The organism is Nonomuraea salmonea (assembly GCF_042428605.1).
Classification (GTDB): Bacteria; Actinomycetota; Actinomycetes; order Streptosporangiales; family Streptosporangiaceae; genus Nonomuraea; species Nonomuraea salmonea.
In genome coordinates this window covers 1-57,671 of record NZ_JBHMCF010000052.1, presented here as the reverse complement: position 1 = coordinate 57,671, position 57,671 = coordinate 1, and the positions used below count along the sequence as shown (strand labels likewise).

At 68.8% G+C, this 57,671-nt stretch carries 48 protein-coding genes and 1 pseudogene (1 of these 49 running past the window's edge); 14 read left to right on the top strand and 35 right to left on the bottom strand.

Translation table 11 applies throughout. The features are described from left to right. Positions 1-46, top strand: the end of a protein-coding gene (locus tag ACFFR3_RS44665) for a helix-turn-helix domain-containing protein (protein ID WP_345408298.1). It extends 728 nt beyond the left edge of the window; 46 of the gene's 774 nt are visible here — the last part of the coding sequence; its start codon lies beyond the left edge, outside the window; it ends in the stop codon at positions 44-46. Positions 47-227: 181 nt separating this feature from the next. Here ACFFR3_RS44665 and ACFFR3_RS44660 read toward each other — a convergent pair whose 3' ends face one another. The 9 genes from ACFFR3_RS44660 to ACFFR3_RS44620 form a co-directional block, all read right to left on the bottom strand. Beyond that, the gene (locus ACFFR3_RS44660; RefSeq protein WP_345408296.1) at positions 228-953 is read right to left on the bottom strand and encodes an SDR family NAD(P)-dependent oxidoreductase; all 726 of its coding nucleotides are present in this window, start codon (positions 951-953) and stop codon (positions 228-230) included. A 291-nt stretch (positions 954-1,244) separates the two neighbouring features. Continuing rightward, positions 1,245-1,655, bottom strand: a complete 411-nt coding sequence (locus tag ACFFR3_RS44655; protein ID WP_345408294.1) for an SgcJ/EcaC family oxidoreductase — start codon at positions 1,653-1,655, stop codon at positions 1,245-1,247. Positions 1,656-1,801: 146 nt separating this feature from the next. Further along, complete coding sequence (locus ACFFR3_RS44650) at positions 1,802-3,235, bottom strand: MFS transporter (RefSeq protein WP_379485128.1); 1,434 nt, start codon at positions 3,233-3,235, stop codon at positions 1,802-1,804. A 184-nt stretch (positions 3,236-3,419) separates the two neighbouring features. Next, complete coding sequence (locus ACFFR3_RS44645) at positions 3,420-4,058, bottom strand: winged helix-turn-helix transcriptional regulator (protein ID WP_364382575.1); 639 nt, start codon at positions 4,056-4,058, stop codon at positions 3,420-3,422. A gap of 108 nt (positions 4,059-4,166) precedes the next feature. Continuing rightward, complete coding sequence (locus ACFFR3_RS44640; RefSeq protein WP_345408288.1) at positions 4,167-5,423, bottom strand: styrene monooxygenase/indole monooxygenase family protein; 1,257 nt, start codon at positions 5,421-5,423, stop codon at positions 4,167-4,169. A gap of 106 nt (positions 5,424-5,529) precedes the next feature. Further along, entirely contained in the window at positions 5,530-6,426 is an 897-nt protein-coding gene (locus tag ACFFR3_RS44635) for an SDR family NAD(P)-dependent oxidoreductase (RefSeq protein WP_379485127.1), read from the bottom strand. After that, positions 6,426-7,052 (bottom strand): carboxymuconolactone decarboxylase family protein, encoded by a 627-nt coding sequence (locus tag ACFFR3_RS44630; RefSeq protein ID WP_345408284.1) that lies wholly within the window; start codon positions 7,050-7,052, stop codon positions 6,426-6,428. The genes ACFFR3_RS44635 and ACFFR3_RS44630 overlap by 1 nt, the downstream gene beginning before the upstream one ends. Before the next feature lie 46 nt (positions 7,053-7,098). Beyond that, complete coding sequence (locus ACFFR3_RS44625) at positions 7,099-8,652, bottom strand: GMC family oxidoreductase (protein WP_345408282.1); 1,554 nt, start codon at positions 8,650-8,652, stop codon at positions 7,099-7,101. Between the two features lie 9 nt (positions 8,653-8,661). Further along, entirely contained in the window at positions 8,662-9,501 is an 840-nt protein-coding gene (locus tag ACFFR3_RS44620; protein WP_364382587.1) for an SAM-dependent methyltransferase, read from the bottom strand. Positions 9,502-9,747: 246 nt separating this feature from the next. Here ACFFR3_RS44620 and ACFFR3_RS44615 point away from each other — a divergent pair, with 246 nt between their 5' ends. Further along, complete coding sequence (locus tag ACFFR3_RS44615) at positions 9,748-11,292, top strand: GMC family oxidoreductase (RefSeq protein WP_345408277.1); 1,545 nt, start codon at positions 9,748-9,750, stop codon at positions 11,290-11,292. 64 nt (positions 11,293-11,356) lie between these two features. Here the strand turns inward: ACFFR3_RS44615 and ACFFR3_RS44610 are convergent, their stop codons facing one another. Genes ACFFR3_RS44610 through ACFFR3_RS44600 form a run of 3 tightly spaced genes read right to left on the bottom strand, consistent with a single transcriptional unit; the run spans position 11,357 to position 14,564 of the window. Continuing rightward, on the bottom strand, positions 11,357-12,715 hold the full coding sequence (locus ACFFR3_RS44610) for a cytochrome P450 (protein WP_379485126.1): 1,359 nt from the start codon (positions 12,713-12,715) through the stop codon (positions 11,357-11,359). Continuing rightward, positions 12,712-13,692 (bottom strand): DUF1702 family protein, encoded by a 981-nt coding sequence (locus tag ACFFR3_RS44605; RefSeq protein WP_345408273.1) that lies wholly within the window; start codon positions 13,690-13,692, stop codon positions 12,712-12,714. The genes ACFFR3_RS44610 and ACFFR3_RS44605 overlap by 4 nt, the downstream gene beginning before the upstream one ends. Beyond that, entirely contained in the window at positions 13,653-14,564 is a 912-nt protein-coding gene (locus ACFFR3_RS44600; RefSeq protein ID WP_379485150.1) for a helix-turn-helix transcriptional regulator, read from the bottom strand. Before ACFFR3_RS44600 ends, ACFFR3_RS44605 begins: the two co-directional genes overlap by 40 nt. Before the next feature lie 650 nt (positions 14,565-15,214). Here ACFFR3_RS44600 and ACFFR3_RS44595 point away from each other — a divergent pair. From ACFFR3_RS44595 to ACFFR3_RS44580, 4 genes are all read left to right on the top strand, one after another. Continuing rightward, positions 15,215-16,999, top strand: a complete 1,785-nt coding sequence (locus ACFFR3_RS44595; RefSeq protein WP_364382600.1) for an NAD(P)/FAD-dependent oxidoreductase — start codon at positions 15,215-15,217, stop codon at positions 16,997-16,999. 86 nt (positions 17,000-17,085) lie between these two features. Beyond that, positions 17,086-19,068 (top strand): ASPIC/UnbV domain-containing protein, encoded by a 1,983-nt coding sequence (locus ACFFR3_RS44590; RefSeq protein ID WP_379485125.1) that lies wholly within the window; start codon positions 17,086-17,088, stop codon positions 19,066-19,068. Beyond that, a complete protein-coding gene (locus ACFFR3_RS44585) occupies positions 19,065-20,120 on the top strand; it encodes an enediyne biosynthesis protein (RefSeq protein WP_379485124.1) in 1,056 nt (351 codons plus the stop codon). The genes ACFFR3_RS44590 and ACFFR3_RS44585 overlap by 4 nt, the downstream gene beginning before the upstream one ends. 33 nt (positions 20,121-20,153) lie before the next feature. Beyond that, positions 20,154-21,467 (top strand): cation:proton antiporter domain-containing protein, encoded by a 1,314-nt coding sequence (locus tag ACFFR3_RS44580; protein ID WP_345408261.1) that lies wholly within the window; start codon positions 20,154-20,156, stop codon positions 21,465-21,467. 17 nt (positions 21,468-21,484) lie between these two features. Here the strand turns inward: ACFFR3_RS44580 and ACFFR3_RS44575 are convergent, their stop codons facing one another. The 5 genes from ACFFR3_RS44575 to asnB all read right to left on the bottom strand — a co-directional run bounded on the left by ACFFR3_RS44575 (position 21,485) and on the right by asnB (position 31,642). After that, on the bottom strand, positions 21,485-22,195 hold the full coding sequence (locus ACFFR3_RS44575) for an alpha/beta fold hydrolase (RefSeq protein ID WP_364382612.1): 711 nt from the start codon (positions 22,193-22,195) through the stop codon (positions 21,485-21,487). A gap of 280 nt (positions 22,196-22,475) precedes the next feature. Further along, positions 22,476-22,916 (bottom strand): acyl-CoA thioesterase, encoded by a 441-nt coding sequence (locus ACFFR3_RS44570; protein WP_345408255.1) that lies wholly within the window; start codon positions 22,914-22,916, stop codon positions 22,476-22,478. 6 nt (positions 22,917-22,922) lie between these two features. Beyond that, positions 22,923-28,817, bottom strand: a complete 5,895-nt coding sequence (locus ACFFR3_RS44565; protein WP_379485123.1) for a type I polyketide synthase — start codon at positions 28,815-28,817, stop codon at positions 22,923-22,925. 171 nt (positions 28,818-28,988) lie between these two features. Next, complete coding sequence (locus tag ACFFR3_RS44560; protein ID WP_364382619.1) at positions 28,989-29,684, bottom strand: TetR/AcrR family transcriptional regulator; 696 nt, start codon at positions 29,682-29,684, stop codon at positions 28,989-28,991. A gap of 122 nt (positions 29,685-29,806) precedes the next feature. Continuing rightward, the gene (gene asnB, locus ACFFR3_RS44555; protein WP_379485122.1) at positions 29,807-31,642 is read right to left on the bottom strand and encodes an asparagine synthase (glutamine-hydrolyzing); all 1,836 of its coding nucleotides are present in this window, start codon (positions 31,640-31,642) and stop codon (positions 29,807-29,809) included. Between the two features lie 299 nt (positions 31,643-31,941). Here asnB and ACFFR3_RS44550 point away from each other — a divergent pair, with 299 nt between their 5' ends. From ACFFR3_RS44550 to ACFFR3_RS44540, 3 genes are all read left to right on the top strand, one after another. Beyond that, a complete protein-coding gene (locus tag ACFFR3_RS44550; RefSeq protein ID WP_364382625.1) occupies positions 31,942-33,660 on the top strand; it encodes an acyl-CoA carboxylase subunit beta in 1,719 nt (572 codons plus the stop codon). 133 nt (positions 33,661-33,793) lie between these two features. After that, entirely contained in the window at positions 33,794-34,354 is a 561-nt protein-coding gene (locus tag ACFFR3_RS44545) for a hypothetical protein (RefSeq protein ID WP_364382628.1), read from the top strand. Then, positions 34,351-34,836, top strand: coding sequence for a hypothetical protein (locus ACFFR3_RS44540; RefSeq protein WP_364382631.1), 486 nt, complete (start codon positions 34,351-34,353; stop codon positions 34,834-34,836). The genes ACFFR3_RS44545 and ACFFR3_RS44540 overlap by 4 nt, the downstream gene beginning before the upstream one ends. Positions 34,837-34,941: 105 nt before the next feature. On the opposite strand, the gene ACFFR3_RS44535 is transcribed toward ACFFR3_RS44540, so the two are convergent. The 4 genes and pseudogenes from ACFFR3_RS44535 to ACFFR3_RS44520 form a co-directional block, all read right to left on the bottom strand. Then, the gene (locus ACFFR3_RS44535; RefSeq protein WP_379485121.1) at positions 34,942-36,597 is read right to left on the bottom strand and encodes an FAD-binding oxidoreductase; all 1,656 of its coding nucleotides are present in this window, start codon (positions 36,595-36,597) and stop codon (positions 34,942-34,944) included. A gap of 399 nt (positions 36,598-36,996) precedes the next feature. Beyond that, positions 36,997-38,331 (bottom strand): ABC1 kinase family protein, encoded by a 1,335-nt coding sequence (locus ACFFR3_RS44530; protein ID WP_379485120.1) that lies wholly within the window; start codon positions 38,329-38,331, stop codon positions 36,997-36,999. Between the two features lie 52 nt (positions 38,332-38,383). Beyond that, positions 38,384-38,932 carry a flavin reductase family protein gene (locus tag ACFFR3_RS44525; protein WP_345408234.1) on the bottom strand — a complete coding sequence of 183 codons (549 nt, stop codon included), beginning with the start codon at positions 38,930-38,932 and terminating at the stop codon, positions 38,384-38,386. A gap of 774 nt (positions 38,933-39,706) precedes the next feature. Then, positions 39,707-39,967: pseudogene (locus ACFFR3_RS44520) on the bottom strand (integrase core domain-containing protein); the annotation flags it as partial. A 117-nt stretch (positions 39,968-40,084) separates the two neighbouring features. On the opposite strand from ACFFR3_RS44520, the gene ACFFR3_RS44515 reads away from it, so the two are divergent. Then, positions 40,085-42,025, top strand: coding sequence for an ISL3 family transposase (locus tag ACFFR3_RS44515; protein ID WP_417629302.1), 1,941 nt, complete (start codon positions 40,085-40,087; stop codon positions 42,023-42,025). A 551-nt stretch (positions 42,026-42,576) separates the two neighbouring features. On the opposite strand, the gene ACFFR3_RS44510 is transcribed toward ACFFR3_RS44515, so the two are convergent. The 9 genes from ACFFR3_RS44510 to ACFFR3_RS44470 form a co-directional block, all read right to left on the bottom strand. Then, positions 42,577-43,047, bottom strand: coding sequence for a phospholipase (locus ACFFR3_RS44510; RefSeq protein WP_379485118.1), 471 nt, complete (start codon positions 43,045-43,047; stop codon positions 42,577-42,579). Between the two features lie 200 nt (positions 43,048-43,247). Beyond that, a complete protein-coding gene (locus ACFFR3_RS44505) occupies positions 43,248-44,750 on the bottom strand; it encodes an alpha/beta fold hydrolase (protein ID WP_345408226.1) in 1,503 nt (500 codons plus the stop codon). Between the two features lie 53 nt (positions 44,751-44,803). Continuing rightward, positions 44,804-45,112 (bottom strand): hypothetical protein, encoded by a 309-nt coding sequence (locus ACFFR3_RS44500; protein ID WP_379485117.1) that lies wholly within the window; start codon positions 45,110-45,112, stop codon positions 44,804-44,806. 135 nt (positions 45,113-45,247) lie between these two features. Next, positions 45,248-46,381 (bottom strand): serine hydrolase domain-containing protein, encoded by a 1,134-nt coding sequence (locus tag ACFFR3_RS44495; protein ID WP_379485116.1) that lies wholly within the window; start codon positions 46,379-46,381, stop codon positions 45,248-45,250. Positions 46,382-46,771: 390 nt separating this feature from the next. Continuing rightward, a complete protein-coding gene (locus ACFFR3_RS44490) occupies positions 46,772-47,065 on the bottom strand; it encodes an FAD-dependent monooxygenase (RefSeq protein WP_379485115.1) in 294 nt (97 codons plus the stop codon). 290 nt (positions 47,066-47,355) lie between these two features. Next, entirely contained in the window at positions 47,356-48,108 is a 753-nt protein-coding gene (locus tag ACFFR3_RS44485; RefSeq protein WP_364384504.1) for an SDR family NAD(P)-dependent oxidoreductase, read from the bottom strand. Then, entirely contained in the window at positions 48,092-49,045 is a 954-nt protein-coding gene (locus tag ACFFR3_RS44480) for a helix-turn-helix transcriptional regulator (protein ID WP_379485114.1), read from the bottom strand. Before ACFFR3_RS44480 ends, ACFFR3_RS44485 begins: the two co-directional genes overlap by 17 nt. A 94-nt stretch (positions 49,046-49,139) precedes the next feature. Continuing rightward, positions 49,140-49,547 (bottom strand): DUF4345 domain-containing protein, encoded by a 408-nt coding sequence (locus ACFFR3_RS44475; protein WP_345408214.1) that lies wholly within the window; start codon positions 49,545-49,547, stop codon positions 49,140-49,142. Then, positions 49,544-50,365, bottom strand: coding sequence for an SDR family oxidoreductase (locus ACFFR3_RS44470; protein ID WP_345408212.1), 822 nt, complete (start codon positions 50,363-50,365; stop codon positions 49,544-49,546). The genes ACFFR3_RS44475 and ACFFR3_RS44470 overlap by 4 nt, the downstream gene beginning before the upstream one ends. 138 nt (positions 50,366-50,503) lie before the next feature. On the opposite strand from ACFFR3_RS44470, the gene ACFFR3_RS44465 reads away from it, so the two are divergent. Both ACFFR3_RS44465 and ACFFR3_RS44460 read left to right on the top strand, forming a co-directional pair. After that, the gene (locus ACFFR3_RS44465; RefSeq protein WP_379485113.1) at positions 50,504-51,496 is read left to right on the top strand and encodes an AraC family transcriptional regulator; all 993 of its coding nucleotides are present in this window, start codon (positions 50,504-50,506) and stop codon (positions 51,494-51,496) included. 511 nt (positions 51,497-52,007) lie between these two features. Next, the gene (locus ACFFR3_RS44460; RefSeq protein WP_379485149.1) at positions 52,008-52,424 is read left to right on the top strand and encodes a PPOX class F420-dependent oxidoreductase; all 417 of its coding nucleotides are present in this window, start codon (positions 52,008-52,010) and stop codon (positions 52,422-52,424) included. A 274-nt stretch (positions 52,425-52,698) separates the two neighbouring features. Here the strand turns inward: ACFFR3_RS44460 and ACFFR3_RS44455 are convergent, their stop codons facing one another. Continuing rightward, positions 52,699-53,097, bottom strand: coding sequence for a DUF202 domain-containing protein (locus tag ACFFR3_RS44455; RefSeq protein ID WP_379485112.1), 399 nt, complete (start codon positions 53,095-53,097; stop codon positions 52,699-52,701). Then, complete coding sequence (locus ACFFR3_RS44450) at positions 53,094-53,477, bottom strand: YidH family protein (protein WP_379485111.1); 384 nt, start codon at positions 53,475-53,477, stop codon at positions 53,094-53,096. The genes ACFFR3_RS44455 and ACFFR3_RS44450 overlap by 4 nt, the downstream gene beginning before the upstream one ends. 381 nt (positions 53,478-53,858) lie before the next feature. Between ACFFR3_RS44450 and ACFFR3_RS44445 the strand changes: the two genes are divergently transcribed. Further along, the gene (locus ACFFR3_RS44445; protein ID WP_379485110.1) at positions 53,859-54,776 is read left to right on the top strand and encodes a sulfite exporter TauE/SafE family protein; all 918 of its coding nucleotides are present in this window, start codon (positions 53,859-53,861) and stop codon (positions 54,774-54,776) included. 243 nt (positions 54,777-55,019) lie between these two features. Here the strand turns inward: ACFFR3_RS44445 and ACFFR3_RS44440 are convergent, their stop codons facing one another. Further along, positions 55,020-55,964, bottom strand: a complete 945-nt coding sequence (locus ACFFR3_RS44440; RefSeq protein WP_379485109.1) for an alpha/beta fold hydrolase — start codon at positions 55,962-55,964, stop codon at positions 55,020-55,022. Between the two features lie 107 nt (positions 55,965-56,071). Between ACFFR3_RS44440 and ACFFR3_RS44435 the strand changes: the two genes are divergently transcribed. Further along, a complete protein-coding gene (locus tag ACFFR3_RS44435) occupies positions 56,072-57,019 on the top strand; it encodes a helix-turn-helix transcriptional regulator (RefSeq protein WP_345409914.1) in 948 nt (315 codons plus the stop codon). 44 nt (positions 57,020-57,063) lie between these two features. Here the strand turns inward: ACFFR3_RS44435 and ACFFR3_RS44430 are convergent, their stop codons facing one another. Further along, the gene (locus ACFFR3_RS44430; RefSeq protein ID WP_345408198.1) at positions 57,064-57,468 is read right to left on the bottom strand and encodes an arsenate reductase ArsC; all 405 of its coding nucleotides are present in this window, start codon (positions 57,466-57,468) and stop codon (positions 57,064-57,066) included. Then, positions 57,461-57,671: arsenic resistance protein (locus ACFFR3_RS44425; RefSeq protein WP_379485108.1), on the bottom strand; the 211-nt coding region annotated here is incomplete at its 5' end. The genes ACFFR3_RS44425 and ACFFR3_RS44430, both read right to left, overlap by 8 nt.

Here is a 57,671-nt window from a genome sequence, read left to right as displayed (position 1 = left end):
CCCGTTCGATCTTCGGTGGGAGCCGGCCATGGCGACGGTCGGCTGAATCGCCAGGACCGCGCTGGTCGGCGCGTCACTCGTTCTCCAGGGCGGCGGCTCCTCGGTGGCCGGCCCCCGCCATCACGCCTGATCGATCGCCCGCTGAGGGCCGTACACCCGGACCGCACGTGGCGATCCGGGTGTCGTGCCGGAGACCTGTTCCGGCCAGGGGCCGCTGCTCGTCAGGTTCAGGACGAGGCAGGCGCTTCCTGGACGAGGGCCGCGAACTGCTGCTCGAGGAGCTTGTCCGGGCTGTTGGCGTACAGTTCCGCCAGAGGCGCGACCGTGGCGTCGGGAAAGATGTCCTCCTCGCCCTTGGCGACCGCGTCGAAGATGGCCTGCGCGGCGGATTGCGGGGTGGCCTTGGGAACCTGCAGTTCCCGCACCATGTCGGTGTCGATGGGGCCGGCCAGGACCGCGTGGAACGTGACTCCCCGAGGCCCGTAGAAGGCGCGCAGCGTCTTGGTCAGCGAGTACGAAGCCGCCTTCGAGATCGAGTACGACGGGAAGGGCGGCAGCGGCGCCAGCGCGACCACGGACATCATGGTGATGACGGCCCCGCCCGCATTGACGAGCGCCGGCAGGAAGGCCTGGGTGACGGCGTTGGTGCCGTGGAAGTTGACCGCCATGTGGCGGTCGAGCACGGACGGGTCGAACGGAACGTCGGGCAGCATGATCCCGGCGTTGTTGATCAGGATGTCCAGCGACTCGATCTGGCTGGCCGCCGCCTGGATCTGCGCGGGGTCGGTGATGTCGAGCGTCACCGGGGTGACGCGCTCGTCGGAGTGGTCGAGCGGCTTGCGGGTGCCGCAATAGACCTGCTTGGCGCCCCTGGCCAGAGCTTCGGTGACCAGCGCCTGGCCGATGCCGCGGTTGGCCCCTGTCACCAGCAAGGTCTTGCCTTCGATGCTCATGTTGCTGCTCCTTTTGATCGGTCAGGCGAGAATCACGTGCATTCGGCCATTGATGACGGCTCGGAAATCAGCAGAAACCGGTGAAACGGCTTTCTCGATATACCGCCGAGGCTAACAGCCGTCCGATAGTCGTGGCCACGGCTCGGATCGAACTCGGCAATATGGAAGAAGCGAAGATGTGGATGGCTGAACGCGGGGCCCCGGCGGCCCCGCATCATTGTTCGGATCGGGCCGCCGGCAGTGCGCCCCGTCCGTCGGATCAGGACGGGGCACGGTCGCGGCGGCAGGCGGTTACTGCGGGCCGGGTCCGATCATGGGGCTGTTGCAGTAGGCCGCGATCTTCCACCCGTCGTCCCGCTTGGCGAGCACCCAGGTCGCGTACGAGGTGCGCTGCGGTGGAGCCTCGCTTTCTCCAGGGAGCAGCACACCGGTCTCGGTGACGACCACCGCGGTCTCGTCGTTGACGAAGCGGACGCTCCGGACCTTCTCCGATGCCCCGGTGCCCTTCATCGGGCCGCTGAACAAGAAACCGATGGAGCCCTGGATCTCCCCACGCGATTCCATGTAAGAACCGGGCAGGGTGGCGGAGGCGTCATCGAGGTAATCCGCGACGAAGAGATCCGCGTCGTTCTTGTTCCACGCATCGTGGACGCCCTTGACGACGGCGAGGACGGCAGTCTCGTCGCTCTTGTTTATGGCCATGCTTGACCTCATTCTGCTCGTGCACCGAGAACACCGCGGACGGCCGCTTCACAGATGCGGAATTCATCGGCGCTGGGAATGGACTTCGAAAGAATGGGGAAGTTTTTCAGCCCTCCTTCTGTCGTTGAGGTGCGGCCGTTCGCCGGTCACGACGACACGGACGGTTCTTCCGACAGGCGGTGCATCTGGTGCTGGACGGCGCTGTGCGCCGGATACGCCAGCGACATCAGCGCGCCCACCGCGGAAAGGCCCGCGCACAACCACATGGCGTCGCCGAAGCTGGAGATGAAGGTGGCGGGGGAGGTGTAGTTGCCCGGATGGGCGAAGACGCTCGCGGTGAGCGCGACCCCGAAGACGCCCCCCAGCTCTCGCAGCGTCGCGCTGGTTCCCGAGGCGATGCCGATCTGGTTCGGGCCGACCGAGGTCATCACGCCGTTGGCGACCGTCGGGAAGACGATGCCGATGCCCACGCCGGCGACCAGCAGCGGACCGAGGATCTCACCGAAGCTCATCCCCGGCTCGACCGTGAACGCCACCCAGCCGAACCCGATCGCCTGCAAGGCCATGCCCATCGCCATGAACACCCGGTTGCCGTACTTGTCGGCCAAGGGGCCGACGACGGGCCCGATGAACATGGAGACACCCGTCCAGGCCAGCAGATGAAGGCCGGCCATGAGCGGGGAGTCGCCAAGTCCGTCCTGGAAGAACTGGGCCATCAGGAACAAGGCCCCGAACAGCGGCGCGTACATGAAGAAGTTGACCCAGCTCGCGGCGTTGAACGCCTTGTTGCGGAAGAGGTCGAGGCGCACCATCGGTGCGCGTCTGCGGCCCTCGACCACCAGGAACACGGCCAGGACGACCCCGCCGGCGATCAGCGACGCGATCACCTGCACGTGTCCCCAGCCGACGCTGCTGACTCGCACCAGCCCCCAGGCCAGCAGGAAGGAGCCGGCGCTGCCCAGCGCCAGCCCGTACAGGTCGAGTGACTGGCGTGGCCCGTAGCTTTCTGTCAGCCGCGTGAGCGTCAGGACGGCGGCCACCAGGCCGATGGGGACGTTGACCCAGAAGATCCAGTGCCAGTCGAGGCCGGTGACGATGGCGCCGCCGAACACCGGCCCGATCGCGACCGCGAGACCCGAGACCGCGCCCCAGGTGCCGATGGCCGTGCCCCGCTTCTCGACCGGGAACGCGTCGCTGATCAGCGTGAGCGAGACGGGCATGAGGATGGCGCAGGAGAGCCCCTGCACGGCGCGGGCCGCGATGAGCACGCCGATGTTCGGTGACAGCGCCGCCACGACCGACGTCGCGGCGAAGATGACGAGCCCGATCGCATACACCTTGCGGCGGCCGAACCGGTCGGCCAGCGCGGCCATCAGCAGCAGGACGCAGGCGAAGGTGAGGACGTAGGCGTTGATGGTCCACTCGAGGGCGCTGAGGCTCGCCTGGAAGCTGGTCCGCAGCTCGGTCAGGGCGGTGGTCACCACAAGCGTGTCCAGGGCGGTCATGAAGACGCCGACCGAGCTGAGAACGAGGGTCCAGCCTTTGTGCGGCGCGGCTGCTCCGGTGTCAGCGGATGCCATGGCGTGCCAACTCCTCCGATGAAGGTTCTGCACTGCGGCGAAACTAGGTTCGCGTTTTCAACTAGCTACTTCAATTTTTGCACCTGTGAGCCTACAGAGGGCCGCCGAACACGCGCAACAACGTCACGCCAATCGGTGTGGCGAACATGCCCCTTCGATGACCCGGCCCGGTGGGGCGACCGGACTACTTGATCACGGTCCTGATCAGCCGGTCGTCACCCTCGAGCCGCACGCGCCCCGCCGCGATGGCGTCGTCGAGCGTCTCGTCGCGATTGACGAGCGACTTCAGCGTGCGGGCGTCCATCTGCACGAGTGCGTCGGCCTCGTAGGCCGCAGCGCGCGCGATGGCCAGCCCCGCCTCGTCGAAGCGCAGGGTGAAACGGTCGTCGCCGACGCGCATGTCGCAGACACCGGTGACGGGCATGCCGCCGGGGAAGAAGAACTGAGCCTGCGAGCGCAACGACAGCAGCAGCGAGTCGACGGTCGAGGGGGCGTGCTTGTCCCACCACGGCGACATCACCGCCCAGTTGCCCAGAGCGAACAGGACCGGCTCCAAGGACCGGCCCCAATCGGTCAGCTCGTACACGGTCGTGCTCACCGGGACACCGGCGCGCTGCCTGCGCAGCACGCCGATTCCCTCCAGATCGCGAAGCCGTCTCGTCAGGATGTTAGAGCTGGCGCCGCACAAGCCGTCGCGCAGATCGCTGAAGCGCTTCGGCCCGAGCATGAGCTCGCGAACCACCAGGAGCGCCCAGCGCTCACCCACGAGATCCAGCGCATGGGACACCGGGCATCCCTCGCCGTAGCTGCGCCTCTTCTCCATGCCGCTACGATACTCCGTCATGTTCATGCCTCTTTGCGCACGATAAAAGGGCTGACAGCGCACCCCTGTCCTGGTGCCATCGGCAGGGCCCGCGGCCTCGGACGGCTTTCAGCGGACCGGCCTGGCAGCGGCGCCGGCGACCTCCGCGAGGTAGGCGGCCGCCTTGTCAGGGTCGAGGAACCACTCGGTGAAGTCGTTGGGGTCGTCGAACCCCGCGATATAGCGATCGCCGATCGCCGGGAACCGGCTCGCGGCACCCAGGATCTCCTGCACGTGCGGGGGCGGCGGCGCCAGCGCCATGTTCGACCACTCGGTGGTCACCCGTCCGTGCCGCACCCAGAACGTCTCGAAGACACCTTCCATGAACGTGCCGTCGAACGGCCGATCCCCGTGCTCGATGATGGCGTCGAGGTAGACGGCCGCGGACCTTGCGGCCATGTTCGCCCCTTGAGCCGTGATGGGGTCGTTGGCGACGACCACGTCGCCCATGCCCAGCGCCCGGCCGCCGGAGGGCAGCGTCGCGACCGGCCGCCGCACGGTGGGGGCGAAGCCGCCGCGCAGCGTGCCGCCCGCGTCGGTGAGCTCCAGCTTGCCGTACTGCTCGCACACCCAGGGCACATGCCGCTCCAGCAGCTCGACGAAACGGTCCAGATGCTCCTGCGGGGAGGAGACGTCGCCGAACACGTCCAGCGCGCCGCCGGGTATCGCCTCGAAGAACAGGATGTGGCACGGACCGGAGGTGGTGATCGCCGGCATCACGATCAGTTCGCCCCGTCCCGGCAGGAGATGGAAGTCCACCGAATGATCGCCGGGGCCGGCCGGATCGGGCTGGAAGCCGTTGACGTAGACGACCGAGAGCATGCGCTGCGGCCGGGTGTAAGGCGAACGGGCCGCGTCGCGCTCGAACAGCTCGGCCAGCGGGCCCTTGCCGGCCGCGACGACGACGAGATCGTGATCGGCCGCCCACCTGTCGAGGTCGGAGACGGTGGCGGCCCGGATGACCACGTTGCCACCGCGTTCTTCGAACAGCCGGAGCCAGCGCGACATCTTGACCCGCTGGTCGATGTCGGCGCCCGGCTTCTTCAGCGGGGCGCTCCACTCGAGCGCAGGAGCAGGACCGTCGCCGCCCAGCATGAAACGGGTGCCAGGGGTGTGCGGCGGCTGCCCGTCCCAGAAGAAGATCCCCAGGTCGCGCTCGTACCTGAGCGTGCTGTCGAACTGGAACTGCGTGGACATCACGTTGCCGTGCTCGATCTCCCCGGCTGTGCGCGCCGACACCACGGTCACGTCATATCCGTGCTGCTGCAGCCCGAGCGCCAGATGCAGCCCGGCCTGCCCGGCGCCGACGATCAGTATCCTGCGCATACCACGTCACCTTCTCTGATGGCGGCCGACGACTCGTCCGCGTCCTTCATGTCCCTGTGTCATGTCCCTGTGTCATGTCCCTGTGTCCTCCTGTCGTGAGCACCGGCTACGGCGTGGGGAAGAAGGTCCGTACAAACTTTTCCCAGGCTCGTTCACCGAAGATCACCCGCTGCGGGCGGAGCAGCCGTACCGGGATGCCGATGCGGTACCGGATACGCGGATTGCGTACGCTGATCGCTTTTTCGATGACGGCCGCGACGTGGTCGGCGCGCAGCGACATCCGGCCTCGGCCCTTGGGATGCTCGACCTCCCGGTACGCTCCGTGCCACACGACGAATCGCTCCCAGAAATCGCCGTAGGGATCCTCTTCGTCGGTGCTGGGGGCGAGCCCTAGGTCGCCCACGGTGGTGGGGACGAACGCGCCGAGGATCGGGGACGGCTCGACGACGACGACCTTGATGCCGAAGCGATGGACCTCCAGCCGGAGCGAATCACCGATCGCCTCGAGCGCGTGCTTGGTGGCCTCGTAGTAGCCCCGCCCCGGCGTGGCGAAGAGCCCGAAGATCGAGGACATGATGACGATGCGGCCGGCTCCCTGCGCCCGCATGCCCGGGAGCACCAGCTGGGTCATCCGGGACAGGCCGAAGACGTTGGTCTCGAACTGCTGGCGGACCGAGTCCATCGGGGTCTGCTCGATCGTGCCGTTGAGGCTGTAGGCGGCATTGTTGATGAGCACGCCGACCGCGCCGTGCTCGGCGGTGATCCAGTCGACCGCCTCGACCATCGACTTCTCGTCGGTGACGTCGACCCGCAGGGTGGTGATGCCCTCCTGCTCCAGGTCTTTCAGGCCCTCCAGACTGCGGCCGCCGGCGTAGACCGGCCATCCCGCCCGGTGCAACCGCAGTGCCAGTGCTCGTCCGGTTCCGGAGGAAAGGCCGCTCAGCGAGGAGATACCGGTGATCAGGACCGCGCGCGATGGTCGTTGCATGATGGGCTCCGGCATCAGTCGGCCGCGACGGCCGTGACCGTCGCGGAGGCGTCCGGCACACTCTGCTGCGAGATGCGGCTCCGTTTCACGGTGGTGCCGAGCCCGAGCCCGTCGACGAGGCGGGTGATGAAGTTGAACAGGGCCGCGCAGAAGAACGCCTCGAGCAGATCATCGGCCGTCCAGCCGGCGTCCAGGGCGTGCTGCCAGTCCGCGTCCGTGATCCGATAGGCGCTGACGCTGAGCTTGGTCAGCAGGTGCAGGAGCACCCGCTCGCGTTCGTCCACCGGCAGGTCGTCGGGCGACTGCGCCCTTTCGATCGCGTCGGCGAGCTCCTTGGAGCCGCCGAAGACCTGAAGGAAGAAGTTGTGCGTGCCGACGCAATACGGGCACTGGTTCACTCTCGAGGTCCAGGCGGAGATCAGTTCCCTGGTCTGCCGCGGTAGCCGGCCGTGATTGAACACGCCGTTGTAGCCGGCCAGCATGGTCTCCAGGAGTTCGGGCCTGGAGGACACCAGCCGGAACATGTCGGGCACGAAGTCCAGTCCGGTCACCTCCTTGGCTCGCTCGTAGAGCTCCGACAGCCGTCCCGTCGCGTCCGCCTCGTCGATCAGCGGAACGCGAACCCCTGCGTTCGAATCCATCTGCCTACCCCTCTTCTCCTCTGTCGGCCGAAGCGCGTTCCCCGGGTCAGCGATCGCGCAGCAACGCCGCCGCGCGTTCGCCGATCATGACGACGGACAGGTGCGTGTTCGCGCAGACCATGCTGGGCATGATGGAGGCGTCCACGACGTGCAGGCCGTCCACTCCGTGCACGGCGCAGTGCTGATCGACCACCGCGTCCGGATCGCCGGCCGGGCCCATGCGCGCGGTGCCGACCGGGTTGTAGGCGCTGTCGACGCCCTTTTCGATGTAGTCGCGCAGGGCCTGGTCGTCGTCCATGATGCGCTCGTCGACCGCGACCAGCTGCTCACCCTTGTCGAGGATCTTCGGTGAGCTCGCCAGCTCCCAGCAGCCTCGGACGCCGTCTGCCAGCAGGCCGTAGTCGCGCTCGTCGGACAGGTATCCCAGATCGACGGCGGGCGCGATGTACGGGTCGGCGGAGGCGAGAGTGACCCGGCCGCGCGAGAACTGCCGGCGCAGCACCACCATCACGCCGAACACCGCTGTGGCCCCGGCGACCCGCCGCAGTTCGGGGAAGTGGTGGGTGAGGTCGAAGCGGTTGACCGCCGCGTAGTACTGGTCGTTGAAGCGGTCGGCGGTCGTGCGGGTCACGATCTGGCCGGTCGACTTGCCCTCGTTCTCGTAGCCCGGCTTGGGCGTCATGAAGACGCCGATGCGCGGCTGGTCGGTCAGCCCGGCCCCTACGCCGGGCAGATCCTGCCGGACGTCGATGCCGAGGGCACGCAGCTCCTCCGCGGGCCCGATGCCTGACCGCAGCAGGATCGCCGGCGAGCTGATCGCTCCGGCCGCCAGGATCACGCGCCCCGCGCGGATCGTCTCATAAGCGCCGCCGTCGATGGCCACGACCACGCCCGCCGCACGATCCCCCTCGAACACGACCCGGTCGACGCTGGAGCGGGGCAGGATCGTGAGGTTGTCGCGCTCGGCGGCCGGCCACAGGTACGACATCGCCGTTGAGATGCGGATGAGCGGATCGCGGCGGTTCGACGGGATCGGCCCGACTCCGGTTGAGTCGGGGTGGTTGTGGTCCTCGGCCCACGGGTGGCCGGCGGCGAGGCAGGCCTCGCGGAACTCCTGCTGCAGTTCGGTCAGCTCCTCCGGCCGCCACCGCCGGATGGGCACCGGGCCGCCGCGACCATGGCATGCGCGGTCGCCGAAGTCCAGGTCGTCCTCCAGGGACCGGAAGAACGGCTGCACGTTCTGCCAGGACCACAGCGGGTTGCCGGCGGACGCCCACTCGTCGTAGTCGTGCGGCGTGCCCCGGATCGCGACGGTGTTGCCCACGGCCGAGGAACCGCCGGTGACCTTCGCGAGCGGGAACATGACGCGGCGGTCCCCGGTGAGCCGGGCAGTGAAGCCCCAGCTGTGATGCACCAGCGACATCGTGTTGGCGTCCAGCAGGTCGGGCGGGGTGGTCCCGGTCGCCCGATAGTGTGGTCCCGCCTCGATCAGCAGCACCCGGCGGCTCGGGTCCTCGCTCAGCCGTGCCGCCAGCACGGCGCCCGCGCTGCCCGCCCCTACGACGATGTCGTCAACGTCAGAAGCCTTCCACGGCGACATGAGTGCTCCTCAACGCTTCCTGGCGAGTCCGCACCACATGGGCAGTGGCTTGGGCCCGGAGGCGCCGGCCGGCGGTCGCCACAGCTCGGTCTCCACCACGCCGGGCGCCACGATCTCCATGCCGTCGAAGAACCGCTCGACCTCGGTACGGGTCCGCCGGGTCACTGCCTCACCGGTCTGCTTGTCCATTTCGGTGAGCATCGCGTTCATCGCCGTGTCCGCCTCGTCTTTGGCGAAGTGGGACAGCGCCAGGTAACTGCCGGAGGGCACCGCGGCGAGCAGGTCGTCCAGGATCCGCTGGGGGCCGTCGGCGTCGTCGACGAAGTGGAGCACCCCGAACAGGACGAGTCCGACCGGCTGGGAGTAGTCGAGCGTGGTGGCGGCTCGGGTGAGGATGTCCTTGGGGTCGTTGAAGTCGGCCTCCAGGAACACTGTGTCGGGGTCGGAGGCCAGCAGGTACTGCCCGTGCGCGACGACGGACGGGTTGCTGTCGACGTAGACGACACGGCAGCCCGGCGCTACCGCGCGCGCGGCCAGGTGGGTGTTGCCCATGGTCGGCAGCCCGCTGGCGAGGTCCAGGAACTGCCGTATGCCGCACTCTCCCGCCAGATGTCCGACGATCCGGCCCAGGGCGTCGCGCGCGGCGTGCAAGTCGACGCGCACTCCCTCGATGCCGCCGGTCTCGCCCGGCCAGTTGACGAACGCGTTGTCGCCGATGGCGCGGTCGGGTGCGTAGTGCTCGGTCCCGCCGAGCAGATAATCCATGATCCTCGCCGTGTTGGGGATCATCGGGTTCACGCCGGCCGGAGCGTGGCCCGGATCCTTCATCGTCGGCTGGCCCTCTCGCATGCTGAAGCCTCCTTACGCGCCCCGGTGCCGGAGCTCGCGGCGTTGACGAAGACAGCGTGCCGCTCCAGCGGGGGCGAGGGCTTCTCTCTGCGTGCCCAGCCCGCCCGGCGGTGCCGGGCAACGCGGGAGTAGTCCGCCCGGTCCGGCCGATGCGACGCTCAACAGGACAGACGCCCCCCGTCCAGAAGCGACGTGGCCACCGTTGCGCGTCGCGCCATCCGCAGCCCTGATCAGCGAGGATCATCTATGACGCCCCAGTACGATGACATCGTCGTCGGCGCCGGTTCGGCCGGCGCCGTGCTGGCCGCACGATTGAGCGAGGACGGGGCCCGCCGCGTTCTTCTCCTCGAGGCCGGCCCGGATTACCTGACACCACAGGAGACTCCGGTCGACATCCGCTCCGGCAACGCGATGTCCTTCAGCGACCACGACTGGCAGTTCAGAGCCGACATCCGGGACGGCCGCCGGATCCGCTTCCCACGCGGCAAGGTGACCGGCGGCTCGTCGGCCGTCGGCGCCACGGTCGCGCTGCGCGGCATCCCCGACGACTACGACCAGTGGGCGAGAGCCGGGAACCCGTCCTGGTCCTGGCAGGAGGTGCTGCCGTACTTCCGGCGTCTGGAAGACGACCTGGACTTCGGCGGCGAGTATCACGGGCAGGGCGGCCCGTACCCGATTCGCCGCTGGCGCCCGGACGAGCTGCTCCCCGCGCAGTCGGCATTCGTCGAGGCCTGCCTCGAGGCCGGCTTCCCCGAAGCCAAGGACCACAACCACCCCGAGTCCACCGGCGTCGGGCCCATTCCGTCGAATCGCCGGGACGCCGCGAATCGGGTCACGACCGCGATGGCCTACCTGGCGCCGGCCCGCGGCCGCCCCAACCTGGACATCAGAGCGAACACGATCGTCGACAGGGTCGTCTTCGAGGGCGGCCGCGCGGCCGGCGTGGTGGCCGGCCGGACCGGCGGCGGCTACGAGACGATCAGCGCACGCCGGGTGATCCTGGCGGCCGGGTCCGTGGCGTCACCGATGATCCTCATGAGGTCCGGCATCGGCCCGGCGGCGGAGCTGCTGCGGCATGGCATCGACTGCCTCGTCGACCTCGTGGGCGTCGGCGCCAACATGGTCGATCATCAGCGAACCGGCGCGTTCCTCACCCCGAACCCCGGAGCGTGCGACCCGTCGGTGCCGTTCCTGCAGCAGATCCTGCGTACGACCGCGGCCGGCTCGGACGAGACCAACGACCTGCAGTACTACATGGTCAACCATTTCGATCTGACCCACTTCCCCGAGCTGCAGATGCTGTCGGGCACCACCATGATCTTCGGTGTCATGGTGGTGTCGCAGCGGCCCCGCTCCCGCGGAAGCCTCAGGCTGACCTCCTCCGACCCGTTGGCGCCGCCGGAAATCGACCTGAACTTCCTCGGCGACGACGGCCGCGAACTCGACCTCCTCGTGGACGGGGTGCGCACCTGCTGGCGCCTGGCCGACCACCCCGGCATCCGCAAGCTGGGGCAGAGCTTCGTGATCCTCCGCGAGGCCATGATCGATGACGACGACATGATGCGGCAGTACGTCAGGACCAGCATCGACAGCGCCTACCACCCGGTCGGGACGGCGCGCATGGGCCCGGCCGCCGACCCGTCGACGGTCGTCGACGAGCGGTGCGGGGTGCACGGCGTACAGTCCCTCTACGTCTGCGACGCCTCGGTGATGCCCGGCACCGTCCGCGCCAACACCAACCTCACCTCCATCATGATCGGAGAGCGCACGGCGGACTGGCTGCGCACCTAGCGAACACGCCGAACCGGCCGGGCGGATCTTCCGCCCGGCCGGTTCGATGTTCAGCCGATCGGCCTCAGCGCACCCGCCGCACGGTCATAAGCAGGCCACCGCGGATCTGCAGGGTCAGCATCGCCTCGCCGGTCACCCGGAAGCCGGGGCTCTTGGTCAGCCGCAGGTCACGGGCGATGGTCGCGAGCGCGACGGTCGCCTCCATCATGCCGAGGTTGTTTCCGACGCAGAAACGCGGCCCGGCGCCGAACGGGATGTAGGAGTAGCGGTTCCGGCCCGCTGAGGCCAGAGGGGTGAAGCGATCAGGGTCGAAACGGGCCGGCGCGCTCCAGAACTCGGGGTGCCGGTGCAGCAGGTAAGGGCTGAGCAGCACGTCCGCTCCGGCCGGGACCGGGTAACCGCCGATCTCGTCGGCTGCGCGGGCGATCCGCGGCAGCAGCCAGACCGGGGGGTACAGGCGAATCGTCTCGTCCAGGACCTGCTTGGTGTAGGTGAGGGCGTGCAGGCTCTCGACGGTGAGCGGTCCGCCGGCGAACACCTCGACGGCCTCGTCGTGCAGCCGCTCCCATACCTGCGGATGCTCATCCAGCATGTGGAAGGCCCAGGTCAGCGTGCTGGCCGTGGTCTCGTGGCCGGCGAGCAACAAGGTGACCAGCTCATCTCGCATGCGGACGCGTCCGGCCCGCTGGTCGCTCTCGTGACGGACGGATTCGATCAGCCGCGAGACGATGTCGGCGCCGGACGGCATGGCCGCGCGATCCGTGGCCAGCTTGTCCACGATCCGCTGCAGGTCGCGCCTGGCCCGCCGGAACCTGCTCTGCAGGGGCAGCGGCAGCCACAGAGGCACCGTGCCGAGCGTGAGGGCGTCGAACATCGCCTGGTTCTGGACCGCCTCGAACGAGGCGCCGATCGAGTCGAACTCGCCGAGGTCGGCGTCGACCAGCGTGCGCCCGAGCACGCCCAGCGTGAAGGAGGTCATCTCCTCGCGCATGTCCACCCGGCCGCGGGCGCGCAGCCGCGCCGTCAGCTGCTCGGCCTCATCGGCGATGGCGCCGAGCTGACCGGCGATCCGCTTGCTGTGGAAGACCGGCTGGATCGTCCTGCGCTGCCTGCGCCACAGCTCTCCCTCGCTCGTGAGCAGCCCGTCCCCCAGAGCGCGCCGGGCGTGAACCATGCCCAGCCCCTTGGTGTAGTTGCCCGCGTTGTCGGCCAGGACGTGCTTGGCGTGATCGGGGTGGTTGAAGAAGTAGAGCGTTTTGGGGCCGAGCGGCAGCCGGACCGCGTCACCGTACCGGGAGGCCGCCCAGGCCATGACTTCGAGCCGGCTGCGCATCATCTTGCCCAGGACGGCCAGGGTGGCGGTACGGGGCGGCCCGGGGAGCCGGCGGCCGCCCCGGGCGGCCGGTCGCCTCGTCGTGGTCATGGCGCGGTTTCCAGATCGGCGAGACCGGAGACGATGCGCCGCCGCCACAGCTCGTAGCTGGGGACGTCCGAGACCTCGAAACGCTGAGCGCGGCTCGAATCGGCCAGATCGGAGGCCTGCTCCGGGGTGATGCCGCACAGCAGGCCGGCCGCCATCGTGGTGTGCGGCATGACCAGACCGGCCCGGAAACGGGCGGCGCCGGCGAACACGCTGCCCTGCGCGACGTGCGGCAGATAGTGGCGGGCCCGCCGCTGGAAGGCGCGCAGCTCTGCCTCGTCCGCCGCGCCCGCATAGGTGGCCGCCAGGCCGGCGCCACTGTACAGATCGGCTCGCCGGCTCTCGTCGAAGGCGTCGATCAGGTCGGCGGCAACGTCGGGGTCGGCTCCTCCGACGAACCAGATGGCCCGCCCGATGCCCTGGTCGATGACCCGGCCGGCGTACCAGGCCGGGCCTCCGGCGGGCCAGGGGAAGTCCGGCTCCTGGTACTGCCGGCGCACGTACCGGTAGGTGTGGAAGTAGGCCTGGTGGAATCCGTAGCCGTCCAGCACGAGCCAGCGCAGCAGGGGATCGGCCGCCGCGGCCGATGCCCTGGCCCAGCGGAACCGGGGCAGCCGGGCGAGGGCCCAGCCGATTCCCACATAGACCATGTACACGTGGTCTTTGCCCTTGCCCTGCAGGAAGCGGCGCACCAGCCCGCCTCCGAACGGCAGGCCGTCGCGGATCGCGAAGCCCATGCCGGCACCCTCGTAGGCGAAACCGCGATACTGCGGCGGTATCAGCTCCAGACGGGCCTCGGCCTGCGCCGGATGGCGTGCCTCGGCGGCATAGGCGTAACCGGTGAGGAACATCTCGCCCGTCGTCTCCAGCATCGTCCGTGCGGCGGCGTCCTTCGCGTGGAACCCGCGGACGGAAAGCTGCGCTTCCTTCTTGTTCGGCGTCAGGATGCGGCGTCTGAGCGCGCGCCACGCACTGGCCAATTTCCCGCTCCTTTCAGCGGATCACCTGAAGGCGGCAAGCCCGGGCGGGATCTCACGGCCCGGGAGTTCAGCGGACCCGCGCCCTGCTTACCGCTGTGACGCTGCAGCCGGCCCGGGGTGAACCCGAGGTGGTGCACGGCCGGCTCGGGCTCGGGAAGACCCCGCTGGTCGAGCTCCGGGAGCGCCAGCAAGATCGGCAGGTCGGTGAGATCGACGCCGCGCATCGGGATGTCGAGCTCGATGCTTTGACCGGCCCGCATGGTGAACGGCTTCGGATCACCCACGAAGCCGGGCCTGGCCCACGGCCGCGGATCGATGTCGTCGCCGCGCATCGCGACGGCGACGGACCGGACGTGCCACTGGCCGGCGGGCACCGAGCCGAGCCGGTACTCGCGCACGCGGCAGCTGTCGGCGGGGCTGTCGAGGATGTCGCAGGAGATCGGCATGCCCTCGACGAGAGGGCTGCTGAACACTCCCACGTAGACGCGGAGCGGCGTGCTGCTGTGCGGCAGGACCATCTTGCCGTGCACCTCGCCGGATGCCTGTCCCGCGTCCATCCTGGGCGGCAGGAACGACAGCGTGCCGCTGCGGAACAACGTCCGGAACTGGGCCGGCGTCACACCGACGCTCTGGCGGAACCGGGTGGTGAACGTCCCGAGGCTGTTGTACCCGACCATGTAGGCGATATCGGTGACGCTCATCGGTGTCTCCAGCAGCAGGCTCTTCGCGCTGTACAAGCGGATCGCGCTCAGGAAACGCCTCGGTGACGTGCCGGTGACGGAGCGGAAGACCCGGGAAAAGTAGAACTTGCTCAATTGGGCGCTGTCGGCGATGTCGTCCAGGGACAACGGTTCACCGTAGTGCTGCCACATCATAGTTATGGAACGCTCGACGGCCTCTCGACAGATCTCTTTCACAGAACCCCGTCCCCTGGAAACATCAGTGTGATCGCTTGTACGACACCTCAACAGTTATTGATCCGGTCGTTCGATCTCTCGAGAAAACACTCTCGGTGACTGCAAGGTAGCTGTGGGAGTGGACCCGTCCATTATGCGCACGCGGGTCGCCGATGCACTTCTTTGAACTTGCTTGCATGGATCCGCCGGCGGCCTGCCGACGCCTCTTATGGTGCCCTGCCTGCCGATCTCCGAAATTACGGGCGCAATTTGGAAGAAGCCGTGTGCGGCCGAGATGCCTAGGCTGTCCGGGGGTTCCGGCTCGCCACGGGGCCCCTGTTGCGGGAACTCCAGGTCGCTTGCTCGCCACTTCCAGGTATTCGCCGTGAGTTTTAGCGGCGGCTCCTGGATTGCGCCGTGTCTGCTTTTCGTGATGCGCCGGCGCCGTTGCTAGGTTCTCGCTACGGCAAGGCGGGAGAAGACGAGCCCGGACCTCGGTGCCATGCTGGCCAGGGTGAGCGCAGGTGCTCTCCGGAAAACCCAATCACAAGCCGTCCTAATTATGGGGAACGATGCTGACCAACCGATTTGATGTGGCAATCCTGGGGTCGGGAATCGGTGGCTCGATGCTCGCGTGCATCCTTGCCAAACAAGGCGTCTCGACTCTCCTGCTCGAGGGGGCGAGCCATCCGAGATTCACCATCGGCGAGTCGCTGATACCGGAGACCGGCCTGCGGCTGCGCATCGTCGCCGACAAGTACGGCGTTCCGGAGATCGGCTGGATCGGCACATTCCACAAGCTGCGCGATCACGTCAGCAGCAACTGCGGCGTCAAGCGCTCGTTCGGCTTCATGTATCACCGCGCCGGCGAGGAGAACCGCCCCGAGGAGATCAACCAGTTCGGCACGCTCGCCCCGCCCGTCGGCCCCGACTCGCACCTGTTCCGCCAGGACACCGACGCCTACCTCGCGGCGATGGCGGTCAAGTACGGGGCGACGTTCCACTCCCAGACGCGCATCTCGGAGATCAAGTTCGGTGACGAGGTCGAACTGCTCGCCGACTCCGGCCGTACGTACCGCGCCAAACTCCTGATCGACGCCTCAGGAATGCGGTCCATGGTCTCCGACCAGCTCGGCATGCGCGATGAGGTGCCGCGTTTCCGGACCGACACGCGCGCCATCTACACCCACATGACGGGGGTCAAGAGCGCCGATCTGCTGCTGGACGCCGGAGACCGGCGCCGCCTCATGACGCCGCTGGGCCAGTCCACCATGCACCACATCTTCGACGGCGGCTGGATGTGGGTCATCCCGTTCAGCAACCACCGCGACGCCACCAATCCGCTGACCAGCGTGGGCCTGATGCTGGACCGGCGCAAGCACCCGAACCCCCAGGGAGAGCCGGAGCAGGAGTTCCGCCGGATCATCTCCGCCTACCCGACGATCGCCCGCCACTTCGCCGAAGCGGACGCGGTACGCCCATGGATCAGGTCCGGCCGCATCCAGTACTCCTCGCCGCACCTGATCGCACCCCGCCTGATCCAGCTTCCGCACGCGGCCGCCTTCATCGACCCCCTGTACTCCAGCGGCATGTCGGTGCTCATCGTCGCGGTGGATCTGATCGCCGAAGCCCTGCTGAAGGCCGTCGCCGACGACGACTACGACCTCGAGCGGTTCCGCTTCGTGGAAGAGGTGGTCAACCGCGGATTCGACCACTACGACGCGATCGTGTCCGGCTCGTTCGACTCGTTCGCCAGCTACGACACGTGGAACGCCTGGAACCGCAATTGGGTGATGGGCAGCCTGCTCGGCACGTTCGGCCCGCTGTCGCTGTGGATGCGCTACCGCAAGACCAAGGACCCCGCCTACCTGCACAAAACGACCGAACCGAGCCGCATGGGCGTGCTGGGAAGCCATCTGCCGGGTGTGGTCGATGTCGTCCAGGCCTCCCGCGCCGACCTGGACGCGGCGATCGCCGGCGAGATCAGCCACGCCGAAGCGAGCCAGCGCATCTTCGCCCGGTTCCGGAGGGCCGAGTTCCTGCCGCCTTACATGGGCTTCGGCGATCCCCGCAAGACAGGGACGGCCACCTTCACGCTGCTGCCAGGTGCCCGCCACGTCATGTGGTACCGGCGTCACGGCGATCCGATCTACCGGGAGAACTGCGACTTCCCGCTGCTGGCCTACGCACGCGATGGCGCGGGCTTCGTGCTGGGGGAGGCCCGTCAGTCGGGACGGCGTACGCTGTCCGCCCTGCGTGACGTCTTCTTCGCCGGTAACCGCGACGGGCGCCACATGGCACCGGCGCTGTCGGCGCACCGCCACCTCCTGACGCCGGTCCAGGCGGCCGCCGCCTTCGACGACGAGCTGACCGGGATCGACGCCGCCGACACCCCCCGAAGCATGGCCTGACCGGTACGCATCGGTGCGACCGCCATCCATCGCGATGCGGAGGACGCCCACCTCGTCATGAACGTTCACTTGGAAGGGAGATCGCAGTGAGGCTACGTGAGCGTCTCCGCCGGCTGGTACCGGGAGCGCTGGCCATCGTGGTCGGTACGTCGCTGTGGTTGGCCGCCGGCGCCGCCGTCGCGGTTTCCGGCGCCGCAGACACGGCCACGAAGTATAAGTTCCAGGAATTGCCGATCGCGCTGCCGCCCGGCTACGACACGCTGCCCAAAAGCACGATGCGTCCGGTCAACCCGGCCTATTACAAGATCCGCTCCTGGGTCTCCGCAGTCGGGGCCAGCGTCGCCATCAACGACGTCACCGGCAACGGCCGCCCGAACGGCATGTGCATCGTCGACACCCGGACCAACAAGGTGATCGTCACCCACACGCCCACTGCGCCGGCGGAAGATCAGTTCACGCCGTTCACCCTGGAACCGGGACCGCTGCCCTACGACGACACGATGGCGCCGACCGGCTGCGCCCCCGGCGACTTCATCGGCGACGGCCGCATCGGCTTCCTCGTCATGTACTGGGGACGCACCCCGATCCTGTTCCTGCCCAAGTCGGATGCCACGAAGCCGGAACCGAGCGCGTACGTGCCGCGGGAACTCGTACCCTCGCAATCGCTCGACGGCAGATACCACGGCGCGCGCTGGAACACCGATGCCGTGCACGTCGGCGACCTCGACGGCAGCGGGCACCCGTCGATCATCATCGGGAACTACTGGCCCGACTCCGACGTGCTGGACCCCGACGGCATCAACAACGTGGCGATGCCCAACAGCATGTCCTCGGGCAACAACGCCGGTGGCGCCCATGTGCTGCGCTGGGTCGGCGCCACTTCGGGCACCGATCCGCAGGCGAACTACGTCGAGGAGAAGAACGCGATCCCGTTCGAGAACTCCACCGGCTGGACGCTCGCGATCTCCGGGGCCGACCTCACCGGTGACGGCCTGGCCGAGATCTACCTCGCCAACGACTTCGGGCACGGCTTCCTGCTGTACAACGACTCGACGCCGGGCCGCATCAGGTTCAAGGAGGCCAAGGGGATGCGCTCCCCGACGACCCCGAAGTCGTTCGTGATCGGGAACGGCTCCTTCAAGGGAATGGGCGTCGACTTCACCGACCTGAACCGCACCGGCAAATTCGACTTCCTGGTCAGCAACATCAACGTTCCGTGGGGCCTGCAGGAGAGCAACTTCGTCTTCGTCAACCAGGCCAAGGACGAGGCCGACATGAAACGGCAACTCAGCGACGGTGTCGCCCCGTTCACCCAGGAGGCCCAGCAGTACGGGCTGGCCTGGACCGGCTGGTGCTGGGACGTCAAGGCCGACGACTTCCTCAACAGCGGTGACAGGGAAGTCGTCCAGACCACCGGCTTCGTCCAGGGCACCGCCAACCGGTGGAACTGGCTGCAGGAGGCCGCCACCATGAACGACGAACTCCTGCGCAGCCCGGCGATGTGGCCCAACTTCGAGCCCGGCGACGACATCTCGGGTCACGAGGCCATCGCCTTCTACGCCAGGAACGCCGAAGGCCAGTACGTGGACATCAGCGCCGAGCTGGGCCTGGCCGTGCCGATCCCGACGCGCGCGGTCGCCACCGGTGACACGACCGGCACCGGCACCCTCGACTTCGCCGTGGGCCGGCAATGGGGACCGCCGGCGTTCTACGCCAACCAGTCGCCGAACCGCGGCAACGCCCTCACACTCAAGCTCTACCGTCCCTCCACCGGGACGGGGGAGACCGGCGACGGGCTGAAGGGGATCGGCGCTCCCGCCTACGGCGCGACGGTGAAGATCACCACGCCGCAGGGCACCCAGATCTCGCAGCTCGACGGCGGTGGCGGCCATGTCGGATTCCGCAGCTTCGACGTCCGCTTCGGGCTCGGCTCCCACACCGGCCCGGTCTCCGCTCTGGTGCGGTGGCGTGACATCAACGGCGCCATGCGCCAGCAGACGCTCTCGCTCACGCCCGGCGTTCACAGCCTCATGCTCACCGACTCCGCCGAGGAGGTCTCCAGCCGATGACCGCCGTCCTGAACCACCCCACCGGCGACAGCGCCCCGGCGAGCGAACCGGCCGCCCCCGCCAAGCCGAAGCCCGATCCCCGGTACCTCGCGCTGCGCAACTTCGCCTTGTCGATCAGTGTCCTGAACGTCTTCGGTTACACCCTCCTCGGTTTCGAACAGCCCTGGCTATGGCCGTTCATCGCCGTGCTCACGGGATACACGACCGAGATCGGTCTCGAAATGGTCAGCGCGTGGGCGCAGCGGCGCCGGCCGCGCTTCCTGGGATCGGGACCGCGCGGCGTCTACGAGTTCCTGCTCCCGGCGCACATCACGGCGCTGGCCGTCAACATGCTGCTCTACGCCAACAACCAGATCCTGCCCATCATCTTGGGCGTGTTCGTCGGTGTGGCCGGCAAGCATGTGTTCCAGGCGCCCATCGCCGGGCGGATGCGGCACTTCATGAACCCGTCGAACTTCGGCATCACCGTCGTCCTGGTCGCCTTCAGCTCCTGGGTCAGCATCGCCCCGCCGTACGAGTTCACCGAAGAGGTGAACACCTTTTTCAGGCTGATGATCCCGTTGATCATCATCACCGCCGGGACCGTGCTCAACGCCATGCTCACCCGCAAGGTGCCCCTCATCCTCGGCTGGATGGGCGGCTTCGCCATCCAGGCCTTCGTCCGGCACTGGGCCTGGGACGTCGCGCTCTTCTCCGCACTCGGCACGATGACCGGAGTCGCGTTCGTCCTGTTCACCAACTACATGATCACCGACCCGGGCACGACGCCGTTCAAGGCGCGCGCCCAGTTCATGTTCGGCGGCTCAGTCGCGGTCGTCTACGGAATCCTCATGCAGTTCAACATCACCTACACCCTGTTCTTCGCGCTCGTGATCGTCTGCGGGGTGCGTGGCCTGGGCTGGTGGGTTCACCACTTCCGCAACCGCGGCCGGTCCCGGCTCGCGATCGACGCCACCCCGGTCGCAGGAAGGGACCCGGTCCTGACCTCGGGGACGGCGAACCCGGGGTTGCGCGGCCCGGAGCGAGCACCGCAGGTGTCCGCGGAACCGTGATCGGCGACCGACGGACGAGCACCCGAGGAGATCATGTCGCAGAGTTCCAGCTCGGTGCTGGCCGTCGCCGACGTGGCGGTGGTGCTGGCGGTGGGAGCGGCCCTCGCACCGCTGATCCGCCGCCTGCGCCAGCCCCGGGTCATAGCCGAGATCGTCGCGGGCATCGCGCTCGGCCCGAGCCTGCTCGGCCTGGTGCCGGGCGAGCTGACGACACACCTGTTCCCGGCCGGGGTCCGCCCCCTGCTGTCGGCCATCGCCCAGGTCGGTGTCCTGCTCTTCATGTTCCTGGTGGGCTGGGAGATGGACCTCGGCCACGCCCGCACCCGCGGCCGCGCCGTGCTGGGCGTCTCGCTCGCGTCCATCGCCTTTCCCTTCGGGGCCGGCGCCGTGCTGGCCACCTGGCTCTACGGCAACCACGCCATGATCGACGGGCACCGGGTCGACCAGGTGGCGTTCGTCATGTTCGTCGGCACCGCGATGGCCATCACGGCCTTCCCGGTGCTGGCGCGCATCATCGTGGAGCACCGGCTACAGCTGACGCCCGTCGGCGTCATCTCGCTGTCCGCCGCCGCGGCCGGGGACGTGCTGAGCTGGTGCATGCTCGCGCTCGTCTCGGTCGTGGCGACCTCCGCCCATCCTGGGCGCCTGCTCGAAGTCCTCGGCTACTCCGCTCTGTACGCCCTCGTGCTCTGGGCCGCCGTACGGCCGCTCCTCAGGGTTCTGATCCGCCGCATGAGCCGCAACGGCGGCGTCTCACCTCAACTGCTCACGATCATCGCCGCCGGCGTCTTCCTGGCCGCCTACACGACCGACCGGATCGGGATCCACGCCATCTTCGGTGCGTTCTCCTTCGGCCTGATCATGCCTCGCGACTCCGTCGAGATCCTCGTCTCACACGTGCGGATCCCCTTGGAGCACGTCACCGGACTGCTGATGCCGATCTTCTTCATCACCACCGGGCTGTCCGTCGACCTCAGCGAGCTCGGCGGCAGCGGCATCGTGGAGCTCCTGGCCATCATCGCCGTGGCCTGCCTGGGCAAACTCGCCGGCGTCATCCCGGCGGCACGGGCGGCCGGGATGACGTGGACGGACTCGACGACCGTCGGCCTGCTCATGAACACGCGCGGCCTCACCGAGGTGATCATCTTGAACGCGGGACTCAGCCTCGGCATCCTGGACACCCGCATGTTCACGATGATGATCGTCATGGCTCTGGTCACCACGGCGATGGCGGGGCCTTTCCTGTCCTACCGGCCCCACGCCAGAGCCGGCGGACGGGCCACCGCCGGCCGCACCGCGCCGGAGAGCCGTCTCAGCGAGGCCGCTTCGCCCGGTCCGGCGGAGTGAGCGCCGTGAGATCACGCTCAGGCGATCTCGAACGCTATCTCGTCGAGCAGGGCCGCCAGCTGCCCGGGAACCGACACCATGGGCCAGTATCCGGCGTCCAGGGTGCGGAAGGTCCAGCCGGGCTCGGATCGCAGCGCCTGGATGGCGGGGCACAGGAGTCCATGGGTGTGGTCGAGGTCACAGACGACGTAGGTCGCCGGGCCGATCGGGTGCTTCACGGTGACCGGCTCGATGAGCGTGCGGCCCGGGTGGGGGACGAGCCGTTCGGCGAGCCGGCGGGCGTCCCGGTCGGAGAGGTCGGGCACGTCGGACAGGAGCTCGTGATCGGGGGCGGGCCAGAGCCCCCCGGCGGCCTCGATGAGCGCCCGTTCTGCGGCCAGCTGGTTGTCGGGCAGTCCGTCCAGCGTGGACAGGCCGTCGCGGGGCACGAATCCTTCGATGTAGATGCTGTGGGTGACCTGTTCCGGCACGTGGTCGGCGACCAGCCCGGCCACCATGCCGCCGTAGTCGTGGGCGACCAGGATGACGTCGTCGAGGCCGGAGAGCATCGCCAGCCCGTCCTTGACGTGGTCGTCGAGACCTACTCTGGACGGCTCCTCCGCGTCCGGTTCGAGCCCGGTCAGCGTGACGCTGTGCGCTCGGTGCCCCCGCTCGCGTAAAGCGTCGGCCACCGGATCCCATACCCAAGCGCCCGACCAGGCACCGGGGATCAGTACGAAGTCCGTCATCGTGAGCACCTCTCTTACGTCACGGCAGCGCGGGGGCGCCTGCCCGGGTACGGGAACGGGGAGGTACGGGGGAACGCGGTCAACGTCGGGCTCGGTCGTCTTCACCAGGGAGGTGCAGGGCAGGGCCGCCATCGTCGGCCCGCCACCCCTCCATCATGCCCCGCGAGCGCGTTCCCAGGAAGGAACCTTCACCGCCTCTGCCGCTCTCCCGGGTGCCGCGCCGGACGCCCAGGAGGGGCGCCGCATCCGCGAGCCGGCAGGCGGATGCGGCGCGCCCTGCTCAGACGGGGACGGCCGCCGTGTAGGGCTGCAGGGCCTTCACGAGGGACTCGGGCACGCGGGCCGGGACGGTACGGGTGTTCGGCCCGCGCATGCAGGCGACCCGCTGGCGACCGCGCGCGACGAGCTTGTCGATGCCGTCAGAGTGCGTCACCACGTAGTCGAAGCCGAACTCCAGCTGTGTCTGGGCCAGCTCGATCAGCCGCATCCGGATGGACAGCTCGTCGAATGCGGTGATCTCGGCGAAGAACTCGCAGTCGACTTTGAGGGTGAACAGTTTCAGGTCGTCCTGCAGATCGGAGAGGACGTCCGGTGCGTGGGTCTTGAGGAACAGTTCCCGGCACCGGCCTTGCCAGCGCAGGTAGTTCACGTAGTAGACGTTGCCGACGAGGTTGGTCTCCTCGAAGCCGACGGTGTGCTGGTACTCGAAATAGTCCGTCATGGCGATCTAGGCTCGTCCTTCCGTGAGGATCGCGAACACGATCGGCTCGTCGTGTCCGGTCAGGAACGTGGCGAAGGTGGCGATGAGCAGGTCGCCGGACACGAACACCGCGCAGCCGCCCGGCGTCCCGGGGGCGAGGGTGAGCGGGGCGTCCTGTGCGAGGCCCGCCTTGCGCAGGCATTCGACGGCCGACCACACCCGGGTGCCGGCGACGGCGGCGCTCTCGTCCAGCTCAGTGGCGACGAGACCGGCCACGGCCTCGTACGGGCCGAGCAGCCCGCCCCACTGCGCGGCGGTCCGTTCGGCGGCGATCTCGACGTCGCAGCTCACGGTCGTCGCGGCCGTGACGACGAGCGTCAGCCCAGCGCCGTGGGAGGCCGAGATCAGCCGGTCGCCGTCGATCTCCGGACGGCCGTCGGGCCGGTAGCGGATGTCGACGTCCTCATTGAGGGCACGCGCCGCGGCCAGCGCGGTGAGGCGGCGCCGCCGCGTCCCGGTGGCCGAGTCGTCCGCGCCGTCCGGGGCGTCGGCGCCGTCGGGCTCCACCGCCACGGCGACGCGTCCGCCGGTAGCGTCCTGCACGGCTCGTTCGAGGAACGGGCCCAGCAACGGGGCCGCCGGCCACGGTCCGCGCCCGTCGCCCTTGCGCACCGCCCGCAGCCGCAGGCCCTCCCACCGTTCGACGACCTCACCCGCCTCGTCGCGGACCGCGATGTCGTAGACGTAGTCGTCGCCGGCGTGGAAGCGCTCGGTCGCGCAGTACCGCAGCATCCCGGCGGCGCTCAGCCGATCGCCCCCGGGATGGACCCGCTCGATCCCGGTCGGCAGGAGGGTGGCGTCGGGGACGCACACCTGGTTGCCGTGCATGAGGGCGTCGCGGACACCGGGGTCGCCCAGCAGCAGCTCGCCGGGCAGGAAGCCGGCGAACCACCCTGGCTCCAGCGCTTCCACCTCGACGTCGACATGCAGCGCGGACGCCCGGTGGTACCGGCGCAGCCGCTGGAACCGGCCGCCCTGGAACAGCACGGGACCGTACAGCTGCGTGGCCGGGTCGAGCGGTACCGGCGGCACGTGTGCCGTGGTCTGGTCCGGCGGGCCCTCAGGAGCGGCGGGCTGCCCGAAGCGAAGCCGGGCGCGGAAGTGGTCGGCGGCGAAGCCGGTCTCGGAGCTGCGGATCGCGGCGAGGACGGTGTCGTCGCCGGTGACCACCACCGCCACGCGGATCGTCGTGGTGCCCGCGGGCGGGATGATGATGGGCCGCGCGAACTGCGCGTCCTCGATCACCGGAGTTTCCCTGCGGCCGGTGACGGCCGCGGCGGCCTGCGCCATCGCTTCCATGCCGAACACCGCGGGGAACAGCAGATTGCCGTCCAGCAGATGATCGGTCAGGTAGGGGTCGGTGCCCTCGTTCAGATCGATCTCGGTGACGAGCTCGACTCCGTGGTAGCGGACGAGGGTCTTGCCCACGAAGCGCAGCAGCGGAAGCTGCGGCGCGTCGCGATGGATGGTGTCGATGTTCCCCGTCCGCCCGCTGACCACCACGATCTCAGGGGTGGTGGGGTCGTCGAGCAGCCGGCGCATGATCTGCACGCCCTGTTCAGGAGTGATGGCGGTGATTCCGTCGCGGGCCAGGGACTCCACGACGGACAGTCGCTCACCCATGCCGACTCCCGACCACACCGACCATTCCAGGCACAGGGCCCGGCAGCCGGGGTACCGGCTCGCGGTTTCCTGGGTGAGGGCTGCGAGCCACTCGTTGGCCATCGCGTAGTGCGCCTCGCCGCGCAGCCCCGACCGGCCGATGATGCTGCCGAGGGTCAGCAGGAGCCGCAGCCGCTCGGGCTCGACCGCGTCGAGCACGGCGCGCAACCCGCCGATCTTCGGTGCGAAGGTCGCGCGTACCTCGTCGAAGTCCAGATCCGCCAGGCCGTGCGGCTCGTTGCGGCCGGCCCCGTGCACGATCGCGGTGATCGGCCCGAGGTCCCGGGCCGCCGCGGCCACGGCCTGCCGCACGTCGGCGGCGTCGGCGACGTCGGCACGGTAGTAGGCGACGGTGACGCCCGCGTCCTGCATCCGTCGCAGGTTGGCGGCGAGCTCGGGGGTCTGGCCGGGATCGGACCGGCCGAGGATGGCCAGCCGGGCGCCGCTGTCGCCGGCCAGCGCCAGCGCGCATTCCGCGGTGATGCCCTTGCCTCCGCCGGTGACGAGCACGACATCGGTGCCGTCCAGCCGCACGGCCGGTTCGCCGGTCAGGGCGGGGCCGGTGGGCGCGGCCACGGGCATCGCCCGCAGGGTCGGAACGCGGCGCAGACCGTCGGCGTCGTAATGGGCTTCGGCGTAGTCGCCGGTGGCCGCCACCTCCGCCGTCACCCACGCGACGGCCTCGGCGATCGCAGGCGCCTGCACGATGGTGACCCGCAGCTGCGGGGCTTCCAGCCGCAGTGTCTTGGCCAGCCCGGCCGCTCCCCGCCCGTGCTGGAGCAGGACGAACCGGTCACCGCTCCCGTTCGACAAGGCGGCCTGGGCACCCTCGAGAGCCGGTCGCAGGTCGTCCTCGGCGCAGTCCTCCGACAGGCAGACCAGGACACCGGATCCCACGCCGGCGGCCCGCAACGCGGCTCGCAGCGGTTCGGCGAGCGGGTTGTCCGCTGCGGCGTACAGCAGCCACTCCGAACGTCCGGCCAGGTCCTGCGGTGGCCGCACCGGGGCGGAGCCGTGCGGCAACGGCGCCTCGACCAGGTCGACGGTGAACGGCCGCGCCCACGCGGCGGCACCCTCGACGATGGGGGAGGGCCCGGTGCCCTGCCCGGAGGCGGCCAGGCCGTCGAGGGTCTCGGCCAGTTCCCGCAGCGTCGCCGTGGCGAAGTTGGTCGGTGGCTGCAGGATGCTGACGCCGCGGGTCTTGGCGGCCGCGTCCATCACCTGTCCCACGGTGATCGAGCTCAGGTGGAGATCGTCGAGCAGGCGGCTGTCGTCGGAGACCAGCTCGACCGGCAGCTCGACGCGTTCGGCCACCAGCCGGCGAAGCACTTCCAAGGGGTCGCCATCGCTCTGGTCGCCGGCCTGCGCCCCGCCGTCCGCCCCGCCGTCCGCCCCGCCGTCCGCATCGTCGGAGGTGGGATCGGCAGCGGGCGCCGGAACACCGGCGTGCCCCTCGAGGCCGACCTCCGGGGCCTGCTCGCAAGGGCTGGCGAAGAAGCGGAACTGCGCACCGATCTCCAGCGGCCGGATCAGGCGGCCGTGGAACAGCGCTTCGTGATCGACGGACGCGCCGACGGCGAACGCCGCACCGACCACCCGCAGCAGCCCGCCGATCGACTCACTGTCGGTGTCCAGAGCAACAGCGGGGACGTCGGTCGTCTCGGCCGTCAACCGGCTGAGCACCCGTCCTGGACCGACCTCGACGAACAGGTCGATGTTCTTGGCGGCCAGCTCCACCGCCTGGGTGAACAGCACCGGGTCGGTGATCTGACGGTGCAGCAGGGCCGGGATGTCGGCGTCCTCGGCAAGGGTCTCGCCGGTGATGGTGGAGCAGATCGGCGACTGGATCCGGCCGAACTCCATGCTGCGCAGCCTGTCGGCGAAGACGGCCGCGGCCGGCGCCACCAGCGGCGAATGGAAGGCATGGGAGACGGCCAGCCGCGTCCACGACACGCCCGCGCGCTCGGCCCTGGCGCCGACCGTCGCGATCGCCTCGGCCGTGCCTGCGACGACGGTCTGTTCCGGCCCGTTGTAAGCACCGATGACGACCGGCAGGCCGGCGATGAGCGCGGCGGCCGCCTCCGGGGAGGCGGTGAGACCGGCCATGGTGCCGGATTCGCTGTGCTCGGCCATGACCCGCCCGCGGAGGCCGGCGATGCTCAGCAGCGCGGAGTCGTCGAGTGCGCCGGCCCAGTGCAGCGCGGAGATCTCGCCGAGGCTGTGTCCGACGCCGACGCTCGCCTCCACTCCGAGCAGTGACAGGGCGCGCAGCCCGGCCAGGGAGCCGGTGACGATCCGCGGCTGAGCGACGGCGGTCGCCACCGTGTCGCCTGTCCGCGGCAGCGCGGCCCGCTCGTACACCTCTTCGACCTCGGCGAAGCGCCGGCGCAGCGCGCCGCCGCTCAGCCCCCGGCCCGAGCCCTGCCCGGGGAACAGGTAGCCGATCCGGCCCTCGCCGCCGGCGTGGCCGAGAAAGCAGCCGCCGTCGGCGTCGAACAGGGTCGTCTCGCCGGCGTCCAGGACGTCCAGCAGCCGCCGCAGCCGCCGTTCCGCGTTCTCCGGAGACTCCACGACCGCCGCGGCGCGGTAGGGCAGGTCGCGCAGCCGGCGCTGCAGCGTGGCGGCGAGGTCGCCGAGCTGCGCGTACGACAGCGCGGGAACCCAGCCGGCCAGTTCCGCGAGCCGCTCGCGCAGCTCGCCGGGCGAGCCCCCGTCGACCAGCAGCAGCTCGGCGTCCTGGACGGATGCGGCCAGCTCACGCGTGCGCCGGTTGAACGACGCCGCCCGCCGCGATCCGACGCCCTCCACCACCACGTGACTGTTGATGCCGCCGAATCCCATGGACGTGACGCCGGCCCGCAGCGCGGCCTCCTGCGGCCACGGCTCGGCCTTGCGCAGCACCCGCAGCATCGCGGGGTCCCGCGCGAGCAGTGGATGCGGATCCGCGCAACCGACGGTCGGCGGCAGGACGCGATGGTGCACCGCCAGCACCGCCTTGATCAGGCCGGCCACTCCGGCGGCCGCCTTGGTGTGGCCGATCATGGCTTTGACGGAGCCGAGCGCCGCCGGCGCCCCGGGCGTGCCGGCACCGGCTGCCGCGATGGCCTCCGCCCGGGTCTCGGACAAGGCCGTCAGCTCCGCTGCGTCTCCGACCGCCGTCCCCGTGCCGTGGCCTTCGAACAGCGCCACCGTGTCGATGCCGAAACCGGCCCGCTCGTAGGCGCGCCGCAGCGCCAGCCGGTGGCCGTCGATCTCTGGACGCGTGATGCCGCCGCTGCCGTCGGAGGAGATGCCCCAGCCGGCGATGGTGGCATAGACGCGGCGGCCCATCTCGGCGGCGTCCTCTTCCCGCATCAAGACGACCATTCCGCAGCCCTCGCCCGGCCAGAAGCCGTTGGAGCCGCGGTCGTACACGCGCATCTCGGTCCTGGCCAGCGCCCCGGTCTTGGCGAAACCCACGACCTCGAACGGGTCGATCGACAGATCGACCCCGCCCGCGATCGCCATGTCGAGGTCCCCGTCCAGCAGCGCCTTGCACGCGGTCGTCACCGACAGCAGCGAGGAGGAGCAGGCTCCGTCCACCGCGTAGCCGCCGCCGTTGAGATCGAAGTAGTTGCAGATCCGGCCGGCGATCGTGTTCGACAGGGCCCCGGCGAGGGTGTCTTCGTCCGGCGCGGGGAACGGGCTCTTGTAGGAGCGTTCGAGACCGTCCAGGAATTCGCCCAGAGGGTCGTCCTCCCAGCCGAGTTCGCGCAGCGCCGCGCCGACCGTGCGCCGTACGTACGGCCAGCGCAGCCGCATCAGGTTGGCGCGGGCGAATTCGCCCGTGAGGGTGTTTCCGACGATGACGCCGGTGCTCTGTCTCGGCAGCCCTTCGGCGCCGGGAAAACCGGCGTCGGCCAGCGCCCGGCCCGCGACGTCCAGCGCGAGCCAATGCGTGAGATCGGTCGATCGGAACGTGCTTCCTGCGATCCGGTGCGCCACCCGATCGAAGTCGTAGCCTTCGATGACCGCGGCGTTCCTGGAGTAGAAGCTGTCCGGGGCGGACGGGTCGGCCCGCCAGTAGTCGGTCAGCCGCATGCGCTCGTCAGGCAGCCGCCTGAAGGCCCGGCGGGCGGCGACGGCGTTCTTCCACAGTTCGTCCGGTGAATCGGCGTCAGGATAGACACATGCCATTCCGACAATGGCGATCTTCTGCATGTCCTGGCTCGCCCCCTTCGCTGTTGCACTGAGCGCAAGCATGCCGCGTCGCGACCGGCGAGATTTATTCCAGAGTGCCCTGGCGCCAATTTAATTCGAATAACATCGTTTGATAATGGCGTCATTTAATGAATTAGTTTTGTTCCCGGTATTCCTGCCGGATGTGGGACTTCACGGTGCGGGCGATGCCGCGCCATGCTGGTCGGCGAGGTGGGGGGCGAGTTCGTACGCCATGCGTCGCTTGGACGCCTCGACCGATCCACCGGCGGCCGCGATGGTGTCTCCGGCGCCGACCATCAGGCTGATGAGCTGGTTCTCGAAGCACACCTCCGCATCGTAGGGCGGGATGAGGTAGCCGCCGAGCTCCAGCGTGACGAGGCCGTGCATCGCGCTCCACATCTGGTGGGCCACCAGTTCCTCGTCGGCTGCGCGGAACCTGCCCGCCGCGACGCATCGGGCGGCGCAGCCGACGACGTCCACGAGGGTGTAGCGGCCGTACTGGCGGTCCTCTTCGGACAGTTCGAACCCGGCGAGCGCGGAACCGCCGAACATGGCCGCGTACAGGTGCGGGTTCGCCAGAGCGTTGTGGCGGTAGGCGCGGCCCAGCAGGGCCATGTCGCACACGGGGTCGTCGGAGGTGCCGACGAGGCTGAAGTACTGCTGCATGCGCGCGAAACCCTCGTGAACGATCGCGCGTACCAGGCCGCTCATCCCGCCGAAGTAGGTGTAGACGGGCATGGTCGAGCTGCCGGCCTCACTGGCGATGCGCCGTACCGTCATGGCCTGCGGCCCGTCTTGCGCGAGGAGCCGTGCGGCGACGTCCACCAGCTGGGCGCGGAAAAGCGGGTCCGTCTTGCGCGGTGACATCCGGCGGGACTTCCTTCCATGAGACGAAACCGGTCAGTGGTCATCCGGTGGTCATCCGGTGGTCATCCGGTGGTCACCGCGCGGCCGGCCTCGGCTGCGGTTCGTGCTGCCGGGACCCTGGGTCACGGAAGTTTGAGCTCGGGCCGGTAGACGTCCAGCCAGGCAGCCAGGTCGAGGACGCGCTCCAGGCCCAGGCGCGTCAGCCGGTCCACCGCGGCCGGATCGCGCTTCGTGGCGCCTTCGAGCCAGTCCCGGTCCACCAGGGCGAACACGTCGTGGTCGCGGTCGGCCAGCAAGTCCTTGCCCTGGTTCTGCAACTCCTGGCTGTAGTAGGGGTCCTGGGTGGAGGGGTAGGGGCTCTTGGGCCGCCAGGCGACCGAGTCCGGCAGCAACTGCCGGGTGGCGCCGCGCAGCAGGCTCTTCTCCCGGCCGTCGCGGGTCTTCATCGACCAGGGGGCGTTGTAGACGTATTCGACGAGCCGGTGGTCGCAGTACGGCACCCGGACCTCGAGCCCGACCGCCATGCTCATGCGGTCCTTGCGGTCGAGCAGGTATTTCATGAACCGGGTCACGTGCAGATGAATCATGATCCGCATGCGGTGCTCGAAGTCGTCGTCGCCGTCGAGACGCCCGACCTCGCCGATGGCGGTGTCGTACGCGTCCAGCCGGTAGGCGTCGAGATCCAGCCGCGTCAGCAGGTGCGGGTCGAGCCCGGTGGAGTCCTTGTCGAAGGGGCCGACGTTGACGGCGATCCACGGGAACGCGCGTGCGGCCTGGATCTGGGGGATGTGCATGTGCCGGTATCCGCCGAAGATCTCGTCGGCCGCCTCGCCCGACAGCGCCACCGTTGATTTCCCGCGGATCGCCTTGAAGAGCAGGTACAGCGACAGGTCCATGTCGCCGGTGCCGACAGGCAGGTCGCGCGCGAGGGCCACGGCCCTGCGCACGCCGGGATCGGCCAGCGTCCTGGGGTCGAGCACGATGTCGGCGTGCTGGGTCCCGACGTGCCGCACGACGTCCTGGATGAACGGCGTGTCCGGGGTGTCGCGCAGGTCGTCGGGCCGGAAGTTCTCCGCCTGACCCATGAAGTCCACCGCGAACGTCCGCACCTGTCCGGCGCCGAGGTGAGCCGCGGCCAGGGCGGTGAGGGCGCCGGAGTCCAGCCCGCCGGACAGCAGCAGGCACCGTGGCACGTCGGCGACCAGTTGCCGCCGCACGATGTCGTCGAGGAGCTCCCGGACGCGGCCTACGGAGGTGCCGGCGTCGTCGGTGTGCGGCCGGGTCTCCAGCCGCCAATAGGCGCGCTCGCGGACGCCGGTGACGTCGACGGTGACGATCGTGCCCGGTTCGACCTGCCGCATGTCCGCCCATATGGCGTGTCCTGGGGTGAAGGCGTAGGAGAACGCCTCGCGCAGCCCATCGGCATCGACGACGCGCTTGGCGAGCGGGTGGGCGAGTATGGCCTTCTGCTCCGAGCCGAACAGCACTCCGTCAGGCGTCCGGTAGTAGTAGAGCGGCTTGATCCCCATCCGGTCGCGGATCATGACGAGCTTCTGGTCCCGTCCGTCCCAGATCGCGAAGGCGTACATGCCGTTGAGTCGTTCGGCGACCGCCGGCCCCCAGTGCAGATATCCCTGGAGGACGACTTCTGTGTCGCTTGACGTCCTGAAGCGCTTGCCCTGCCGGGTGAGTTCGTCGCGCAGCTCGGCGAAGTTGTAGACCTCGCCGCTGTAGACCAGGGTGACGTCGCCCGCGTCCGTGCGGGCGGTCATCGGCTGCAGCCCGCCGGGCAGGTCGATCACGGCCAGTCTCCGATGGCCGAGCGCCGCATGCCGGTCGACCCAGCTGCCGCGGGCGTCAGGTCCGCGGCACGCCATGGTCTCGGTCATCGCATCCAGGACCTTGTGCTCGCGTGCCAGGTCGCGATCGAACGAGATCCAGCCGGTGATACCGCACATCCCGTGCTCCTCCTGTGGCCGTCGAAGAGGTTCGCTTCTGGTTCGATCGACGCGCAGCCGCCTTGGAAGCCGGTGCGGTTCCGTGCGCAATCGGATGGGATCCAGCATCGCGCCGCCACACCGGGGGGTCTTCTTTCCTCGTGCTCAGCTTGCTCCCGGCAGGCCGGCGGTGAGCCCCTGAAGGCGCCGCATCGGGCAATCTGGGAGTGGCCGCCCCTCGTCACCGCCTGCCTAACCTACGCACGTTGCTTTCTTGCTCGTCCGGGTGGCGGATGCTGCTCATGAGAGAGGTAGGCGGGATGACCGGAGCACATGCCGGCAACTCTGGACCGATCGCGGCTCATGCTCCGGCTGCGCCTCCCCACGGAAACGGCCATCAGCCGGGCAACGGGCACAACGGCACCCGCACGCGGGTCGCCGCGCCGGGGGCGAACGGCCACGTCCTCGACGACCCGGCGGCCGGCCGGACGAACACGCTGCGGGAACTGGCCGAGCTGCTCGGCCGCCGGCGCGAGTCGATCAGGGACGGAGACGCGGAAGCCACCAGGCGCCAGCACGCCAAAGGCAAGCTGACGGCCCGCGAACGGATCGATCTGCTGCTGGACGAGAACACCTTCACCGAGATCGAGTTGTTCCGGCGCCACATGGCAACAGGGTTCGGCCTCGAACGCAAGCGGCCCCCGACGGACGGCGTCATCGCCGGTTCCGGCCTGGTTCTCGGCCGCCGGGTCTTCGTGTACGCGACGGACTTCCGGCTCTTCGGCGGTTCTCTCGGCCATGCCCATGCCGCCAAGGTCCACAAAGTGATGGATCTCGCCATCTCGATGGGGGCACCGCTCATCGCCTTGAACGACGGAGCCGGCGCACGCATTCAGGAAGGGCTGAACGCGCTGGCCGGGTATGGAGGCATCTTCCGCAGGAACGTGCAGGCTTCCGGCGTGATCCCGCAGATCAGCGTCATCCTCGGCCCGTGCGCCGGCGGCGCCGCCTACTCCCCGGCCTTGACGGACTTCGTCTTCATGGTCAAGGACACCTCCCAGATGTACGTCACGGGCCCGGACGTCATCGGTGCGGTCACCGGTGAATCGGTCACGCACTCGGCTCTCGGAGGCGCCGAGGTGCACGGCTCCGTCTCCGGCGTGGCCAGTTTCGTCCACGACAACGAGGAGTCCTGCCTGGAAGAAGTCCGGTATCTGCTGTCGCTGCTGCCGTCGAACAACACGGAGTTCCCCGCCGTCGTGGACGCCGCCGATCCCGCCGATAGGGCCTGCGACGCCCTGCTCGACCTGGTGCCCGCCGATGGACGCCGGCCGTACGACATGCGAAAGGTCATCGCGGAGATCGTCGACGACCGTGAGTACCTGGAGGTCCAGGAATCGTGGGCGCGGAACATCATCTGCGCCTTCGCGCGGATCGACGGGCATGTCGTGGGCGTCGTCGGCAACCAGCCATTGGTCAGGGCAGGAGTGCTCGACATCAAGGCGTCGGAGAAGGCGGCGCGGTTCGTCCGCACCTGTGACGCGTTCAATGTCCCGCTCGTGACGCTCGTCGACGTGCCGGGTTTCCTGCCCGGAGTCGATCAGGAGCATCAGGGCATCATCCGGCACGGGGCGAAGCTGCTCTACGCCTACTGCGAGGCGACCGTCCCGCGCGTACAGGTCATCCTGCGCAAGGCGTACGGGGGCGCCTACATCGTCATGGACTCCCGGTCGGTCGGTGCTGACCTGTCGTTCGCCTGGCCGACCAATGAGATCGCGGTCATGGGCCCGCAGGGCGCGGTGGACGTTCTCTTCCGCAAAGAGCTCGCCGCCGCCGCGGATCCCGCGGAGCTGCAGCGGCAACTGCTCGACGACTATACGGCCGAGTTCCTGCACCCGTTCTATGCCGTCGAGCGCGGGCTGGTGGACGACGTCATCGATCCCCGCGAGACGCGCAAAGTGCTGGCCGACGGGCTGGCGATGCTGCGTAACAAACGCGAGTTCCAGCCGCAGCGCAAGCACGGAAACATCCCTCTCTGACTCGCGTGGTATTCGGTTTTCGCAGTGAGCAATTTGGGAGAGGCCGCCGGCTCGTGATCCGTGGAGAATCGGTCCGGGACGCACCGCGGGTGACGCCCATCGAATTGTTTTGACCGGTCGAACGGGAGGTCGGATGACAAGCGCCTCTGTAAACCCGCCGTATGGCCTTGTCGCGAATCTGAACGGGGAGAGGCACAAGCCGGCACTCGGTTTCTTCGCCTTCATCGTCGTTGCGCATTGGGCCGAGCACATCGCGCAGGCGTATCAGGTCTACGTGCTCAACTGGCCGCTTCCGGAAGCACGTGGGGTCCTGGGCCTTCCCTTCCCGTGGCTGGTCACCTCGGAATGGATGCACTACGGTTACGCGCTGCTCATGCTCATCGGTCTCGTACTGCTGAGGCGCGGCTTCACCGGGCGCTCGCGAACATGGTGGAACATCTCGCTGGGCATCCAGGTCTGGCACCACTTCGAGCATTTCCTGCTGCTCATGCAGGTCATCATCGGCGCCAATCTGCTCGGCGGCCCGACGCCGCGCAGCATCATCCAGCTCCTCGTGCCCCGGCTCGAGCTGCACTTGTTCTACAACGCCATCGTCTTCGTCCCGATGGTGGTGGCGATGCTGCTGCACCGCAAACCCAATTCCCAGGAACGGGCGACGATGGCCTGCGCCTGCGCCCCCGAGAGAGTGTCTTGAAAGCAGCGGGAACCCGAGGCAGGCGGCTGCCGCCCGGATTCGCCTTCCGGGCGACGGTCGCTCTCATCGGCGCGTCCCTGACGTTCTTCACGGCGCCGAGTGTCTGGCCCGCCATCCAGGCGGCGCGTGCGGACGGAGTGCCCGGAATCTTCACGGCCGAGCACATGGAATGCGTCCAGCACCCCGGCCACGAGTCCTGCCAGTGGTACGGGGACTTCCGCTCCGAGGACGGCACGGTGAGCCGGACGGACATCTTCATGTACGGGATGGGGAAAGGACAGCTCCAGGCGGGCCGGCAGACCTCGGCGGTCGACATCGGCTTCCCCAACAGGGTGTACGGTCCCGGAGGGTCGAACGAATGGGTGTTCACCGTCGCGCTGCTGCTTGCCGGCGCCGCGCTGACGCTCAGTCAATTGCGGAGAATCCACAGATCCATGAAGAACGACGAAGCCGGACCTGAGGGCCGGCGTGCGGGCCCGTAGCGCTGTCACGGCCCGTCCGGCCGGCTCGGTGACGACTGCGCCGAGCCGGCCGGTGGCCATGCGAACCTGGAAACGGTGATTCCCGGCCCTGGCGGGGTGATCCGGTCAGCCCGCTGATTTCGAGGGCGGGAGTTCGACCGACTGACGGTGCCGGAAGAAGTCACGTGGATCGTACTTCTTCTTCACCTGCTGGAGCCTTGGGTAATTGTCTTTGTAGTAGAGGTCGTGCCATGTGGAGGTGGAGCGGTTGAAGGTGGGATCGCTGAGGTCGGCGTCGGGGTAGTTGACGTAGCATCCATCGGTCACGTCATTGGGAACGGGCACGCCGCCGGTGGCGGCGTAGGTGTCCTGGTAGCTCTCGCGGGCCCAGGCGATGTTCTTGGCGTCGTCAGCGGGATCGCTCCAATTCGCCGCCCAGAGCATCTTGAAGGCCGCGCCGCGGTGGACCGAGGCGGTGTCACCCGGCTGTACGGCGGCGGTCATGCCGCCGAACGGCGACAGCTGGACGCTGAGATTCGGGTTGTCGATGTCGGTGCGCGCCAGATGCTTGTACAGCGCCTCCGCCTGGTCCTGGGGGAAGGCGGCCTTCATGTAGGCGGATTTGTACTCCCCGCGCAGCGTCGGGTCGTTGAGCAGCGGGTTGGTGGTGCCGGTCAGGCGGGCCGCCTGCAGCCATGGGAGCCGGACCTGGCTGATGAACGGCTGAGCCACGCCGTTGCTCATGAAGGTCAGGTAGTCGTTCAGGATGGTTTCGGCGTTGGGTGCGCCGGCGTCCACCTGCGTGAGCAGGACCACTGTGCCGTTCGAGACGTGGTTGAGCACCATGAAACTGCTCAGGAACCGGGTCGGGCTGGTCGGGGCCGCGTTGGTGACGTGCCAGTTGGCGTAGTTCTGGATGAGCTGGAGGAACCTGTCCTTGTTCAGCTGGTCCCACCCCCAGGCGGCGACCGCGTACAGCACCTTCGACGGCGGCCTGGGCAGCAGGCGGGTGGGGTCGGTGCCGGTGGCGTCCGGCGAGCGGAAGAAGTAGCGGGTGACGACGCCGAAGTTTCCTCCGCCGCCGCCGGTGTGCGCCCACCACAGGTCTCGGTGGGGGTCGTCGGCCTCCCGGGTCGCCACCACCTTGCGGACGACGCCCGAGGCCCTGACCGTCACGACCTCCACCCCGTACAGGTGGTCGATGATCAGGCCGTCGCGGCGAACCAGCCAGCCCCAGCCGCCACCGGCGACGTGACCACCCATGCCCACGGAGTAGCAGATGCCGCCAGGAACGGTGACGCCCCAGGTCTGGTACAGCTTCTCGTAGACGTCCAGCAGCGTGGCGCCCGACTCGACGGCTATCGCGTTGCGCGCCTCGTCGTAGTAGACCCGGTTCATGTTGGACAGGTCGATGATCATTTGAACGTCGGAGTTGTAGACGAAGTCCTCCAGGCAGTGCCCGCCGCCTCGTACCGTCAGCCGCTTGTTCGCGCTGACCGCCTGCTCGACGATCGCCCGCACCTGCCGCGGGGCGTCCACCACGTGAACCGAGCGCGGTGCCGCCGTGTAGCGGGCGTTGAGCGCCCGGACCAGGTCCGGGTACTGCGGGCTGTCGGGGCCTACGGTCGTGGCCGTGCTCGTCCGGCGGGCCACCACCGCCGGGTCGGGCTCCGTGGCCGCCGCGGCGCTCGAGGCGAAACCACCGGTGATGATCCCCCCGCCGACGCCGGCAGCGGTTCCCGCCAGGAACTTCCGCCGGTCCAGCCCCCGTCGTTGTGCCATAGTACGTTGTCCCTTTCGCTCGGTAAGGAGCGTCAGCGTCAGCCGTCCGCTGACGGCCAAGGCGCGCCGGCAGCCCGCACGCTCGTCCCCCGTATGGCGGTCCATGGAATACGCAACGTTTTTGTCGGATAAATCCTGACGGGTCGGTATTCCACGGGACGCTTTCCTCGCGTCGGCATCACCACGGCTTTGTTCCGAAGTTCGCCGGTCGCCTGTTGCTTGCCCTTCGCGTTACAATCTGGGCGCCGTGCAGAAAAATGCCCATTTCGCCTACGATTCGAGCAAGCCCATGTTCGCTGACGGAGCCAATTATGGGGAGAAAGCGGAGAAAGCGTCTTCTTCCAGATTGCTCTGCGGATCGTCAGCCAGAGCGAACGGGCCGGCCGGCACTGTGGATGCTCACTTGTGCAGCTGTGCCGTACGGTCGCGCAGCATGTTGCGGCGCCGCAGAACCGGCACGGCCTCGGCCTGGAAATCGACGGCGCTGTCGAAGTCTTTGATCATTCCCTCGATGACCAGCAGTGACAGCAGAGGGAAGGCGAACTCCGGCGCCGGGAACAGACCGAAGCGCCGCTGCAGGTCGAACAATCTGCCGGCGAAGGGCGCGAGCGCGAACTGGCCGGACTTCGCTCCGGACGCCTCCTGGACGAGCTCGGTCAGGCCGGCGCGGAAGCCCGCCACGTCGCAGTCGTCGGCGACGTGCGCCGCGCTCTCGATCACGATCTGCGCGCAGGTCCAGCCGTCGCCCATCGCCATGTGGATGAAGAAGTCGGCGAAGGAACGGCGCACCTCGTCGGGCAGCCGGATGACGAACCCCGCGTCGAGCATCACCAGGCCGGCACGCTCGTCGAAGTACAGGTTGCCCGGATGCAGGTCGCAGTGGACGACGCCGTCGATGAACAACATCTCATAGACCGCGGCCAGCACCGCCTGCACCACTTGACGCCGCGTGCCGGCGTCCAGGTCACCGGGGGCGAAACGCCTGAGGCCGATGATGTACTCCATGACCACGACTTCGGGCGTGCACAGGTCGGCCAGCGGTTCGGGAATGCGTACGTTGCCGAGCCCGGCCAGGTTGGTCCGCAGCTCGGCCAGCGCCGCGGCCTCCGCAGGGAAGTCCAGCTGCCGCAGGATCGCCGAGCCGACCTGCTCGTGCATCACCTTGAACGGCATCTTGCGCAGTTTCGGGACGGCACCGAGCGCACGCATCATGGCCAGCGTCAGCGCGAAGTCGCGCTCCATGACCCACTGGATTCCGGGCCGGCGCACCTTGACCGCGACCCGCCGCCCGTCCAAGGTCACGGCCTCGTGCACCGTCGCGATGCTGCCGCAGGCCACGGGCTCCCAGGTGAACTCCCTGAAAGGCCAGCGCGTCCCGGCGTAAGCGGCGAGGACCGCCTGCCGGACCCGGCGTCTGCTGGGAGGCGGTGCCGCATCGGTCAACCGCGAAAGCGGTCCGGTCACCGCCGGCGGCAGGAGATCCCGGCGGGTGCTCACCAGCTGGCCGATCTTGATGTAGGACGGGCCCAGGCGGGTGAGCATCTTGACCCACCTGTCTCCGTCGTGCAGGCCGCCGGCCCGCGCACCGTGACCGGCGCGCCGCGGTCCCAGGAGGCGACGGGCTTCCGCCGCGCCGAACAGCAGGGCGTAACCCGCCATGATGCCGCCCACGTGCACGGCCCGCACCGCCATGCCGACCGCTCGGAGAACGCGGCCCATGAATCCGTTCACCATCGCCCCCAGACTGATCGCCGTCGGCGGGATGTCGCCGGCCGCGTGGCCGTACTCATAGAAGGATGTGGTCGCGCCAGTCGGCAGGGGTGTTGATGCGCTGGAACGCGCCGGCATGGAACAGCAGCGCGTCTTCACCGGAGCCGCGCTCCAGGTTGACGATCTCGCCGAGAAAGATCGAATGGTCCCCGCCGTCATAGACCGCGGCAAGGGAGCACTCGAACCACGCCAGCGCGCCGGGCAGCACGAGGCACCCTGTGCGCGGCCCGGGGAAGCAGGCGACGTTCGCGAACTCGGCCAGGCCACGGGGGCGGTGGCGGTCGGCGAAGTGCCGGGCCACGCCTTCTTGCCGGTCGGACAGGATGGAGACCGCGAAGGCACTGTGCCGCAGGATCATCTCGTGCATCGCGGCGTCGCGCAGGACGCAGACCAGGACCATCGGCGGATTCAGCGACACGGACGTGAACGAGTTCGCGGTCATGCCGCGCGGCTCGTCCCCGCCGGCGGTCACGACGGTGACACCGGTCGCGAAGCTCCCCAAGATGCGTCGTAGTTCTCGGGGCTCGAAAGTGGTGCTCGCCGGGACGTTGTTGGCCGTCGCCATTCGCCTTAGCTCCCTTCCTCGGGCCTCGGCACGCTGCCGCGCAGCTCAGCCCCGCAAGAGCAGGCGGGGACGCTTCCGCCCCGATGATCCGATGCGTTTCGCGCCGAAGCCTCTTACCGAGATGGAATGAGTATTCGACGTCACGTGCGGCGCGCGCTTCTCCGACCGTGCCCTGCCCGCGCAGGGCACCACTGGCCATGTGTCGGTCAGACGGGGACGCCCGTTCGCTTGAGCAACTTGCGCACGGCGGTGGCCCAGGTCGAGGAGATGCTCGGTGGCGGTGCGGGCGGCGGCGTTGTCGATGCCGACGTGGTCGACGAGGCCCGCAGTCGCAAAAGACTCAGCTCCCGTGGTGGCCGGCCGCCGAAGTTCGCCCGACAAGCGCCCGCCCTGAATACTTGGGGGGCACCTGCTGCGGGCCGCTGGGCTTGGAGGATGGCGCGGGCCTTCAACTGCTTACCGAGCAAGGCGGCCAGAAAGCGGGTGGTGGAGCCGTCGAGGCTGCGAAGGACATCGGGAATCCTGTCGGCTTCGTGGTGGAGGACAAGAGGTGCGGAAGCAGTGCCGGGGTGTTGGTCCGGTGGTGATTCGGTTGTTTCCTCGTCATCATCCGGTCCGGGCTTGCGCCGTATTAGCAGCGCTGCTCGGCCTTGGTCTGATCGTTTCTTGACCGTCGATCGCCTAAACGCCCGTCAAGGGAATGCGGGGGCGCGAGCGCGACATCGAGCCTGAGGGGCCGCGGTGATTCCGGACAGCCGTCTTATGGGGCGTAGCCTATGCGGCTGTTTGGGCTGAGAGGAACTCGTTGAGCACCTCCAGGGGTGGCCGGTAGCCGAGCGCCGAGTGTAGGCGCCGGTGGTTGCAGAACCCTTCGATGTAGCGGATGGCCTGCCGTTTGGCTTTGGCTCGGGTGGTGAAGACAAAGCGGTGCAGCCACTCGTTCTTGAGCGCGGAGAAGAACGATTCGGCCATCGCCCAGCCCAGCACCGCCTTGCTGTGACAGTCGATCACCGTGGCCAGGTAGAGGAAGCCCTGCGAACGGCGGCGACGCATGCCTTCATCACCGCGGTCGCGGAGATGAAGACGGCACCGACCTTCGTCTTCCTACTGCCGGAGTAGATCTGCCAATGGTGGTGCCGGCTGGTGCAGTAGGTGTGCACCCTCCGGTACTCCACCACGTGGCTTTCGTGCCCAGCGGCTGGTTGGGGAACTTCGCTTCCGGAGGTTCTGGCACTGACGAGTGGACACCCGGTTGTACGGGAAGGCCTCGCCCGCGGCGACCGTTGGACCGGCAGTCGTCCGCGGTTTCGGTGTGTTCTCCTGCTTCCCTTTACCCTCCTAGCCTTTGGTTCTTTCGGTTTGTCAACGGCGTCTGAAAAAACGGGATCAGGCACACTTTTCGTGATCGGATCCATCGGATGGATCACGGTTCGAGTGTTCCGGCCGGTAGCCGCTTCTCTGCTCACGAGCATCTGCAGCGTGTTGATCAAGGAGCTGGTCGCTGTCCTGTTCCCTCATCTGGGCGGTGTGTGCGTGGAGCAGGTGTTCCGATCGGGAACCACGGTGCGGATTCGGGCCAGGAGCGGAACCGTGGAGGCCGCTTGCCCGGCTTGTGGAACGCCGTCGCGGCGGGTGCACAGCCACTATGAACGGCGGCTGTCCGATACCGCGGTCGGGGGCCAGGAGGTGCTCCTCCACCTGCGGGTTCACCGGTTCTTTTGCCGCACTCCCACGTGTGCGAAGGCGACGTTTGCCGAGCAGGTCCCGGGGCTGACCGTGCGTTATGGCCGCCGCAGTATCCGGGCGGCGAGGGCCTTACAGGCGATCGCGCTGGCTCTGGGTGGCCGCGCCGGAGCCCGGCTCGCCAGCCGTCTGGCGGCCTCAGTCAGCCGGATGACGCTGATCAGGCTGATGCGCGCCCTGCCAGACCCGCCTCTGGAATCCGGTCCGCGGGTGCTCGGCGTGGACGACTTCGCCCTGCGGCGAGGCCACACCTACGGCACCATCCTCATCGACATCTCCACCAGCACCGTGGTGGACGTACTCGCTGACCGGACGGCTGACACCCTCGCCACCTGGCTCCGCGCGCATCCCGGGGTCGAGATCGTCTGCCGCGACCGAGCCGGCGCCTATGCCGAGGGCATCGCTCGGGGTGCGCCGCACGCGACCCAGGTCGCGGACAGGTGGCACCTCTGGCGGAACCTCGGCGAGGCCGTCGAACGCACCGTCACCCGCCACCGCGACCATCTCCAAGCCCTGACCGCCACGCCCAGCACGCGCACCGACACCTCGCCACCTGCGGCGCCGTCCGTCCCGCCCCACTCGCCCGCCGACCGTCAGGACCGCATCGCCGCCCGAACCCGTGAACGGCACACCGCTGTTCACGCCCTGCTCGAGCAAGGCCAAGGACTGCGCGAAATCGCCCGCCTGCTGTCCCTGGGCCGCAACACTGTAAGGCGCTTCGCCCGCGTCACCAGCCCCGAAGACCTGCTCGTTCACAACGGCACCGGCCGACGGCCCAAGAACCTGGAAATTCACGACTCCTACCTGCGCAAACGCTGGGCCGAGGGATGCACCAACGCCGAACTCCTCCATCAGGAGCTGCAGGCCCTGGGCTACCGCGGCGGCAGCGCCACCGTCCGCCAGTACGTCCGCCCCTGGCGCGACGGAACGCCTCCCGCACCGACATCAACGCGACCGCCCACGGTCCGGCAGGCCACCGGCTGGTTCCTGCGCAACCCCGCCCACCTCGACCCCGACGAACACCGCCAACTTCAAGCGCTCACCGCCGCCTGTCCCCAACTGGCGGCGCTTCAGCTGCACGTGCGCCAGTTCGCCGAGATGATGACGCACCGCCACGGCCACAACCTGGAGACGTGGATGAACGCCGTCCTGGGCGACGACCTACCTGAGCTGCACTCCTTCGTCACCGGGCTACGCCGCGACCAAGACGCCGTCACCGCCGGGCTCACCCTGCCCTACAGTTCCGGACCCGTCGAAGGGCACGTCAACCGGACCAAGATGCTCAAGCGACAGATGTACGGCCGCGCCAACCTCGATCTCCTGCGGAAACGCATGCTGCTGTCCCACTGACCAGGGTCCGATCACGGAAAGTGTGCCTGATCCAGTTTTGACCGTCGCCGTCACGGTTGTGCCGGTCTGTTCGGGGCCGGTATCTCGGACATGATGGCGTCGGCTGGCGCGTGCAGCCCAGCGACATCCTGCGCGCTCAGCGGCCGCTGGTAGACGCGTGTCTCATCGATGTCGCCCAGCATGCGAGTGCCGAGCCGGCTTCGCGCTGCTCGCTTGGGGACGTCGCGCGTTCGCCCCGGAACCACCGCAGCACCAGCACCCCCTGCCAGGACGGAGTCGGAGCGCGACTGCCCTTGGGAGTGCCGAGTCGGTGCCGTTCCTCCCGCAGCGGTCGGGCAACGTGGTGAACCAGCGTGCGGGAGACGTCGAGCATGGCACGATGAGCAATTACGTGGAGCCTTTCGGCTGATGGGGATCCTGTGGTGGGAGCTCATCTACCGGAGGCTCCACGCCTGTCTCCGGCCTTCGGCGACTCCTCGCGAAATTCCGGTACGTGACTGCGGACGTCAGAAATCCCCAATCATCCGAATTATTTCTCTGAGATCTGTTCGTCACAGATTCCCGGTGGCTCGAACGATGTTGTAGTAAGCGTCTGCTTCGCGCCGGCATAAAACGCCGGCTGCGGACTGCCATCCGTCGAACTTGTCGCAGACGTCGTACATATCGCGCCTGAACTTCTTGTCGATCCTGTGGCGGTTGTCTTCGGTGAAGCGGTTTTGCTTCTTGTAGTTGCGGTAGCCGAAGTCGTGCCGCTGGCACGAAGGCTTGAAGTTGAACCCGCTGGGCCTGTCGGGCGACTTGGAGCAGGCGTCACTGCTCCAGTCGATGCCCTGGCCGGCGTACGGCCGCTCAACGCGGAGCTTCTGGAATGCCGACATCGAGATCTCGTAGAGCCACATGTCGGTGAACTTCCGCTTCTGCTTCGCCGTCAGTTTGAGTGACGCGCTCGACTGCTGGTCCGGCGCCTGTAATGCGGCGGCGGACGTCGGGGCCGCCGTCCCGACACCTGTGACGGTGACCACCGTTACGACGATGGTCGCCAGTGAACCTCTCAACATGCCGTCGAATCCACCTCTTCCTTCATTTCGATGAGCGGCATTGCCGTCTCGGGATGCCGGGAGTATTGGCGCCGACGCAGTTCGCCGGTGCCGCCGGAGATCGCTGGGTGCCGTCGCTCCGGAGCGGTTCGCGCAGCTCTTGCCGGTCGCGGGGCGGTGCGATGTCAACCGCGTTGGGGAGTCTTGGCCGAGGCCGGCACCGGTTTTCCTGGGCAGGTGGTGGTGCGCTTGCCGGTCTCGAAGTAGTCGATGATCTTCGCGGCGCAACCGGGTACCTGGGCCGCGGAGCCGTGGACGTCGTCGTTGACGGTCACCAGGGTTCCACCGATGACCGCGCGCATGGCAGGCGTCCATTCGTACGGTGTCCGGGTCTCGTAGCGATGGCCGGACAACACCAGCGAGCCGCTGACGGGCCGCACCGTCGGCGGCTTCGCCGGCAGCAGCCATCCTGCGCACATGTGCACGAAGGGGCTCGTCCGGCCGGTCACCGGATAGTCCTTGAGACGCTGCTGGTAGTCCTTCCAGTTCGACGCGAACGTGCTCGGGCTGGAATCCTCGTTGCAGTGGAACGCGCGGCCCGCTGTCTTGTCGGTCTGCGTTTCGTCCCCGGCGGGCGGGTCGCCGAACGCCTTCTTGACCGTCGGTGGCGCGACCGGGCCCTTGGCGTCGGTGAGTTCTTTGAGTACTTGAGCCATCATGGGCCATTGAGTGCTGGGACGACCTGCGGCCTGGGCGATGAGCGCCCCGTCCACGGTGAGGCCGACGTCCGTGAAGGTCAGCGGTTCGGCGTCGTACGAGGCGACCATGTCCTCCACCGCCGAGACCACCTGCCGCTTCGAGGTGCCCAGCCCGTAGGTGTCGTCGCGCTCGGCCATCCATGCGGCCATCCGCTGGAAGTTGCGGTCGACGGCGTCTGTGTGGGTTGCCGTCCAGAAACCCTTCCAGATATCGGGCGGGGTGGAGCTGTCCAGCCACATCCGGTCGACATTGCCGGGAAACATGGTGCGCATGACCGCGCCGAGCCACGTGCCCCAGGAGACGCCGAAGAAGCTGATTTTCCGATCGCCCAGCGCGGCGCGGATCCGGTCGATGTCACGGGCCACGTTCGGGGTGGTGAGCTGCCCGATGAATGCGAGGTCCTGCTGAGTGCACTGCTTGCTCCACGCGACCATGTCGGCGTAGGTTTTCTTGGCCTGTTCCTCGGCGATCGGCCCTGGCGAGGGCTTGCCCCGCGGGTCATCGGGGCAGGTGACTTTGGTGCTGCGGCCGACGCCGCGCGGGTCGATCCCGATCAGGTCGTAACGTTCATCGAGTCCCGCCGCGCCCCTCATGACGAGGTTGAGAGGCATCAGGTAGCCGGCGCCGCCAGGCCCGCCCGGGTTGAGCGCCAAGCTGCCCAGGCGGTTCTTCTGGTCGGCGGCCTTCAATCTGGTCAGGGCTACGATGATCTGCTCTCCGCCTGAGTCTTCATAGTCCTGGGGTACGCTGATCGTCCCGCAGTCCATACGGCCGTGCAATTTCCTGACCGCGGCGAACTGATCCTCCTTGTAACCCATCTTGCGCAGATCATCGTTGGAGAATTCCGGGCATTTCCGCCACACGATGGCAGGAGTTCTGGCCCGGGAGCCGGCTGCGGCGGCGGGGGTGCCGACCGTAAGGGAACTCATCAGCAAAGCTCCCGAGATCAAGCAACCACTCGCGCGGACCGCTGTCGCACCATTCACTGATCGAGCCTTTCCTCGGAGAGAACGACCTGGCCGGACAAGAGGACCACCCACCACGGTGTCGGTCGCCGGCGATCAACTTCTTTATCCACCAGAGGTTGTTTCGTGGCCGTTTCCGTGAAGGCTTTCGCCCTCGCATCCGGGGTGGCCTTGTGGCAGCAGAGTGAGCGCTTCGGCCAGGGCCGGTCGAGGCCTGTGGCCAGATCGGCCGGGCTCGTCGGGGCCTGGTGGTCGGCGGGGACGCCGATGGTGTCGATCAGTTCCCGATGAGGGCCGAAGTGGTGGAGGGACGGCAGTTGCAGCACGCTGCCGTCGTTCAGTGGATACGTGATCCCGTCGCCGGCAACCCGGCCCGCGGTCCGAGTGCCGACGAGCGGGGCGAGGTGTGGGCGGAGCGCTCCTCCTTCGCGGCAAGCGAGCTGCCTGCCGCGAGGAGAGCGCTACTTCGAGGGGCAGAGGACGGCTTCGGCGGCCTTCTCCATGAGGGGGTCCAGATCGGGATCGAGGTTGGAAGCGCCCAGGGTGGTGGAGAGGGCGAACTGCACGCGTCCGTCCGGGGTGTTGTAGGTGATGGACTTGCCCCCGGGTCCACCGCCCGTGACGCTGAAGTAGCCGCCCTGGCCGTCGCAGATCCGGCCGTTGGCCGCCGGCTTCGCTGCGCTCTTGGCCGCTTGCTCCTTGGGAAGCAGGCGGCCCAGCAGTACCTGGGTCAGCTCCTTGGGCAGCAACTCGTTCTTGACCAGGGCGCGGTGGAAGGCGCTGAGGTCCTCGGTGGTGGAGATGACTCCTGCGGCGGCGTAGCCGTGGCTCATGTTCTGGCGGTCGACGTCGCGTAGCTTGCCGTCCTTGTCAGGGTAGTAGCCGTGGCCGTGCGGGCCCTTGATACCGCCGGGCGGTTTGGTGGGCAGGTAGGTCCTGTCCATGTCGAGCTTGTCGAACAGGCGCCGTTCGAACTCCGCCGACACGGTGTGCTTGGTGTGCCTCTCGATGATCAGGCCGAGGAGGAAGTAGTTGGTGTTGGAGTAGTTGAACTGGGAGCCGGGCTCTCCCGTACGCTTCAGGTCGCTGGTCTGTTTCACCATCTCCAGCGGCGTGTGGTAGGTCATGTCGAAGACGTCCGCGGCCGGCAGGTTGGGAATGCCGGAGGTGTGCTGCAGCAGCTGCTGGAGGGTGATCTGGTCGGCCAGCTTCACCAGGTCCTGTTCGACGACGATGGGCAGCAGGTCGCTCAGCTTGTCGTCCAGGGCGAGCTTCTTCTCCTTGACCAGCTGGAGGATCACGGTACCGGTCATGAGCTTGGTCTGGGAGCCGATCCGGTAGCGGGCGCTGGGCGGGATCTTGCCGCCCTTGTCGTCCAGCAGGCGGGTGCCGCCTGTACCCTGGGCGACCCGCTTGCCGTCGACGTAGACGGCGCCGATCGCGCCCACGATCTTGGAGCTGGCGGCCAGCTCGGTGAGCGCTTTCTGTACCTCACCGAACTCGGGACGATCCGTGCCGGTGGCGGGTGTTGTGGTGCCGAGCGTCAGCATCGCGCATGCCACACCGGCCAGGCCGGCCGCTTTCGCACGCTTCACGATTAGCGTTCCCTTCTGTTGAGACGCGCCGGTATGGAGTGGTCATATCGGTCTCGGCGCGTGGTGGCTTCCGTGTCTAGTCCTGGCGAAGTTTCCTGGCCGTTTCCGCCGACGCCGCCTGCAAATCTCGCGCAGCCCGCGGCGTCCGAGAGTGTGTGTTCGGCGGATCGCCTGCGAAGGCGGGCGTGTGTGCAGGATGAGGTCCGAAGCCCACGAACCGGGCAGGCATCACCCGCAGCCGGGGAAACGCGTGGCGGAGGAAGAGCAGGAACGTCGCACGGCCGGGACGCCTGCCGGAGAACCGGGCTCAGAACAGGAGCCGTTGCATACCCGCTGCGCGGTTTCATGATCACGGTGGGGCGTTGCCTGCGCCGCTGTACGGTCGCCAGGTCAGCGCGGGGTGATGGCGTGCGCGGCGTCGCCGATGAGCAGCAGCCCATCGAGGTGCCAGCGCTTGAGCCGGTCGAACCGGACGTGGAGCAAGTGGACCTCGTCCATGCTCTCCAGCCGGCTCACCCGGTCGGCGTAGTCGGGGCGCGAACGAGCGACGCGCTTCCGGAAGCGCTCAACCCCCTCGGCCCGTAGCCGCGCGTCGGAGCCCTTGACGGTGAGGTAGACGTTGATGATCGTCGTCGCGGGCCAGCGCCTCGCGGCCCCGGACGATCGGCGCCACGCCGGCGTCATGTGCGCCTGTCTCGGGCCGAGGTCGGCAGGCGGAACCACCAGACGTCGAACGGCACACCGAACTCCTTGGGCGCCAGACCCGCCTCGCGGCGCAGGATGGAGTGCCTGCCGTCGCATCCGACCGTCAGCTCAGCCCAGATCTCCCCGTCGCGTCGATGTGTGCCGGAGCGAGGTCGGTGCCCCTGACGCGCTGTTCGAGGAGCTGGACCTGACCGGCCAGCTCGTCGTGCACCGAGCGCCTCTCGGAGGAACGCCTCGCCGGTTGGGCAGAACCACCCGACCCGGCAAGCTCAGCCGGCGCGGAGCATGCGGCGCGGTATCGAGGGAGCCACCCGCATCAGGAGCGGCAACAGCCGGGCCTTGCCGACATAGATCTCCGAGCGGTTCCCGGCGAGACCGTTGACGATCGCCTCCGCGGCACGCTCGGGGCTGATCTTCCCGCTGCCGCGTCCCCGCGTCATGTCGGTGTCGACGAGGGGCAGCACGACTTCGACGGCCTGGATCCGGGCGCCGGAGTCCTGCAGCTGGTACCGCAGCGCCCGCGTGTACGTGGAGAGGGCCGATTTGGTGGCGCAGTACACCGGAGCGGTCCGCTTGGGCGCCAGCGCGAGGCCGGAACCGATGTTGACCACCGCGGCGTGACCGGAGGCCCGCAGCGCGGGCAGCGCCCGCAAGGTGAGCAGCACCGGAGCGGTGAGGTTGGTCTCGATCTCGTCGGACACCGACCGAAGGACCGCGGGTGTGGCACCGGCGAGGTGATCGGTCTCGATCTGCACGGCCGCGTTGTTGACCAGGAGGTCGAGCCCTCCCCATTCCTTCTCGACCACGGTCAGCAGGTGGGATCGGTCGTCCGGTTCGGTGATGTCGCAGGGCACCGTGAGCACGTCCGCGCTGAGGGCGTGCCGGGCGCGGGCCAGCCGGTGCGGGTCGCGGCCGCACAGCGCGACCCGCTTACAGCCGCGTCGCAGCAGTTCGGCGGCGAGGGCGAGTCCCACGCCGGTGCTGCCGCCCGTGATGAGGGCGCGGTCATAGGGAAGGCTCATGATCGGTCTCCGTAGGGGTGATGACGGTCCGGTAGCGGCCCGGGCTGGCGCCGGTTCGCCGGGCGAACTCGCGGGCGAAGTGGGGGCCGTCGGCGTACCCGGCCAGGAATCCGACGGTTGACAACGGCACGTCGGCGTTTCCGAGCAGCATCGACGCGCGGATGACGCGGGCGGCGGCGACCACTGAGGAGAACGAGCTCCCTTCCTCGTGGAGGCGCCGTTGCAGCGTACGGGCGGACATGCCGCCGGCCGTCGCGAGCTCGCCGACCGTCCACCGCCTGGTTGTGTCGGCGAGGACCCGGCGCAGCGCGGCGCCCGTGACCGGTCCCCTCCCGGCCTCGGGTGGGGGCGCCGGATGCCGCGCTTCCCCGGGCGGATGGGCGGTTCCCGGAATCCAGGCCAGGCGGAACCGGTCGACCGGCCCCGGCGGCACGTGGCCGGTGATGAGGTGACCGTGGTCGAGCAGCGCTGTCCCGTCGGCCAGGCTCAGCCGGACGTTCACGCACCCTTGGGCCGAGAGCAGGCCCGCCAGCACCCCCGCCACGAGCAGGCTCTCATGCCGTACGGGCGGTGAACCGGCCGGCGCCGAGTGCCGCACGCGGACACCGCGGGAGCTCTCGGAGGCGATGATCGTCCGGTGCCGTGAGTGCACGTAGCGCTCAAGCCGTCCCCACCTGGCCAGGCACTCGACGGGAGTGGGCGCGGACGTCAGCGCGTGCCCCAGGGGATCGAACGGGCCGCCGGCCACAGCCTGCCCCGCGAGGATCAACGCGCTCTCGCCGTAGGCGGCGGCGACGGCGGCGAGCAGCCGCCGCTTGGCGCTCAACGTCACGCGCGGCCCCTCGCACCTCGCCCCGTCCGGCACCGGGAGGCCACGACGGCGCAGGGACGCCGTGACCAGTGCCACCATCGCCGCCGATGAGTATCCCTCGTCCATCCCGACCACCTCCGCGCCGAGCGTAAAGTCCCGCGCGGGACGATGTCGTGAATGATCGCGCCATTCCGCCGAGCAGGGGCCACGTGACGTCGCTCTAGACTCGTGCGCCCTCGCGGGAACGCCGCAGGAGCGAGTACGCGCAGGCCAGCCCGAGCACCGATTCCACCACCGCGGCGAGCACCAGCCCGCCGGCCGGTACGCCGTCGAGCGCGATGCCGAGAAGGCGGGACAGCGCGTAGGCGAGGTACCCCGTGGCGCCGACGGCCGCGGCGGCGACCGCGAACCGGGTGGAGAACGCGCCGACCATGATGAACACCCCGGCTGTGAGCAGGACGCCGCCCGCCGCGCGCGTCTCGCTCAACAGGCCGGCGTCGGCGACGACCATGATGCCGTTGGCCTGGTGGAAGGCCACGGGCGCGAACAGGTTGGCCGCGCCGATGACGATGAGCACCAGACCGGCCACGAAGAGAAGGACGGAGTGCGGGTCCACGCGCCTGCTCATCGCTGCCACACGCCCGACGCGGCGGCGGACCGGCAGAAGCCGGCGAAGTCGCGTGGCTCGCGGCCGAGCGCGTCCTGCACGCCGCGTCCCAGCGTGGCGTTGCGTCCGTCGAACAACTCCTCGCACAGGGCGGTGAAGAGGTCGGCGTACTCGGGCCCCGTCTCTTCGGCCAGCGCGGCGCGGAACTCGCCGGCCGCGACGGCGGTGTAGCCGACCGGATGGCCCGCCGCGGCGGAAATCTCCGCCGCGGCGTCGGCGAAGGTCAGCAGCCGCGGCCCGGTGAGCTCGTAGAGCCGGCCGGAGTGCCGGTCGTCGGTGAGGGCGGCGACCGCCACGTCGGCGATGTCCTCCACGTCGACGAAGGGTTCGGCCACCTGGCCAGCGGGCAGGGTGATCATGCCGCGCCGTACCTGCTCCAGCAGGTCGCCTTCGCTGAAGTTCTGGGCGAACCAGCTGGCCCTGATGAGGGTGTGGCTCAGCCCGGAGCCCTGGACGATCTTCTCGCAGCGCTGTGCGTGGTGCTCGCCACGGCCGGACAGCAGCACCAGGTGTTCGAGACCGGCCTCGATCGCGTACGAGACGAGCGCCTCGATCGCGGCGGGTGCGCTCGGGACGGCGAGGTCGGGAGCGTAGGCGATGTAGGCGGAGCCCGCGCCGTGGAGCACTGCGGGCCAGCTCGACGGCTGTTCCCACGAGAACGGCGGGTCGGTGCGCCGCCCGGCCGGACGGACCCGGTGGCCGCCGCCGGTGAGCCGGCTGACGATGCGCCGGCCGGTCTTGCCGGTCGAACCGATGACGAGGATGGGACGTGATGACATGGTTCCTGCGCTCCTTGGGGCTGGTGACAGACCGAGTCTCGGCCACATCGTCCTGGACGGGCAATCACAAGAAGTCCGTGATTCTTAGCCGTTCATCCAGACTGGCGGACGCGAGGGACATGCGGCAGAGTGGCGGGCGTGCACGATCGCGTCCGTACTCCTCCCGCTGCCGGCGACCTCCTCGGCGAGGCGCTGCACCTGCTGCGCCTGACCGGCACGCTCTACTGCCGGGCCGAGCTGACCGCGCCCTGGGGCATAGCCGTGCCACCGCTGCCGGAGCTGATGGCGCTGGTGGTGGTCACCGCCGGGCACTGCTGGCTGGACGTCGACGCCGACATCGACGGCGCCGGCCCCCGCCTCCTGCAGCCGGGCAGCCTCACCCTGCTCCCTCACGGCGTCGCGCACCGGTTCCGCAGCGACCCCGAGGCCACCACCGACGATCTCTTCGACATCCCGGTCGAGCAGATCAGCGAGCGGTACGAGATCCTGCGCCACGGCGGCGGGGGTGAGCGCACCCACGTCACCTACGGTGTGGTCCGCTTCGACCATGCCGCGGGGAGCAAGCTCGTCGCCCAGCTCCCCCCGATCATCCACCTCGACGGCTGGGACGACGACGATGCCGGCTGGCTGCACAGCATGCTGCGGCTGGCGTCGAGGGAGGCGCAGGCGCTGCGTCCGGGCGGTGAGACCGTTCTCACCCGGCTTGCCGACATCCTGGTCATCCAGGCGATCCGATCCTGGCTCGACGCCGCGCCGGAAGCGCGGCAGGGCTGGCTGGCCGCCCTGCGCGACGAACAGATCGGACGCGCGCTCACCGCGATCCACCGGGCACCCGAGCAGGACTGGAACGTCGCCTCCCTCGCCCGGGAGGCCGGTATGTCGCGGTCGGCGTTCTCGGCGCGCTTCACCGAGCTCGTCGGTGAACCCCCCATGCGATACCTGGCCCAATGGCGGCTGCAGCTGGCCCGCACCCACCTGCGGCGGACGCCGGAACCGCTCTCGGCGGTCGCCCATCGTTTCGGGTATCGGTCGGAGACGGCGTTCTGCCGGGCGTTCAAACGTGCCTTCGGCGTGTCACCGGGAAGCGTCCGGTCGCGCGCGGCGACCTCGCCGCTGCCCGGACCGCCCTGATGGATTGAACGGTTCCGGTTCCCCGGCTCGTCTCAGGACCTCGAAGCGTGGAGACCCCGAGGTTGTGCCGGAACTCGGGCCGGCGATACCGGCCTCGATCAGCAGCGCTCGGCAAGCGGGGCGGACAGCTCATAGTCGCCAGGAGGCACCCGGAGTTCGATGCTGTCTGCCGGGATGGGCGTGCTCGGGTGATCGAACGACCGGTTGCGATGCCAGCGTGCCGCCCCTGGCGCGCGTATGGGGGTCCTTTGCTGACGCATGACCGCTTCTGACGCGGATGCCTCATCAGGAGGGTAGGGGCCGAAGTGTACGAATCGGCTCACTGGTAACGCCGGTGGCGGACTGAGGGGAACAGCGGCGGGAAAGACGCATGATGACGTCGCTCGCCGAAGGACCTGGTTCCGCACCTATGAACTCGTCCGTGACTCGCTGCCCGCAGGCCATGGCAACGGCGACACGCCTTGCGGGGTCCGTTCGGGCGAACATTGAAAGGCAGACATCTGTGCACACCATGACGACCCAGGAGTGGCACGAGTTCGTCACGCGCGGCGCGCGTACCGGGAAATTCGCGACATTGGGAGCCGACGGCGCTCCCCACGTCACGCCCGTCTGGTACGTCTTCGACGGCGAGGACTTCGCCTTCACCACCAACGCTGAAACGGCCAAGGCCCGCCACCTGCGACGTGATCCGCGCGCGGCGCTGTGTGTCGATGACGATGCTCCGCCCTTCGCCTACGTCGAGGCTCGCGGCGAGGTGACTTTGAGCGAGGACCTGGACGAGCTCCTGGATGTCGCCACCCGGGCCGCCGCCCGGTACGTGGGTCCGGACCAGGCGGAGGAGTTCGGCAGGCGCAACGGGGTGCCCGGCGAGGTCGTCGTCCGGCTCCGCCCCACCAAGGTCATCGCCTACGGCGGCATCACCGAGTAGGACCTCGCATCCCGGCGTGGGGACAAGGTCGGCCGGCACAGTGAGGATGACGGGAGCACGTGGACGCGTGGGACGTGATCGTGGTCGGTGCCGGTTCGACGGGCGGACGGGCCTAGCGTTGCGGGCGCTGCAGCGGCGGCGTGGCAGGCGCGCTGTCGTCGGCGCGGGGCACCTCGTGGGGCAGGCATCGGCCGCGGCGGCGCGGGTGTTCGCTCCCGCCGCCAGCCGCAGCGCCGGGACGGGAGCGAAGGGCGAAGGTGCCACTGCTGTCGGGTCAGCGAGGCGGCACGGTCGAGGAGGGAGAGGGTATCGAGGGAGTCTGCGGCCGATGCGCCGGAAGGAGGGGGAGCGCGGGCGATCGGCTGGTCAGCAAGATCGAGACGAGCGTGATGAGCGAGGCGAACGTGAGGGCGGTGGCCAGCGCTCGCAGCGGGCGGTGCCGATGGTGCTCACCCGAGCGCAGGGGCGGCTGGTGGTGGCGGCTCAGCAGCCAGCACGAGACGCCCAGAAGCAGGATGATCAGGCCCACGGGTGGTACGGCCTTGGTGACGGCGGCGCCCAGGGCCAGCAGGGACACGGTCGTCCTGATCCAGGCCAGATGCGTGCGTTCGGGGGCCAGACCTGGATCTCGGCCGGGGGTGCCGCCAGGGCGCCGGCGAAGCTCGGGGGTCATGAGCCGCGCAGGACGACGAGGGCGGCCATCAGCGCGACCGCTGTGATGATGATGACGAGGATGCGGGGCAGCAGGGAACGTGGCAGGCGGTGGCCGTGGCGCATGGCGTGCTGGTTGCGCCGCCACTCGAGATAGGCGCCGCCGGGCAGGAGTGCACCTAACGCGATCAGGGGCACCGCGAGCATGCGCCGCGCGCCGGGCAGGCCGGGAAAAGGGGGTAGGACCTGCACGATCGCCAGTCCCGCGATCAACAGGGCGAGGGCGGTGCGGCTCCAGGCCAGGAACGTGCGTTCGTTGGCGAAGGTGAAGCGGACATCGGGTTCGGCGTCGGTGGGGGTGCCGTTGTGGGCGGGTACGGGGGCTGAAGCTGTATTCTCCATGTAATCAATAGATAACTGAACGCAGTCACTTGTCCAGGTGCAAGAGGCGCGGGCGAGACAGGCAGCAGGGCCCCGGCGCCGGCCGGTCCGGGCTGGAAAATGTCGCCCGGCGGGCTCGGTGAGGCGGACGGTAATGGACTGATTCGCGCCAGGTGGGCGCGCGGGGGCGACAAGCATCTGTCTCTGTGGCCACTTGATGCACAAGCATCACATTCAGCTACTGAGAGTAGTTGCTCATCACTCACAGTAAGGGTTCTGGATGTCCATCTCCTTCGCGCTCCTGCACGGTCTGGCGCCTGCCCCGCGTCATCGCCGGCCATCACCTCTCAAACGCAGAAGACACGCCCGCCGCACGCCCATGGTCCGCAGGAGGCAGTTCGCGTGATCATCGACTTCCCTCTCCTGGCCGGCTCTTTCCTGGTCGCGGTGATCGTCGGTCTCACCGGGATGGGCGGCGGCGCCCTGATGACCCCCATGATGATGCTGTTCTTCAACGTGCCGCCGCTGGCCGCCATCTCCAGTGACCTGGTCGCCTCGGCCGTCATGAAACCCATCGGCGGCTACGTGCACCTGCGTCACGGAACCGTCAACCTGCGCCTGGTCGCCTGGCTCTGCGCCGGATCGGTTCCCGCCGCGTTCTGCGGAGTGTTCCTGGCCCGCGCCTTCGACACCGAGGCCGCTGCCCAGCAGGCCGTGAAGTACGCCCTCGGCGTCGCCCTGCTGCTGGCCGTGGCCGGCCTGGTCGCCAAGGCCTTCCTCGCCGTACGGGAACGGTCCGGAGCCGAAGCCGACATCGCGCAGATCTCCCTGCGCCCGATCCCCACCCTGCTCGTCGGCATGATCGGAGGAGCGACCGTCGGCATCTCCTCGGTCGGCGCCGGCTCCCTGATCATCGTCGCGCTGCTCGCCCTCTATCCCACGCTGAAGGCCAACCAACTCGTCGGCACCGACCTGGTCCAGGCCGTCCCCATGGTCGCCGCCGCCGCCGTCGGCCACCTTCTCTACGGCGACTTCCAGCTCCACCTCACCACCTCTCTCATCCTCGGCTCCATCCCCGGCGTCTACCTCGGCGCCCGGATCTCCTCCCGCGCCCCCGGCGCCGTCATCCGCGCCATGCTCGCCGTGGTCCTGCTCGCCTCCGCCCTGAAGCTGCTGGAGGTGAGCAACCAGGCCACGGCGTGGATCCTGGGTGGCGCCACAGCGACAGCCACGGCCTGCTGGTACGTCCTGCGCCGCGGCCGCTCGAGACCGGAGGAGCAAGCCACTGCGGCACCCGCCCCGGCCAGCCGGCCGGGCTGAACACCGAGCCGCCCGGCCGCCTCGATGAGCACTACCGGCCGATGCCGGTGCGCCATGAGCACAGCCACACGCCGCGAGCTGACGTGTGGCTGTACCCGAGCCGCCATCGGCCATCCGGGTGGTCGAGCCTCCACGTGGCGGGGTGCTCGGGACGGCGATTGGCCGGGGTTGCGCAGAGGTCATGGATGTCTTCGCCATCGAGCGGAACGGCCACTTCCCGGATGCGGGCCGGTCATGTCGCGCTCAGGGGGCATCCTGCCGTTCCAGCCACTTCACCATCGCCTGGTTCGTTTCCTCCGGCTTCTCCTGCTGGATCCAGTGACCGCAATCAAGGCTGACCACCTCCACGTCGGGCACGAACTCCGCCAGGTTCTCACCCCGTGCGATCACATCCCTGTCGCCGTAGATCATGAGAGTGGGCTGCCGGATGACCGGGTCCACGTCCGCCAGCAGGTGCCAGTTGCGGTCGAGGTTCCGATACCAGTTGATGCCGCCCGTGAATCCCGATGATTCGAAGGCGGAGACGAGCACGGCCAGTTCGCCGTCGCTCATGATGGGCTCACCGAGGGGTGTTTCCGCCCGGGCGAGATCGATCAGCGCCATGCCCGGCCGAGGCTCCCTTGGGGGCACGTTCTTCCGGTACAGGTTGCGGAGGAACCGGAAGGTGTTCTCGTCGAACACGGCGTCCGCGACACCCGGCCGCCGGTTGAAGTGGACGAAGTAGAAGTCGCCGCCGAACGTGTCCTCCATGGACTCGATCCAGGGTTTCTCTCCGCGCGCCTGGTAGGGCAGGCTCAGGTTGATCACCTTGTTCACCCGGTCGGGGTGCAACAGCGTCAGTCCCCAGACGACGAACGCACCCCAGTCATGCCCGGCAAAGGCGGCGTCTTCGTATCCATAGTGGTCGAGGAGTGCCACGAGGTCGCCTGACAGGTGTTCGATGTCGTAGTCCGTCACTTCCGCCGGGCGGGACGAGTTGCCGTAACCCCGCTGGTTCGGTGCGATGACGTGGTAGCCGGCCGCGGCGAGGGCGGGCATCTGGTGGCGCCAGGCGAAGGCGTGCTCCGGCCAGCCGTGGCAGAGCACGATGGGTTTTCCCGCATTTTCTCGGCCCGCTTCGAAGACTTCGAGTTCCACGCCGTTGACCGGTATAAGCGTGGGCTCGGGAAAATCGGTTGGCTTGAACATCGCGTTTCCTGTCTGTCTTTTCGGGGTGATCGGGCGGGGAGATGCGGCCATCTTGGCAGCCGAAACCGGTCACCTCATGACCGGTTTTTTGTGCAAGTGTTGTCGGCGTGCGAACCGACCGGCTGGTGGCCGTCCTTCTCTTGCTGCAACGGCGCGAGCGGGTGACGGCAGCGGAGGTGGCCCGGGAGCTGGAGGTTTCCGAGCGGACCGCCCGCCGTGACCTCGACGCTCTGGCCATGGCAGGGGTCCCCGTGTACTCCGCGCGGGGCCGGGGAGGTGGCTGGCGGCTTGTGGGCGGCGCCCGTACCGACCTGACCGGGCTGACTGCTCGGGAGGCCAGGGCTCTGTTCCTGGTGGCCGGCCCGGCCGCGGCGGCAGACCCGGCCGCAAAGGCCGCTCTGCGCAAGCTCGTCCAAGCCTTGCCGGAGCCCTTCCGCGTACCAGCGGAGGCGGCGGCGTCGTCGAGGCTGGTGGATCCGCATCGATGGGGTGTGAGCCGGGTCGAGTACCCAACCCCGCTGTTCCTCGACGACGTCCAGGACGCGGTGATCCGTGGCGTCCAGACTCGGCTCGGCTACGTCGACGGCGACGGCTCCGGAACCGAGCGGATCGTCCACCCGCTCGGCGTCGTCGCCAAAGGACCGACGTGGTATCTCGTCACGCACACCGACGCCGGTCGACGGACGTTCCGGATCGACCGCGTGTCATCCGTCGAGCCGACCGGCGATCCCGTGCACCGACCCGAGGGGTTCGATCTCGCTGAGAGCTGGAGGGAGATCGCCGACGAGGTCGACCGAAGGCGAACACCTCTCGAAGTCCAGGCGGTGTGCGCTCCCGAGGGGATCGGCAAGCTCCGGATGCCGCTTGGGGACCGGCTCGAGGTCGGAGGTCCCACGATCGACGGTCGCATCGAGGTCGTGATCCGCGGCTACAACGAGTACGCGCTCGCGGGCGAGCTGGCCGGACTGGTCGAATGGCTCGAAGTGACCGGCCCGCGTGGTGTGCGGGACCACCTGACCTTGATCGGCAACGCGCTCGTCGAGCGATACGGCTGAGACACCCCCAACGGTCGCGGCCTCAACCCGTCCGTGGAGGCAGGTCAGTCAGGCAGCAGTTCGCCGAGCGGCTGCTCCACGCGCGAACGGATGTCGTCCCGGATCTTGCGGACGGCTTCGATGTCCTGCCCGGCGGGGTCGTCGAGTTTCCAGTCCTCGTAGCGTTTGCCGGGGAAGATCGGGCAGGCGTCGCCGCAGCCCATGGTGATGACCACGTCGCTGGCCTCGACTGCGTCGACGGTGAGGACCTTGGGCTGGGCGGCGGTGATGTCGATGCCGATCTCGTGCATCGCCTCGATGGCGACGGGGTTGACCTGATCGGCCGGGGCCGATCCGGCGGAGCGGGCCTCGATCCGGTCGCCGGCCAGGTGGGTCAGCCAGCCGGCGGCCATCTGCGAGCGGCCGGCGTTGTGGACGCAGACGAACAGGACGGACGGTTTGTCAGCCACGGGCGGGCTCCTCTGCGGTGAACAGGCGGCGGCCGGCCAGGCTGACGTAGACCAGGGCGACCAGGACGGGGACTTCGATGAGCGGGCCGACCACGCCGGCCAGGGCTTGGCCGGAGGTGACGCCGAAGACGCCGACCGCCACGGCGATGGCCAGTTCGAAGTTGTTGCCGGCGGCGGTGAAGGCGAGCGTGGTCGTCTTGTCG

Excerpts from the sequence above, each read along its gene's own strand:
- ACFFR3_RS44575 (WP_364382612.1), bottom strand. The coding sequence starts at position 22,195 with ATGACGGACTTCGTACTGATCCCCGGTGCCTGGTCGGGCGCTTGGGTA.
- ACFFR3_RS44625 (WP_345408282.1), bottom strand. The coding sequence starts at position 8,652 with ATGTCGCCGTGGAAGGCTTCTGACGTTGACGACATCGTCGTAGGGGCG.
- ACFFR3_RS44545 (WP_364382628.1), top strand. The coding sequence starts at position 33,794 with ATGACAAGCGCCTCTGTAAACCCGCCGTATGGCCTTGTCGCGAATCTG.
- ACFFR3_RS44640 (WP_345408288.1), bottom strand. The coding sequence starts at position 5,423 with ATGCGCAGGATACTGATCGTCGGCGCCGGGCAGGCCGGGCTGCATCTG.
- ACFFR3_RS44475 (WP_345408214.1), bottom strand. The coding sequence starts at position 49,547 with ATGAGCAGGCGCGTGGACCCGCACTCCGTCCTTCTCTTCGTGGCCGGT.
- ACFFR3_RS44655 (WP_345408294.1), bottom strand. The coding sequence starts at position 1,655 with ATGGCCATAAACAAGAGCGACGAGACTGCCGTCCTCGCCGTCGTCAAG.
- ACFFR3_RS44480 (WP_379485114.1), bottom strand. The coding sequence starts at position 49,045 with ATGGACGAGGGATACTCATCGGCGGCGATGGTGGCACTGGTCACGGCG.
- ACFFR3_RS44505 (WP_345408226.1), bottom strand. The coding sequence starts at position 44,750 with ATGAGTTCCCTTACGGTCGGCACCCCCGCCGCCGCAGCCGGCTCCCGG.
- ACFFR3_RS44620 (WP_364382587.1), bottom strand. The coding sequence starts at position 9,501 with ATGCGAGAGGGCCAGCCGACGATGAAGGATCCGGGCCACGCTCCGGCC.
- ACFFR3_RS44470 (WP_345408212.1), bottom strand. The coding sequence starts at position 50,365 with ATGTCATCACGTCCCATCCTCGTCATCGGTTCGACCGGCAAGACCGGC.
- ACFFR3_RS44615 (WP_345408277.1), top strand. The coding sequence starts at position 9,748 with ATGACGCCCCAGTACGATGACATCGTCGTCGGCGCCGGTTCGGCCGGC.
- ACFFR3_RS44550 (WP_364382625.1), top strand. The coding sequence starts at position 31,942 with ATGACCGGAGCACATGCCGGCAACTCTGGACCGATCGCGGCTCATGCT.
- ACFFR3_RS44560 (WP_364382619.1), bottom strand. The coding sequence starts at position 29,684 with ATGTCACCGCGCAAGACGGACCCGCTTTTCCGCGCCCAGCTGGTGGAC.
- ACFFR3_RS44450 (WP_379485111.1), bottom strand. The coding sequence starts at position 53,477 with ATGGAGAATACAGCTTCAGCCCCCGTACCCGCCCACAACGGCACCCCC.
- ACFFR3_RS44650 (WP_379485128.1), bottom strand. The coding sequence starts at position 3,235 with ATGGCATCCGCTGACACCGGAGCAGCCGCGCCGCACAAAGGCTGGACC.
- ACFFR3_RS44530 (WP_379485120.1), bottom strand. The coding sequence starts at position 38,331 with ATGGTGAACGGATTCATGGGCCGCGTTCTCCGAGCGGTCGGCATGGCG.
- ACFFR3_RS44595 (WP_364382600.1), top strand. The coding sequence starts at position 15,215 with ATGCTCGCGTGCATCCTTGCCAAACAAGGCGTCTCGACTCTCCTGCTC.
- ACFFR3_RS44460 (WP_379485149.1), top strand. The coding sequence starts at position 52,008 with ATGACGACCCAGGAGTGGCACGAGTTCGTCACGCGCGGCGCGCGTACC.
- ACFFR3_RS44490 (WP_379485115.1), bottom strand. The coding sequence starts at position 47,065 with ATGACGCCGGCGTGGCGCCGATCGTCCGGGGCCGCGAGGCGCTGGCCC.
- ACFFR3_RS44570 (WP_345408255.1), bottom strand. The coding sequence starts at position 22,916 with ATGACGGACTATTTCGAGTACCAGCACACCGTCGGCTTCGAGGAGACC.
- ACFFR3_RS44635 (WP_379485127.1), bottom strand. The coding sequence starts at position 6,426 with ATGCCGGAGCCCATCATGCAACGACCATCGCGCGCGGTCCTGATCACC.
- ACFFR3_RS44630 (WP_345408284.1), bottom strand. The coding sequence starts at position 7,052 with ATGGATTCGAACGCAGGGGTTCGCGTTCCGCTGATCGACGAGGCGGAC.
- ACFFR3_RS44485 (WP_364384504.1), bottom strand. The coding sequence starts at position 48,108 with ATGAGCCTTCCCTATGACCGCGCCCTCATCACGGGCGGCAGCACCGGC.
- ACFFR3_RS44660 (WP_345408296.1), bottom strand. The coding sequence starts at position 953 with ATGAGCATCGAAGGCAAGACCTTGCTGGTGACAGGGGCCAACCGCGGC.
- ACFFR3_RS44610 (WP_379485126.1), bottom strand. The coding sequence starts at position 12,715 with ATGACCACGACGAGGCGACCGGCCGCCCGGGGCGGCCGCCGGCTCCCC.
- ACFFR3_RS44455 (WP_379485112.1), bottom strand. The coding sequence starts at position 53,097 with ATGACCCCCGAGCTTCGCCGGCGCCCTGGCGGCACCCCCGGCCGAGAT.
- ACFFR3_RS44585 (WP_379485124.1), top strand. The coding sequence starts at position 19,065 with ATGACCGCCGTCCTGAACCACCCCACCGGCGACAGCGCCCCGGCGAGC.
- ACFFR3_RS44440 (WP_379485109.1), bottom strand. The coding sequence starts at position 55,964 with ATGTTCAAGCCAACCGATTTTCCCGAGCCCACGCTTATACCGGTCAAC.
- ACFFR3_RS44565 (WP_379485123.1), bottom strand. The coding sequence starts at position 28,817 with ATGCAGAAGATCGCCATTGTCGGAATGGCATGTGTCTATCCTGACGCC.
- ACFFR3_RS44535 (WP_379485121.1), bottom strand. The coding sequence starts at position 36,597 with ATGGCACAACGACGGGGGCTGGACCGGCGGAAGTTCCTGGCGGGAACC.
- ACFFR3_RS44645 (WP_364382575.1), bottom strand. The coding sequence starts at position 4,058 with ATGGAGAAGAGGCGCAGCTACGGCGAGGGATGCCCGGTGTCCCATGCG.
- ACFFR3_RS44600 (WP_379485150.1), bottom strand. The coding sequence starts at position 14,564 with ATGTGGCAGCACTACGGTGAACCGTTGTCCCTGGACGACATCGCCGAC.
- ACFFR3_RS44580 (WP_345408261.1), top strand. The coding sequence starts at position 20,154 with ATGTCGCAGAGTTCCAGCTCGGTGCTGGCCGTCGCCGACGTGGCGGTG.
- ACFFR3_RS44525 (WP_345408234.1), bottom strand. The coding sequence starts at position 38,932 with ATGGCGACGGCCAACAACGTCCCGGCGAGCACCACTTTCGAGCCCCGA.
- asnB (WP_379485122.1), bottom strand. The coding sequence starts at position 31,642 with ATGTGCGGTATCACCGGCTGGATCTCGTTCGATCGCGACCTGGCACGC.